This is a genomic window from Halorhodospira halophila, from assembly GCF_016653405.1.
Lineage (GTDB): Bacteria > Pseudomonadota > Gammaproteobacteria > Nitrococcales > Halorhodospiraceae > Halorhodospira > Halorhodospira halophila_A.
In genome coordinates, this window is the sequence record NZ_NHSN01000044.1 from 1 (window position 1) to 53,099 (window position 53,099).

Sequence of the window (53,099 nt, forward strand, 5' to 3'; positions counted from 1 at the left end):
AATTAATTCCGAGCTATCAGGCGTGACACAACAGCCTCTCGGGCCTGACGGCGTGCTGATCGTTGGGAAATCAATGGGCTGTTGTCAGAAATCGCCCAGATTCACCGAATGAACTGATGAACTTGGGGTCGCCAGGGGGCGCCGGCGAGCGTCTTGAGGGCCTCCTGCAAGGGCATAGGCCCGAGCTCCCGGTGGGCCTCGGGCAGCGGGCGACTGGTTAGTACAGGCGTCGCCGACAGCTCCAGGAATTCGTATCCACTCGGCTCAAGCAGATGCTCCAGGGCATCCCCGACAGTCGTCACCTCCTGCGGGAACGTGACCTGGACGCTGGTCTTGAGCGGCTCCAGCTCCGCGTCGGTGGGGGCAGGGTCCATGCTGGAGTACCGCCCCACCTGTTCGGCGGCAATAGGTGATGCGGCCAGAGCCAGGATCGCGGTGGCGATGACCTTGCGCATGCGCCCTCCTGCTATCAGGTGTGCTATGACCCAGCGTGCCGCGTAGAGGGCGTGGCGTGGGGCAAAAACTCACCCCGCCGACATAAGAGTTTCGCGGAACATCCAAAAAGGGAAATGGGATGCGCAAATGGTGGCAAGGGAAGGGGGGTTGAACGGCACGGGGCCTACCCGAGGAAAAGAGCGGTGTTAGGTAGAATGAAAGGGTATCCGAAAAGGACCCGTGGTGCCCAAATACCCGCGGGTGGCACTGGTCATTGGACGGGTAGGTCTACCCGTGCCCCCATAGTCACGTCACGGGCGTTGGCCCTTTTTGGGTGAAGCTCAAGCGCAGCATCAACAGGAACTGGTGGACGGTAGCCATCCTCTCCTGGCCGCATAAAGTCAGTGCCGACCACCTCCCCGTCGGAAATCCAGGCAATCACCAAAGGCGCAGATACGTTATTCATGTGGAAGACAGGTTCAACATCGCGAGACCAAACAAACAGAATCTTGGTGGATTCGATTGTTTCTTTTGAAGCGCTCTGAAACCCTTGAGAGCGATGGCGCTGCTTTTTCGCGATAAGCACCGGAACCTTCTCACCGTTAATAATTATATTTCCCTCCGGCATGTTGAGCGGTGGTGATTGGCGACAAGCGAGTAGTGCGCCCAAAGAGATCGTGAAGGCGCATAGCAGAGCGAACAATTTTCGATTCGTGGAAAACTGGATCATCAAACCACGCGCGCAATCACGCCGCGTACCGCTCAAGCTGACTCACCGATCCGCCTCCCCTTTCTTCGCCCGGTGGATCACCTCGCGGACCTCGTGCTTCGCGTCGATCTCCTGGAGCGTGGCGAGCACGCGGCGGGCCTCCTCCCACTCTCGCTTGGCCTGATCGCTGTTCGGGTCCAGCTGGTAGTGGCGGCACCATCCGGCGTAGTCGCCACGGCTGACCGAGTTCTTGTCCATGGCCTCACCGTCCATGCTTGTCCAGTAGATCGGTGATAGCTTCATCCACAAGGCTCTCGACGGATCGATCCTGTTCGACGGCCAGTAGCTTCATCTGCTTGCGCAGCCCCGGCGTCACCCAAGCGGTGATCTGCTCTTTCTGCGCACGGCTTCGGGTGCGCGCCGCCTTCTCGACGACATTGCCATATCCGGTCGCCTCGCTGCGTAGCGCTTCGACGTTGAGCTTCTTACGTTTTGACATGCTTACTTGCTTACCTGCCTACCTGATGACCTGATTACAAGCCCAGCCGCTTACGCACCCACTTGTATAGCGCGCTGACTTCGGCGGCCGCTTTACCTTGTGGCTCATACCCAATCACGTCGCCGCCACCAATGAAGGCGTACTCATAAGCCACCCGGTCCCCGATGATCTTTGGTGCGACTTCGGCCCCCAGGGCTTCAACGGCGGAGCGCGCTTCCCAATGCACAGCGCCACGGGTTCGACACTGCGTGAGCACCACCACAGGCGAGATACCGGCCATGCCGCAGAGTTGGAGCGTGTTCTGGACGGCGCGGAGGTCGATCAGAGAAGGGGTCACGGGCACCAAGACGAGATCGGCGAGCGTTGCAGCGGTCACGGCTGGCTGGTCTGTATGAGGCGCCGTGTCAATGATGCAAAGGTCTGTTGCCTCGCGGGCCCTGCGAAGCACGCGCTCCAGTGCCGCTGCCTGCGTCGATACAGCGGGCGGGTCGTCGCCTCGATCATCGGCCCAGGCTACGGCACTGGCCTGTGGGTCTACATCCACCAGGACCACCTCTTTCTCATCCTGGCGGGCGGCGGCGGCGAGATTGGTGGCGAGAGTCGTCTTCCCGGTCCCGCCCTTTTGGCTTACAAGTGTGATGACTTTCATGTTTTCACTGTAGCATGTACACCCGTCTACCTGCCTACCTGTGAACCTGTAAGCATGTGAGCACGGCGAAGCGATGTGCGGGCACCGTGTACCCACGGTAAGCGGAAAGGGTCTAAACTGTCCCAAGCCTCGGTACCCCCGGCCAGGGCCACTGGTCGGGGGGTTCTCGTTTCAGCCCTCCTGCGCTTACGCCCACCACCGTTGCCACTCGCCGTCATGCCACTGCTCGAGGTGTACGGGTAATCCCCGCTTCTCCCGTTCTTGAGCCAGCCGGACAAACGCACGGCCTAGCCGGCGGTGTCGGGACTAAATCTCCCGATGGGTTACGACTCGATACCGATACACCGGGGGCCTCTGGCGCGTTGCGTTACCCATGCTCCACCCCCTGAGTGCCGGTGAGCTCGCGGGAGTGGCGAGGGTACACGGCCACTCCCACGCGGGGCACAACGCCGGCACCTGGTCACGATGCGGACGCTCGAGCGTTATTGGTGGCGGCGCAGGACTCAGTAGCGTGGCTGCGCCGATAACTGTCCCAGTTAAACTCGAAGGCGGTACCGTCTTCGAGGAGCCGGTCTATTACGCGCTCGCCTAGAGTCCGCGTCAGGTCCTGGTATCCGAGGTTTGAGATCAAGATGGTCGGGCGCATGTCCGCGTACCGCCGGTTGAAAATCTCAAACAGCACCATGCGCTCATGCTCGGAGCCGGTCTGAACCCCCACTTCGTCGAGGACCAGGAGCGGCACCCCACCGAGGTAATCCAGTATTTCGCTCTCACTTTTGTCGCTGTCTGGGTCGTATGTGCGCCGCACTTGGCGCACCGCGTCCGATACGCTGCTGGTATAAAGCGCTTGGTATCCATGTCGCTGTATCACGTCGCGGACGATGGCGCACGCCAGGTGCGTCTTGCCGTTACCGACCGCGCCGGAGAGTACGAGGTTCGTCCCCGCTTCTAACCGCGAGGGAAAGGTCTCGGCATAGCGCCTGCAACAGTCACGTATCCGGCGCGCATGTTCTGTTACTGGCTCGAAGCTCTCGAAATCCGCGGAGCGGTAGCGCCGAGGCACGCCAGCGCGCTTTAGCATCACGAGAGCCCTGTGCTCCCGCTGTCGCGCGCGTTCCTCGCGCCGCTGGCGCTCTTTGTCGGCCTCCAAGCACCGGGGGCAGTGCCCCCCTACCCACCGCCCGCCTACGAGCGCATACACGGCCGTGTATGGCCCGTGTGTGGGGCAGTGCTCCTCGCAAGCTGCGTGCCGCTCCTGATGCTTGAGTGGTTGGTCGATCCGCTTCATACTTCCTCCTACCACTCCGGATCGGTTTGGAAGCCCGCTTCACGAAAGGTTTGGGCCTCATTTGTCGATCCGTCTGTGGGCTCGGTGTATTTGGAGGTAGGCCGGGCGTCTTTGGTCGGATGGTGCCGGTCTACCTCTATATCTTCTTCCCATCGCATATCGCGCAGGTAATTGTCTGGACTCGGTATAAATCCAGCTCTCCATCTTCTATCTTTACTCTTTCGCTCCTCGACGTCTTTGATTATCGAGTCTATATACCTAGCCAGACCTTTGCGACGAAATACAGCGTAGGTCGATTGCTTTTTATTACGCTTGTGCTTTGGCCAGTGTGCCCAGAATCTCTCGAACATAAATCGGTCCCCCGTCGTCGATGACGGCGCCTCCGACCGAGTTATGTCTTCCGGTTGATCACACACACCCGTTTGGGCCGTTTCGCCCCGGGACGGTTCTGCGTCCCCGGTGTGTGTTGTGTCTCCCTCCCGGATACCGGACACCGGAGGTGGGTTGCTCGTGGCGCTGCAACATGAGTCGTGATTAGGGTTCCTGGCAGGGGTCCTCCTCTGTGTATTGGGGGCGTCTAACTCTATGTTTCTGCTGTTGTTTGGTGGGGTTGCAGTGGGGTTGCTCAGGGGGTTCTCCGGCCGGGGTTGCTCCGGGGTTGCTCCGGGGTTGCTCCTCGTGGAGACACACTCATCCGTGTCTGCCAGGCGGCATCGAAAAACAAGGCCGCGATTGCTGGTTCGGATGCGCTCAATGACTCCCGCTCGCTCTACTTCTTCGATTACTGCGCGAAGCTGCTGCCGAGTGGTGTAGCGTATTTCGCGGCGGTGTGATCCGGCCGGAGGGGTGTACTCGAGGATCTCGCGTAGCTGCTGGTATGAGATTGTCCGGTGCAGCCCAGCGAACCCCGTGCGATAGTCCATCGCGGGACGAATTACGAGGACGTACGCGATCCTCGCAGCGTGGGATAGCTGCGACGATCGTAGTGCCTCTAGTTCGTGATCGTTGAGTCGTATTGTCATTGCGCGGCTCTCTCTTGAATCGCCTCTGCCTCGAGTACCAGCTGCCAAACCGCCTGAGCGGTCACACGGCACTCTTTCGCTACGCGCAGATAGCGTTCAGCGATTGGCAGTTGTGAATACGCCTGCCAGGCTGACCAGACTGCGTCCGCTTCTTTCGGCTCGAGACGCCGCGGGCGTCCTTGTTGCGACACGACGCCCAGCTCGCGGCGTCGTTGGGCGACCTCCGAAGACTTGAGGCCGAAAAGAGCCTCCATCATGGCGCCGTGCGCCTGGTGACGGAGGAGGTCATCTATGAGTTCGTCTTCGCGTGCGCGCCGCCGAGCTTTTTGTATAGCGGTGGCGAGGCGATCAGGGTGTACCCGGACCTCGAGAAAATATGCTGCATAGCCGAGCAGGTGCAGGTATTCGCGGTATGTGAGCTCCTCGACCTGGTGTAGTGTTCGATCTCCTCTGCGCTCTAGGGTGTAGATAAGCGCCTCATGTCCGATCTTGTATTCAAGGTCACTTGAGGGTGCGTAGTCGTTAGCCACCATGATTTAGCCCTCCCATAGCGTAATATCACGCTCAGCGTCAGCCTGCCGTAGCTGCCGGCATAGCTGTATTAGCTGCATTACGTCGTGAAAATCGACATCCGTTGTAGATGGGTGCGAGATAAAATCAGTAGCTAGTTCGGTTGCCGGTGGCTCGTGCCGCCGCAGTGTTTCTGGATCTCTTTCAAGAGCATGCCCGAGCTGGTAATCGCCCGGAAGTTGCGACACATGAGAAGGTGCTTCCGATAAGGCGAGAAGCGTCCACCATACCCAACGGGTGGTGGGGGGTGTTAATTCTTCGTGGTGCGGTAAATCGACGAGGTACCCGAGACCTCGGTCCCATGAGAAAACATGGCAATCGATTTGATGTCGTTGCGCTATTCCGCGAGCCAAGCGGTATATCTGCTCGCGGTACTCTGGAATGGATGTGTAGGTGCCAACCTGAGCACGAGGCCCCTCCTGCTCATTTGATTCAGCACGGCCCGGAGGGAGGGTGGTGTTTACCCCTGCAGGGTCGTATGAATCGTCAAGAGTGTCACCCGCGTGGTTATTCGCTGATGCAGCATCATCCGCAACGGGGTATCCAGCTGATGCAGGCCCTGGCTTGCACGTTTCGTCGGCCAGCGGCCGACCGTTGAGCGCTGCGTCGAGTTGCGTGTCGATGCGCTGAGCCTCTGTGCCCAGGGCTTCGGCTAGGTCGGTGACCAGCTGAGTACGGGCAGCTTGGATGGTCCAGTCGGGGCCATCTGTGTGCGCTAGGGCCTGTTCCCACAGCGGCCCTAGATCCGGCGCCTCCCGCCCGTGGTGCTGCCAAACTGTTTCAGCACTGCGGTGTAGCTGCCGCAGTTTATCGACGGTTTCGCCGCCGATTTTGGCAAGCGCCTCGGGCATAGCCGGTAGTAGACTCTCGGCCGCGTACTCATGCCGAAGCAGCTGCCGCTTGCTGATGGTGTAGCCGAGCTCATGCAACCGCTTGATGAGAGCGTTTCGGCTGAGCGGCTCGCCGTGATCATGCTCAAGCCGTGCGCGTATGTGCTGGAGAGCGCGCGCCTTGTCGATTAGCGCGAGCTCACCGCGCAGATCGTTCTCAACTAGGTGGTTCGCTAGTATCGTCGTCTCGCCCTGCCACGGGCGGTAGAGACAGTGGACCTGAGCGAATGCCTCGTCTCCAGTCTCGTTGTAAAGCTCGCGCAGGATGCGCAGCCGGGTATTACCACCCGAGCAGATGATGTAGCGGTCGTCTCCCGGCCGCCGTGTTACTTCCAGGCTGTTGCTCAAGCCGCGTTGAGCGGCTATCGAGGCCTTGATCTCCTCGTAGTGTGGATTTTCGAGCTTGCGTGGGTTGTCTTCGTACTCCGTGATTTGGTCGATAGACAACACCATTTGCGTGATCGTTACCGGATCACCGGGTTCGTCCAGAGGTTGCTCCCGGTTGCCGTAGTGTCCTTGCCAGAGCCCCTGGCGGACCTTTTCGGTCAAGCCTCGTTTGGTCATGCTCCCCTCCCGCTTAGCCTTCGAGGTGTGGCAACAGCTCGCCCGTGAGCGCGCGCATTGTTTCGGCCCCTGACGCGGTTGGCCCGTTGCGGCGGGGTTCCCAGCAATGCACGGGGATCTGGCGCGTTGCTGACTCTCGATAGGCGACGGTCGCGGGGACCGTGGTCTCGAGGATCGTGATTTGCCCTTTGCTGGGCTCGTAGGTCTCCCGCCGCAGCTCGCGCGCGATCGTTCGCGCGTCAGCAGTGCGGTCCATGCGATAGAGCAGACCCCGTAGAGGTCCGACCGGGGCCCCGAGTGCTGCCATAGGCTTGAGTCGGTCAATCATGCCCAGGGTGCCCCGGGCGAACTCTCGGGCGGAGAGGATCTCGGGTGGAATGGGGGAAAGAAGCAGGTCTGCCGATAGTACGGCTGCGTCTTGGAGTGGTCCCACGGCACCCTGCGTATCGAGCAGGACAACGTCGTAAATGTCGTCGTACTCGCTGAGGATGTGTCGCAGGCGCACCCGGCCATCCGGCGTGTGCAGGATCCAGTTCTGCAGGGCGCCGTCTGGATCGTCGCTGAGGACGATGTCGAGAGCTCCCTCGCTTTCGCCGAGCTCGATAGAGCTAAGATCGATCGTGCTGACAGTGCTCCCTGTCTCGCCGTCGGTGATGAGAGCGGTCAGTGCTTTGTCGCTGATCGACGCGAGTGGATAGTACGACGAGAGCGTGGGTTGCACATCCGCGTCAATCAGGAGCACTCGCTGGCCGAGGCCGGCTAGGTAGGCGCCTAGATTGGCGGTGAGAGTGGTTTTACCGACGCCGCCCTTGGTTGAGCAGACGCATAACTTGATAGCCATTGTTGCCTCCCCTCCTGCTGTCGGAGGGGAGGTGTCGCTGATGCGCACGCAGTGTGCGTTGCACGCTATCGACTCTGTTAAGGCGCTATGTCACGATAACCGTGCGAGGGGCGAGCCACGCGCCCACCCGGTCGCGGGCTCCGAAGGGCCGGTGCCAGGACACCGGCCCTTCTCCCACTTCCTTGCAGACCCCCCATATCATCAGCGAAACCTCCCCGGTTACCCGTGCCGTGTCCCCAACACGACATGGGTGGTTCCCTCTAGCTTGCTACGTAAGTATTGCTGATGCAATGAACTGACCATGATGGCCTCCGTTTGAGCTGAGGCCATTAAGCCGTGAAGTCGCGGCTTATGTCAAGCGGCAGGTGCGCGGGAAGGGGAGGTCTGTTGGTGCCGGGGGCGGCGGCGTTTTTTGACGTTACGTAGCTCACTGATCGGTATATCTATGAGCACGACCTCGTTGGCGTCGTCTAAGACGACGTATGCCCCTATCGTTCCACGTTCTGCGTAGCGCGGTAGAGATGCTCGCTGGATGCCGAGGTACTGTGCAGCGCCACCCGGGCTGAGGCCGGGTTCCAGCTCCCCGTGCTCCAGGCGCTCGATATACTCCTGGAAGGTTAGGGGTTCGGACCTGGGGTAGCTGAGCCACGCGGTACGTTTTCTCATGGGTCAGCATGATACATGAAGATTGGGCATGTCGGGACCTATCAGGACATAGGATGGATGTGGGGGTTTGGTGCAGGCAGGCTGGAGCCGACCGCATCAGCCGGGAACACCAGGCCCTTGAGCTCGCCTTGACGTCGATCGCCTTTCACGACGTAGCGGTGGATGTTCGTACCCTCCGAGGCTTTCAGGTGCAGGCGTTTTTTCAAGACGCGCTTCTGGACATGCTGCCACTCAATGCCATGCTCTCGGCCGAAGTCCTGGAAAATGCCCGGGCTGACGACCAGTACAGCGGGCTCTCCTGTGTCAGTCGTGATGCTGTGTATCCGCGACTCGGTGGTGTTCATTCTGATCGTTCCCTCTTTGATGGCCGTGGTTAGCCAGGACCAGAAGGCCTCGCCGGCATCGGTGGGTCGTCCTGAGTCCGGCTTAGGCGTGTCTTGTGCGGACTCAACGTGAGCCGCATTGCTGAATTGAGCATCAGCATCCGTGTCACGGGCGGGGGGCTGCTCTGGGGTCGAACCCTGGTCCTGGACTGCGTCAGCGCCTGACCTTGGCTCCTCGTCCTGGGCGGTGTCCGACGCCGCGGGTGCGAGCGCATTGATGTAACCGTCGAAGTCCGACGGGCGTTGTTCAGGGTCGGGCCATATACGCGATGCTGCCATACGTAGCAGCGTGAGCTCGTGTTCCCACCCATCCCCCGCCACCCGCGCTCTCCAGATGGCTCGCTCCTCGCTGTTTGGCACGATGACCCCGTATTCCTGCAGCACGTCGAACAGCCTTTCGTTACGAGATGGGACGCTGTGGAACCCCTCCTCATGTAGCTGTTCCCGGAGCGCGTCCGCAGCCCGCTTGGAAACCAGCCACAGGTCTTGACCTTGGAGCCACCCGGCGGCGCCGTTGCGATTAAGCGGTAATACACCTTCGCGCAGGAGATAGCGCAGTGTCGTTAGCATGCGGTCGCCGAGAGGTTGTTTTGCCGCGCCAACCGGAGCGGGACGATCACCGCCGAGGTTTTGCGCTACCGATTCACGATCCGCCTGATGCAGCAGTTGCCCGATGATGCCGGCATCTTCTAGCCGACCGTGCAACGCCGCGGCCCAAAGCTCGAGTAGCTCCCGGTGGCGTGCGATCCATGCGATCCCCTGCGGTGGGATAATTTGGTGTGCCAGAAGTGCTGAAATTGGCTCGTGAAGTCGGCGAGACCGGCCAGGCACATATCGCACTGTGTACCAGGACGCTGCCGTGTTGTTCATCGGTCCGTCCCAGACGTTCCAGAGTCCTATTCGGTGGCCGTCGGCGTCGTACAACGTGATCTGCTGGTCAACGACCACCTTCCCTACGTCGTGGAGTAAAGCGAGAGCCAGGACGGCATAGCTCCATGCGTCAGCCTCGTGTATCACCCTCTCGGTTTCGGCGTGCGGGGGGAGGATATGCCCTTGTCGTCGCTGTAGTGCGTACAAGGCGGTTTCCAGGCTGTGGTCTAGCAACCCTCCTCTCCCGGCATGATGGTGGGCTTCCGAGGCCGGGAGGTCTTGTACCAGCAGCGCGAGGCGCTGGATAGCTGGGTCTACTAGCTCACGCCTATGTTCGCCAGGGAAGGCGAGCAGGTTCGCGATCTTGCGTATCCGTTGGCGACGTGCGGAGGGGGTGAGCAGTAGGTCACTGGTACGGATGGGCAGAAGCCCTTTGATTGGAGGTTTCGTCTCGGGCTCACGCTGTCGGCGCGTCACGATTGTGATGAGTCCGTTTAGCATCGCTGGCTCCCGCAGGTACCAGGCCCAATCGCCGGCATTTTGCCGACGGCTCGCACGGCGCTGGGGCGAAAACCGCATACCGCGCGGTCTGGTTTTTGGGTTTTCCCGCCTCGCTATTCCTCGCCATAGTCATGTCGAATGTGGATGGCTGAAAAGGGGCGGGGGGCATGATCCTGGACCACGCTGGCAAGCCATGGCGGTTACAGGAGGCGGCTTACGTGCGGGACCTGCTGCACCGCTATGGCACGACACGCATAGAGCTAATCGAGCACGGAGACGGTTATGCGCTGGCTCCGGCTTCTGGGGCAGGTGACTTGCAGCCGAAAACGGACCCTGCAGACGAGCAGGACCGACAGACGTATGAATCTTTGCGTTTACGCCCGGCTGCTCGCGCGTACCCTGGCGCATTGGTAAGCGTTTTCTTGGGTGGCGTGGCGATTGCCCTCGCGCCGCATGGTGTCTCGTTCGCTGGGCGGCTACCCGAGCCGGTGCTGCGGGTAGCAGCGATGCAGGTAGAGCCTCTGGGGGTGGCCCTTGCGCCGTTGCTTCTCGTGGCTGCCGGCGGGGTTCTTGTGCTGCGCGGCATAGGTCAGCTGCTCTTGGGCGTCTACTACTACCAGTACGAGTTGGGCCCCGATCGGATCCAGGTCGAGACTGGCATCTTTCCGCTGCCCCGGCACCGCCGTTCGCTTGATTATCGGCATGCTAGGATCCCGACGCTCGAGCAAGGCGTGATCGATCGCCTGTTACGAGTCGGGTCGGTGCGCGTGTCGTCGGCCGGCAGCGGTGACGCGGGAGACGTCACCCTGGATCGGATCAAAAATCCGCGGGGTGTGCTCGACGAGGTTCAGCGTCGCATTGACGGAGCCACTAGAGGAGCTTAGGGGAGCTATGCGAGCCGTGAACACCGATCACCACGAACCCGCGACGAGTGCTACGGACCCTGCTGATACGCGCGGCGCGATGCAGCGCCCGGGCGGGCTTCGTGGCGAGGCCCACATGGTTATCCAGACGCGGCAGGCCCAGCGGTTATTTCATGGTCGCAGTCGCCGGGACTCACCTGATAAGCCCGAAATCATAGGGCTGACGCGCTTTGCAACCCTTATGCGTCATGTGTGGCAGGCGGCAAGCCGCGACGACCCCTGGGCCGATTGGCTTCTACTGCGTGTCTATTATGCGGTCGAGGAACACCGTGAAGGGCTCGATGTGTTGCGCCAGCAGATCGACCGCACTCTCGAGTCTATGCCTGCGGTCGAGATCGAGTTAGCGGAGAGCGTGCGTCCCATCCAAGTGCCGCTTTCCTTCTCCTCTCCTTACGGGTATATGGGCGCTTATCTAATCGCGGAGTTTGATCGGTACGCGCGCGCGATACTGACCGCACGCCACGTAGGGTTGCTTCCGCGTGATGAGAGCGAGCGTCGGTTGCACGAGGGCGGGCGGCTCGTGCGCGGCGTGTTCCACATCCCGCAGGGCTGGCGCTATCGGGCTACCAAGCGTGCGGATCTGGCACAGCCTACGCCAGCGGCTGAGCGGATGATTGAGGAGTGGGGCTACCCGCCGAATGACGTCGTGCGGGGGGAGGTGAGAGCGCCGGTCGCGCCCCCTATTTCCGCGGTTTCTGACGTTACTAATGGTGGCGAAGCCGCGGAGGGTTCTGACGATCTGTAGACCCTCAACGGTGCGCTCGGGTGGGCTGGGAGAGGGGGGGGGTGCAGCTAGCACCCCCTCCTTTTTTTGTTCGGCCATTACTAGGGAGGTTGGCTACGACGCACCCTGCCCGGGGGGGTGCAGCTAGCACCCCCCCGTTTCGCAGGGACGCTGGTTTAGTCACACACTCCCCTTTTAAGGGTAAGGGGCGATGGCTGCGTGTGATCGCGCTCGGCGCCGGGTCGCTGAGCTGGACGCGGAACTGAGTCGGATCCGCTCTCGCATGAAGGCGCTGGTGCGGCAGTTTCGGCGCGACTATCCGCGACGGCCTCAGCCGGTATATCCCGGGGTGCATGTTGGTGGTCGTGAGCGCGCCCCGGCTATCCGCTGGCGCCTCGGTGGGGGTGCTCCCCGGCAGTCCTGGCTGCACTTTACGTCCCCGATCCTGCAGCGGCACTTGGAGGATCATCGGGTGCCGTATGCCACCCGTCGGGCATGGATGGACCTGGATGCTCAGGCGCAGCTGCTCAATATGGAGGCGAGCATGGCTGCCGCCGAGCGCCGCGTCCTTGATAGCTATGTCGAACACATCGACGCCCTGACTGAGCTCGCCGAAACCTATCGCGCATCGTGACCAGTTTTTGCCCCGTGCCCCCGTTTGCGCTTGTCAGACTAGGAGCGCGCGATACAGGTCTGGGAGGGGTTTGTTATGGCTAATTTCTTCCGCGGCAGGGGCAATCTTGGTGGGGCTCCGATTTTGCGGCATACCCAGGACACTCCCGTTGCGAACCTTCGGGTTTACTTCGATCGACCTATTCCTGACGGCGAAGGCGGTTTTAACGAGCGCGGTGGCTTCTGGGCCAACGTGAGCCTCTGGGGCTCCCGCGCCGAAACCGCAGCCCGACTCCTGCCCAAGGGCGCGCGGGTGGCTGTCGAGGGTGAGCTTTTCGAGTCGCGATGGGTGGACAAGGAGACCGGCGACGAACGTCGCCAGCTCGAGATCAGGGCCCGGTATGTGGATGTGGACCTCTCGCGAGTCGATTCCTTGACCGTCCGCCGCCGCCAAAGCGGGCAGGGCGATACGCCGGATCCGACGCCTGATGGGGTCGTCGCCGGTGCGGCCGACGACGCTGTTTGACGCCGTAGCGCTAGCTACGCCAATCGTACAGGAGAGCGGCAATGCTACTGAGTGCGCGCACAGTACCCGTCTATCTTCTACTAACTACGTTCGCGGCCGGCTGCGCCATGATCCAGGAGGATGAGCGCGATGATGTCGAGTACACCCTAGATACGGGCGCCTTGTTCGAGACGGATGAGGGCGAGGACGACCAGCGAAGCGCCGACGCCGGCGCGGAAACTCCGGACCAGGGCGACCCCTCGGAGCCGCCGCCCCTACCTGACGAGCTCACCGATGCGCCGCAAACCGATGATGGGTATGTGATCGCCTACGAGGAGCTCGTGGATCTCGATGTCGATACCGCGTACAACCGCGTGCGCCAAACCTTCGACTACGAGGCACCGGCCCAGCGTCTTCACGCCGAGGGGGCTGAGGACATAGGTATCTACCATTACGTCAGCCAGCCTGGTGCCTACTACTCGCTGCGTGACCTCACCGACATCGGCGACGACCAGGTCGTCCTCCAGATCGAGTTGCAGCGCGAGCAGGATCGAACCCGCGTTCAGGCAGCGTACCACCAGGCTTTCGGTGGCACCGGACGCCCCGAGGATCACGCACCGTGGCCTTCCGATCCCGAGGCGTTCGAGCGCAATCTCACCGAGCAGCTTGAGGGCGCCCTGGAGTAAAGGCCATGCAGCTTTACCTCTGCGAGAAGCCTTCTCAGGCCCGGGACATCGCCCGCGAGCTGGGTGCCACACGCCGCGACGCCGGGTGCCAGCATGGCCCCGGCGTCGCGGTGACGTGGGGCTTCGGCCACCTGCTTGCCATGGCACCGCCCGAGGCCTACGACGAGCAGCTGCGCCAGTGGCGGCTCGAGACCCTACCGATCCTCCCGCGGCAGTGGCAGCTGCAGGTTCGGCCTAAGGCCAAAGAGCAGTACTGCATCGTCAAGCGTCTACTGAGCCAGGCCGACGAGGTGGTCCTGGCGACGGACGCAGACCGTGAAGGGGAGACCATCGGGCGCGAGATCCTGGATCATGCCGGCTACCGTGGCCCTGTGCGGCGACTGTGGCTGTCGGCCCTTGATCCAGCCAGCATACGCCAGGCGCTGGCGCAGCTTCTCGACGGCAACCGCACCGAGCCGCTGTACCAGGCCGGGCTGGCCCGGTCTCGAGCCGACTGGCTCATCGGTATGAATCTGACCCGGGCCTTCACCCTGACCGCCCAGCAGCGCGGCCACCAGGGCGTGCTCTCCGTCGGCCGGGTCCAGACCCCGACGCTGCGGCTTGTCGTCGAGCGTGATCGCGCCATCGAGCAGTTCCGGCCACACCCCTACTACGAGGTCCATGTCCAATGCCGCCACGCCCAGGGCGCCTGGACGGCTAGGTGGCAGCCAACGGGACAGCGGGATAGCGAGGGCCGCTGCATCGACCGCTCAGCCGCGCAGGCCGCCGCCGAACGCACCGAGGGCGCTGACGCGCAGGTGACTCGGGCGCAGACCGAGCGCCATCGGGCGTCCCCACCGCTGCCGCTGGACCTCTCGAGCCTGCAACAAGCCGGGGACCAGCGCTGGGGCGATTCCGCCCAGGAGGTGCTCGACGCGGCCCAGGCCCTTTACGAGCGCCATAAAGCAATCACCTACCCCCGTACCGACTGCCGCTACCTGCCAACCAGCCAACATGTTGAGGCGACCCAGGTGCTCCAGGCCCTGGCGAGTTCGGACCCAACGATCTTGGAGCAGGTCGAGGGCGCCGATCCTCAGCGCCGCTCTCGGGCCTGGAACGACGAGAAGATCACCGCTCACCACGCGATCATTCCGACCGGCGCGGCGATCGACGTCTCGGCAATGAACCAACGCGAACGCCGGCTCTACGAGCTCATCCGGGCCCACTACCTGGCACAGTTCTATCCGCCCTGCGAGTACGACGAGGCCGTAATCGAGGTCGCGACCGCTACCGATACCTTCGCCGCCAAGGGCCGCTCCATCCGCGTCTCCGGCTGGCGAGCCGTACTAGGCCAGGACCGCGCCGGAGAGCAGGAGCAACCACTACCGCCGGTCCATGAGCAGGACCCGGTACGCCTCGAGGCAGCCGAGCTCCAGGAGCGCGAAACGAAACCACCGCGCCCCTACACAGCCGGCACGTTGCTCGCGGCGATGAAGCGCGTCGCCGACGTCGTCGAGGATCCCCAGCTGCGGAAGACGCTCAAGGAGACGAGCGGCATCGGCACTGAGGCAACCCGGGCCGGCATCATCGAGACCCTGCAACAGCGCGGGTACCTGGTGCGCCGCAAGCGCGCGCTCCGCGCCACTGAGGCCGGCCGCGCCCTGATCGACGCTGTTCCTGAGGAGGTGAGCGATCCCGCGACGACAGCCCGTTGGGAGGAGGCGCTGGGCGAGATCGCCGATGGGCGCGGCGACATGGCTGCGTTCCTGGAGCAGCAGGCCGCATGGGTTCATAGCCTGGTGCGCCAGGTCCAGAACGCCGGCTCCGAGGCCATCGCCATCGATGGCGCCGAGACTCACCCCTGCCCTTCCTGCGGCCGGCCAATGCGCCGGCGCAAAGGCAAGCACGGCGCGTTCTGGGGCTGCAGCGGCTACCCCGACTGCACGGCGACGCGCCCGGATGCGAACGGAAAGCCGGCTGAGCCCAAGCAGAATCGCTCGATCGGCGAGTGTGGCTGCGGGGGGACCATCTACGCGAAAGCCCGTGCGTGGCAGTGCGATACCTGCCAGGCGCGGGTCTGGCATGAGACGGCCGGCAAAAAACTTACCGAGCGCCAAGCCCAGGCGCTCCTCGCCGGCCAGACGGTGCATCTGCGGGGGCTGCGCAGCCGCAAGACCGGCAAACGCTTCGATGCCCCCGCGCGCGTGGAGCAAGGTCAGCTGAAGCTGATCTTTGAGCAGCGGAGGTAGAGCAATGCGTGTGGTGACATTCGATCAGCAGCGACGAGGCTACTGCGCACCGACCGCCTGGGTTCGACACCCCCTGCACGGCGAATGCGAGGTCCTGGACTACGATCCCGATGACCCTCTGCGCCGGACGCTATTGCGCATCGATGACGGCGTGTGGGTGCAGGCCGACGTGCGGGAACTGACTCAAGTTGAGCCGGCGATCGAGGAGCACTTGACAAGCCTCTGGTGACAAGGTTCGCTATTTCTTAGGAGGCCCGCCGTGAGCTGATCACGGCACACCAAGCCCCGCCCGACCCGGGCAGCGGGGCGCCGGCCATCAGGCCGGTCGGGTCATCAGCTCCACGCAACTCACCCTGCTGGGGAAGCGCTCCCTGGCAGGGATGGCGCCTTCCCCGGCTTTATCCATGATGGGAGGGCGCCATGTCTGAGAAGGCCTACTTCAACCTTCATACCCACGGTATTGCCTACCTCAACCGGGCCCGCGAGGTCCGCCCGCGCAAGGGGGAACCGTTCTGGGCGGTCGAGGTGAACGCCCTGTACGGCCATCCCGATGACGTTGACTACACCCGGATCGATTGCCGGGTGACCGGCCGGGAGGCGCAGGAAGTCGTCGAGCGCCTCGAGCAGGCCATCAATGATCGCAGCGAGAAGGTTCTCGCCCGCTTCAAGATCGGGGACATCTACCCCGAGGCCTTCGTCTATCGCTCCGGTCAGCGAGCCGGCGAGTACGGCGTCACCATCAAGGGGCGCCTGCTGCGGCTCGAGTGGGTGAAGGTCAATGGTGAGACGGTTCACACCGCGGCCATTCCTCACCCAGCCGCCGACCGCGAGCAACACGCTCCGCATGACGGTGCTGAGCCGGCCTCCGAGGAGGAAGGCACGCGGAGCACCAGCCACGAGGGCGAGCGGGAGGATGCCTTGGGGCCGGCCGAGTCACCGGCCGGCGACCAGGCACGAGGCCAAGGGGCCGACTCCTCGGGAGGCGACGTCATCCAGCTCTCGAAGGATGACCCGCACTTCCAGACGAAGAAGGAGCGGCTCAAGAAGGCCGGCTACCGCTTCGACCCCAAGGAACGGGTCTGGCGCAAGCCGGTCGCTGAACCGGCACCCGCCTGAGGCCCAGCCCACCCCGCGCGAAGACGGGGTGGGCCTCGCTCTTTTACAAGTGGGCGAGGAAGGCAAGACGCTCCGGCGTCTTGCCCGAGCGGCGCGCGCGCCGGTCGCTCCGGCAAGACGCCGGCCACGAGCGCATCGTGGCGCCCTCTCCAAGCCCCTACGGCCCGGGCAGCGGGGCGCCGGCCACTAGGCCGGTCGGGCCACACTTCAATCCACCCCGCCGGGGGCAGGTCCTGCTCCCGGTGGGGGCGGCCTGTCTCCCGGCTCCATATAGGAGGACAGGTCATGGGTATGGACGTCGTGGGTGTTAACCCCAGCAGTGAGCGCGGCGCGTATTTCCGGCGGAATATCTGGGGGTGGCACCCCCTCTGGGCTACCGTCGCCTCTATCGCACCTGATGTCGCCGACAGGGTCGAGCTCCCTCATACGAATGACGGGGATGGCCTCGACGCTGAGGGATCATCGGAGCTGGCACAACGGATCGACCAAGCCCTCGCTGATGGGAAAGCGGACGAGTCCGTGCGTGCTACGAGCGCGGAATGTCGCAGGATAGGGATGCCTGGCGCCATCAGCCTCGAGGACCTACGGGAGTTCCGGGACTTCCTCCGCGACTGCGGGGGATTCCGGATCTTCTAAGCCTACCGCGGCCGCCGGCCACCAGGCCGGTCGGCCCACCCCTATTCGTCAACCCCGCCGGGGGCAGGTCCTGCTCCCGGTTGGGAGCGGCCTGTCTCACGGCTCCAGAGAGGAGGGCAGGTCATGCGCGTAGACGTCATGGGACTCAACCCCGTCAGTGCCCAAGGCGCATGCTTTTCCCGGGATATGTGGCGGTGGCACCCCCTGTGGGCTGCGGTTGCCGCGCTGGCTAACAACGCCGGCCGTGTTCAGCGCCCTCATACCGATGACGGCGACGGCCTGGATGCGACCCACTCCCGAGCGCTGGCGCAAGAGCTCGACGAAGCACTCGTCTGTGGTGAAGCCGACAAGTTCATCCGCGTAGTCCGCGGCCAATGCCGGGCGGCTGGGCTGCCTGAGGTCATCAGCCTCGAGGACCTGCGGGAGTTTCGGGACTTTCTCCGCGACTGCGGGGGGTTCTCTATCCGCTGCCCGGATCACGAACGCCACGCCCTCGCACGCCGACGGCTTTCCTTGGTGTAGGACGCTGCCAATCAACGCTAGACGCCGCTCGGCGGCGTCTTCCCGGAGGGGCCCCGCGCGGACCCCTGCGGGAAGACGCCGGCCGCGAGCGCATCGCGGTACCCACCAAGCCTCGCCCGGCCCGGGCAGCGAGGCGCCGGCCACCAGGCCGGTCGGGCCACACTTCAATCCACCCCGCCGAGGCAACTACGCCGGCATCACTTACTAAAGAGACGGAGCTATGACCTACTACACCGAGACCGTTCACCGCTTCCGCATCATGCGCTGGGAGGAGCTGCCGGAGACTCACCAGCGCGCGCTGAGGGAGAAGGGGATTGACCCGGATGATCGCTGGTCGCTGATCTATTCGACCCCGATCCGCGAGGACGCCGAGACCATGCTCGGCGTCCTCGAGGAGGAATACTCGGACGTGCCGTGGCGGGTTGTTCACCGCATCGAAGACGCGGGCGAACCCACCACCATCAGCCGACCGATCTACTGAGAGGGGGCGCGGCTATGGCCTACTACGCCACGACCGAAGACGCTAAAACCGCCCTCGACAACAGCGGGGTTGTCGAGCTTTTCGACGACGATACCCGAGAGAGGGCCATCAGATGGATGTGGAGCAATAACGCAACCCCTGAACAGGCTGCCGCCGCCTTCGGGCTCACTGATGATCACGCCTAACGACCTCATGTAGGACGCTACTAATCGACTAGACGCCGCTCGGCGGCGTCTTCCCGGAGGGGCCCCCGCGCGGACCCCTGCGGGAAGACGCCGGCCGCGAGCGCATCGCGGTACCCACCAAGCCCCGCCCGGCCCGGGCAGCGGGGCGCCGGCCATCAGGCCGGTCGGGCCACACCTATTCGTCAACCCCGCCGGGGACAGGCACCCCGGCAGGGGCGGTCTGTCCCCGGCACCATCGAGGAGGACAGACCATGGCCGAGCAGAAGCGCGATCTCTACCAGGAGGTCACCGACAAGATCATCAACGCCCTCGAGGAAGGCGTCGTGCCCTGGGTTCAGCCCTGGGACGACAAGACCGCGGCCGTCGCGAGCGGTTTCCCCGTCAACGCCCTCAGCGACCGCCCCTACCGGGGCACCAACACCTTCGTCTTGTGGGCCGAGCAGGCCATCCGCGGCTACTCGACGAGCCGCTGGCTGACCTTCAAGCAGGCCAAGGAGGCAGGCGGCCACGTCCGCAAGGGGGAGAAAGGCACGCTGGCTACCTTCTTCAAACGTATCCCCGTTCAGAAGAAGGACCGCGCCGGCAACCCCGTCTACGATGAGGAGGGCAACCCTGAGACGAAGATCGTCCCCTTCATCCGGGGGTTCACGCTGTTCAACCTCGACCAGGTCGAGGGGCTCGACGAGCGCTACTGGCATCCAGGGACTGTGTCCCAGGAGCTCGACTCCATCGAGGCCGCTGACGCCATCGTTGTTGCCAGTGGAGCCGACATCGTCTTCCAAGGGACGCAGGCCGCTTACACCCCGAAGCTGGATCGAATCCAGATGCCACCGCCGGAGTCCTTCGGCACCTCGGAGGGCTTCTACGCTACCCTCCTCCACGAGTTGGCCCACTGGACCGGCCACAGCGACCGCTTGGCTCGGCCATCGGTCATCCGGCCCGCGAGCTTCGGCTCCGAAGACTACGCCTTCGAGGAGCTCGTTGCGGAGCTCAGCTGTGCCTACCTCTGCGCCGAGATAGGCATGCAAGGCGACCTTCGCCACGAGGGCTACATCGCCTCATGGCTCAAGGCTCTCCGGGATGATAAGACCTTCATTTTCAGGACCTCGAGCCAAGCCAAAGACGCTGCAGCCTACTTGTCCTCCTCGGTTGAGGGGCTTAACGAATGGTCCACCGAGAGCGAGGAGCGTGCTGCAGCCTGATACTCCCCCCAACCGGGGCAGGCCCCGGTTGGGGCTTGCCCCCACTCAACCAGGAGGGGCTATGTCCGACTACTACCGCCTCGAAATCGAGCCGTGCGTTGAAGCCGACGACCACTGCATTGAACCCGGCGTCAACCCGGAGCACGCCCAGTTCTGGGGCGTCTACGGCCGTCGTATCGATACCGACCTCGCTGAACACATCCGCGACTGCAACGACCTCGCGGAAGCCAGGGCCCTAGCGGCGGCCACCCGCCCTGACTTGCCCGTTGTCGAACGCTTCGTCGTGACGTGATCAGGCACTAGCGTCGCCGACCTTCCATCCGGGGTCGGCGTCTTCCCGGAGGGGCTCCCACGCGGACCCCTGCGGGAAGACGCCGGCCGCGAGCGGATCGCGGCACCACCAAGCCCCGCCCGGCCCGGGCAGCGGGGCGCCGGCCACCAGGCCGGTCGGGCCACACCTATTCGTCAACCCCGCCGGGGACAGGCACCCCGGTAGGGGGCGGTCTGTCTCCCGGCTACTTAGAGGAGATCAGGCCATGACTCACACTCCTGAGACTCACGCTCTTGAGAAAGCTGCAGCTAGTCTCGCAGTCGAACATGGACGCCCGACAAGGGCGAAGGCATTTGAAGCGGTACGCCGCGCCCTTCACTCCGTAAGCAGCGATGAGTCTGACGCGGCTCGGGAGCTTATGCACATTTACGCCTATTTCATGCCAGCGCCCCCAAAAAAGCCAAAAACCGCTTTTGATTGGGTCGCCGCTGCGGTTGCCACCGATAAAAACGAACTGCGACAGTACCTCCGTTTTGTACGCATTTTCGATAACGGCGACCGCGTAGCAACCGACGGCAAACGCCTGCATCTTGACCGTGGTACGGGCGATGCCCCCGGATGGTATGCCCCCAACGGTTCTGTCACCGCTGCACCCTGGGAGGGGTGCGAATATCCGGACTATCAAGTCCCGGTTAGTCGCACCTTCTCGGCGGACCGCTCCGTGACGACCGAGGATCAGGCGCGTTGGGAACGATTCCCCAACGTAGGACCGAACGGCAAGCGCGTAGCGGTTCGTGTTGCCGAGCTCTCCCTTGGTGACGGCCTTTATCTTGACGACCGATATTTACAAGCTGCGCTCCAAGGGTTTTCGGTGCCGGTAATCCACTATGATAGTGCAACCCCCGACAACGGGGTAGCGATTACTGAATACGGGGACACTCCGCAGGACGCGAGGAGGATCGCGGTTATTATGCCGTTTCGTCTTTAAGAGCCACCTAAGGCGCCTGGAGCCGCCCGGCTCCACCCTGACGCCGACCTTCCCTCCGGGGTCGGCGTCTTCCCGGAGGGAATCCCGCGCGGACCCCTGCGGGAAGACGCCGGCCGCGAGCGCATCGCGGTACCCACCAAGCCCCGCCCGGCCCGGGCAGCGGGGCGCCGGCCACCAGGCCGGTCGGGCCACACCTATTCGTCAACCCCGCCGGGGACAGGCACCCCGGCAGGGGCGGTCTGTCCCCCGGCACCATCGAGGAGGACAGACCATGGCCCTGCACGAAACACCGATCTGCGAGCTCGAGCCGCTCGATCGAGGCGTCTACGCCGTACCCGGTGACTCGCAGCTACTACTCTATATCCGCCCGAGCGGGGATACTTACGTCGTGCGCAGGCCGCTCGGCGCCGAGGCCGACGAGCAGGCCCCTTTGCACGAGCGGGTACACGAGCATATCGAGTGGCTAATGGAGATCGTCACGGACGACGATCTTTCAATAAAAGCCCACTAAACGGGCCGAGGACGCCGCTCGGCGGCGTCTTCCCGGAGGGGCTTCCCTGCGCGGCCCCTGGGGGAAGACGCTGGCCGCGAGCGCATCGCGGTACCCACCAAGCCCCGCCCGGCCCGGGCAGCGGGGCGCCGGCCACCAGGCCGGTCGGGCCACACCTATTCGTCAACCCCGCCGGGGACGGAATGGAAAGGAGGGTCTATGAAGACCTACACCGCACACTTCTCCGACTACGACGGCAATCCCGCAACCATGCAATTCCAGGCTGACCTTACGGAAGCCTCAAGCCCGGTTTGGATCAACTGGCACGGCGATGGATTCGAGCCCACCGTCTTTCAAACTGCCGACGCCCGGCACGATACTCTCGAGCTGGCCCGGCTGCTTTTCGAGAATGCCGGTGAAACGCCGCCGAAAGACCTGCGGGTCGAGGAAGGCGTGGAACGGGAGGTCTGACCGATGACGACTATCACCACTAAAGACGACCTGTACAGGTGCATCGAAGCTGCTTTCGGTTCCGACGCGCCTAGTCAGCCTATCCTGGCAAGGCTTACCGACGACCTCTGGGGCGAGGGCCATGACGAAGGCTACCGCTCCGGAAACGACTGGAGCGCTTTTCTTGCTGACATCGACCTCGTCGAACGAGCTGAGGCCTACTTCCAGCAGGCTGACGAGCTAACGAAAGAGATGCGCTCCGCTCTTGGTTACGGCTCCGTAGAGTACGCCGAGGCCAACGGCGAGTTCGTGATCTGGCCGCTTGGCGAGCCATACGGTACCGCGGAGGAAGTCCGTAACAAGATCGACCAGCTCACGTCGGAAGCCCCGTAAGCGAGACGTCCATCCACCCCGCCGGGGACAAGCACCCCGGCAGGGGCGGCCTGTCCCCCGCCACCATCGAGGAGGACAGGGAATGATCCACGCCAAACTCCAGGCCGGCGAGCAGGCCGGCACCTACGTCGTGCCCGAGCCGGTGACCGAGGACGAGATTCTTTCGATGGCGCAACGCCTGGCACGGCGACGCCTGGCCCGCGGGCGCATCGTCCGTAACCCGGCGCAAGCCTATGAGGCGCTACAGGCGGAGCTCTTAGATCGCGACCACGAGGTCTTCGGAGTCGTCTACCTCGACAACCGCCACCGGATCCGAGGCTTCGAGGAGCTGTTCCGAGGCTCCATCGACGGGGCGGCGGTCTATGCACGAGAAGTGGTCAAGGAAGCGCTTCGGCATGGGGCCGCTGCCGTGATCCTGGTCCACAACCATCCCTGCGGCCATCTGGAGCCATCGGCGGCGGATGAGAAGATCACCGCTCGTCTCCGACAGGCTCTGGAGCTGATCGAGGTCCGAGTGCTCGACCACGTCATCGTCAGCGTCGAGGGCTACGTCAGCCTGGCGGAGCTCGGGAAGCTGTAGGCTGCGTCTGCCATCCCCGATGGTCCATGTGCTGGATCATCGGGGAGCCCTGGCCTGCACCGCGTCTTCCCGGAGGGGCCCCCGCGCGGACCCCTGCGGGAAGACGCCGGCCGCGAGCGGATCGCGGCACCCACCAAGCCCCGCCCGGCCCGGGCAGCGGGGCGCCGGCCATCAGGCCGGTCGGGCCACACCTATTCGTCAACCCCGCCGGGGACAGGCACCCCGGCAGGGGCGGTCTGTCCCCCGGCACCATCGAGGAGGACAGACCATGGCTTACACACTGGCCCAGACTTCGTGGATCTTTAATGGGGAGGAGTGGGTAAGCCACTCCGTAGTCCGGTTACCCAACCGCGAGTTAACTCTCTTACAGCACCGCCTGCATCCGGTAACGGGCGAAGCGTCCGTCATCGCGGATTCGGACTTTCACGTCGGGGAGCTCCCGCACGAGCTCCGGCCCCCTGTGCGGAGAGCTCTTAGCCGCACGCTAAATGAGCATCCCCACAACGAGCAATTGGCAGAAGCAGCCGAGGCCATACAACAATTACGCACGCTTTTCTACGACTTGTCTGACGAGCACGGTCCCAGCGACCCCGCGCTCGATACCGCCTACGCCCAGCGGCTCCGCGCTGCTGGCGAGCTCTCTTTCTCCGTGCTCCGGGAATTAAAAAGAGCACGATGGCTTCTCGTAGGAGCCAACCCACCAGAGCTCATGCACGAGTAACACGCCGGCCGCGAGCGCATCGCGGCACCCACCAAGCCTCGCCCGGCCCGGGCAGCGGGGCGCCGGCCACCAGGCCGGTCGGGCCACACTTCAATCCAACCCGCCGGCTCCACAGAGGAAGGAGGGAGTTATGCACACGGGTATAGCTATCGTGTTCGCCGTGTATATAGTTTCAGGAATCTTGGCTACACGGCTGCTTGCGGCTACACAGCTGCTTGCTCTAGCGCGCAGACCCGAGGCCCTTTTTTGGGCAGGAGTTGCGTTAACGCTTTTTTGGGTGTTGGCAGGCGTTTATATGATGCGCTGGGGACACCTTGCGGATGAGTTCGAGATAGTAGGCCACGTTATAGTGGTCTTTTACTCTGTGATCGGAGGTTCGATCATCAGCAGAGCCTTCTCGGAGCTCCGGGATAGGGAAAGCCCCCACTAGACCCACTAGACGCCGCTCGGCGGCGTCTTCCCGGAGGGGCCCCGCGCGGACCCCTGCGGGAAGACGCCGGCCGCGAGCACATTGCGGCACCCACCAAGCCCCGCCCGGCCCGGGCAGCGAGGCGCCGGCCACCAGGCCGGTCGGGCCGCACCTATTCGTCAACCCCGCCGGGGACAGGCACCCCGGCAGGGGCGGTCTGTCCCCCGGCACCATCGAGGAGGACAGACCATGCGAGCTGCGGAGCGACGCTGCACGATCTGTGCCTCCCTACTTAGGGGAGGCGCCTATCAGGCCGAGGGCCCAAGATCCATAGGAAAGTGTCTAATTGTTCCTGCAGCTACCACGTACAATGTCTTTTTGATACAGTCTTTACTGACACGCTTTGTATGGTTTTCGCCGCGTGCCTGGAGCGGATCCAGGCCCCGGTAAGCCCTTTCGGGTCGGGAGGAAGGGCGCTGTCTCGTGCAGTCGGCCCAGGTCCGTAATTGGGAGCCCCTCGCAACGGACCTTGAGTTCCGGACTCCCCATCCGGACACAGCGCCACACCGTGGCGTGTGGCATATTTGCGTCGCCGGGCCTGGTGGCTTCTGCCATCAGGCCCCCTGTTCTCCAGACCGAGGTCTGCCCCAGCTGCTTCTAGTTCCGAGCAGCTGGGGGAGGCCTACAGGTCTCCTGATGCACTCCACCACACCGGCTGCCCGCTGCCGGCCTATCCAGCGGGCCCCTTTGTGCGGCTCAGCCGCGCCCTTTGTTATTGGCTCCGCTTCCCTCCTGACTAGCGGGGCGGCGCATCAAGCGCACTTGGAGGTCCATCATCCACGGCTGGCCGCACGCCTCTAACCCAACGACCAGCCCCTATCGAACCCGCCAACGGCCTGCCCTTTTACCTCACCCTCCTGGCCGGCCACTTCGGCCAGGAGCACTAAAACTATCGCCACCGCATGGTGACTTTTTCCCCCAGCCTTCCCGCCATATACCCCACCATCACTCTCACGCAAATCAGCAACGGAGCCCGTGATGCGCACGCGAACACTCGTATTGCTGGTCACGGCCGGAGTCGCCCTGCTTCCGCCTATAGCGCTTAGCGATGCCGCCAATGGCGAGCGGGACGCGCTCGCTCGACTCGCTTATGAGCTTGAAGCGCTTGAACCCCTGATCGAGGAAGCCGAAGCCCAATCCGACCCGGATGCTCGCGTGGAGTTCCGTTATGACTGGCTGCGTCGCGACCTGGAGCGCGTCCGCCACGGCATCCAGGAGCATATCGAGGCGCCACGCCAGCCACAGCCAAGGCAGATCGATCCACTACAGGGAGATTACCGACGTTGAATTGGGATCCCGATATTTTTGGGACCTGGTCAGCAGNGGTACACGATTCGAGCGGTCATCGTCGTCACGGTTGTCGCCGTCTACGTGCGGCCGGGATGACGGTGTGGGGACGGGTCAATCGGACCCGGTAATTGGGCCATCAAGGCCCGGCGACGCACTTCCACTGAGGAGGACCAATCATGCCCGCACGCAGCACTTGGCAACGGACGAGAGACGCCACCCTCTCCCTCTTTCTGCTTGGTCCCGCTGGGGCCATGGCTCAGCAGGGGTCTTTGCCCTCCCCCGAGGACCCTGACCATGGCGCGGGGACGGCCGACGAGGACTGGCTCGCCACGATGGAGGGGTACCTGTTCGACGGTGCGGTTGTCCTGGCAACGGTCGTCAGCATTGCCGGCTTTGTCTGGGTGGCCTGGGCCGGCCTCACGAAGTTCAACGAGGCCCGCAATGGCCGGGCTGAGTGGGGCGAGGTCGGCCTGCTCGGCATTGCCGGTGGCGCTTTGCTGCTGGTGGTCACGTTCCTGCTGACGACGGCCACCGAGGACGTCATCGACGCCGGCATGACTTTCCACAACGCCATGCCAGCGGTGGCCTGAGGGTGGACCATGGTGGAGACCGCTGGCGAGCGCCGGATGATGGCGGAACGACTCAACGAGGAGCCCCCCGTGTTCCGGGGGTGCTCCTCCACCGAGCTCGTGGCCATCCTTGTCGCCGGAACCATCTTCTGGCTTCCGGTCGGCATCGCCATCGGCTGGCTATTCGGCCGCGCCATGATGGGCGTCGGGGGCGCCGCCATCATGGTGCTTGCCACGGTCTTCATCGCGGCCACGGTCTTCCAAAAGATCAAGAAGGGTCGGCCCACCGGCTACTACCAACAGCGCTGCCGGCTGGCCCTGCATAGAGCTGGCTTGATGCGCGCGCCGCTCATTCTAAGAAGCGGCACCTGGGACGTGGGGCGCCGATGAGACACCGCAAAGAGATCGACACCTGCTGGGCGCACGTTCGGACACTCCGGGTCTTGGCCGCGGGGCTGGCCCTGGCATGTGCCGGCCTGTGGTGGGGGTGGCATACCGCGCCCGAGGATATTCGGGTCCATCAGACCCCGGAGCTGCGCACGGGCGGGGTGATGGAGGCCGGCGAGATCCCGGAGCCGGTCGTCTATACCTTCACCTTCTATATCTGGCAGCAGCTCTGGCGCTGGGAAGACGACGGCGCCGACGAGTACCCCGAGAATATCTGGCGGCTGCAAAGCTACATGACTCCCCGTTTCCTCCAGGTCCAGGAGGCAGACCTGGAGCGACGCGCCCAGAGCGGCGAGCTCGATAATCGATCCCGCTACATCCGCGAGATCCCGGGCGCCCGCTTTGAGCCTGCGCGAGTGGAGCGCCTCGGCGATGACACCTGGCAGGTCTTCCTCGACGTCGAGATCCAGGAGTACATCGATGGCGAGCTCGTCAAGGACATTGAGGTGCGCTACCCGCTGCGCGTAGTCCGCTTCGAGGTTGACCCCGAGGGCAACCCCTGGGGGCTGGCCCTGGACGGGTACACCGGCGAGCCGGAGCGCCTGGAGACCCATGTGGAGGAGGAGTCTTGACGATGTTGCGGCGCCTCCCGCCACTACTCCTGATCGCTCTCGTGGCACCCGCCGGCGCTGCCGCCGAGCGCGTCGAGGTCTTCGTCGCGGGCGAGACGCATACGCCGCAGGCCGCCCCGTCGGACGTCACGATCTATCGCGTGGATAAAGCCCAGGAGCGCATCAGCGCTCTTGAGGCGCGGCTGCCCGACGACCCCGATGAGGCGCTGCGAACGGCACGGCGCCTGGTGGATGGCCCGGAGGAGGAGCGGCTGGGGGAAGCGCTGCGCGCTGTAGCGCTTGCGATCGGCCTGGGAATCGAACAGGTCCCGGCTGTCGTGTTCGACCGCACGACCGTCGTCTACGGCGTCGCGGATCCGGACGAGGCCCGTCAGCACCTACAGGAGGCTATCGATGACCCTTAGATCGACAGCCCGGCCTGCCTGCTTTGCAGCCGCTCTCATGGTAGGCCTTGTCCCGGCCGCGAGGGCGGAGGTGAACACCATCGACATCACCCAGGACACGCTAAGCGCGCTCCCATCCTGTCTCGATTTCCGTCTCGAGGGGGTGTGCTTTTGGCTCCGCTGCAGCTGGACTGGCTGCTCGATCCGCACCTCGATCCGACTCGGTCACTATATCCCCGACCTCGTGATCTCGGCCTATCACGAGGCCGCAGAAAACCCGTGGCGGGAGATCCGTAAGACGCTTGGGCACGCCCAGGAGCTCGCCTTGGAGCAAGGTTTCGCTGCGCTGATCGATTACGACCCCGGTGAAGGCGCGCAACATGACTCCAGACCCGCCCGGAACCACGCCACGGTGACCTACAAAGAGGCCGACGCGATCGGCCACCCAGCAGCAGACATCGTAGAAGATATACCGCTACCCGAAGGCCCCTGCCCCTCCGCGGCCGACATGATGACGCCCTACTACCAGTCGGCGATCGACGCCGTCGAATGGCGGCTGGGCGTTGTCGAGTTCGTCACCAATGCCCACAGGTCCTTTCCGGGCGTCGAGGAGCTGAGCGAAGACGGTACCTGGGGCCTGCAGACCTGGGGCGGCGTCTACCCGCGGGTGGGGCAGACACCACAGCCGGAAGACGCCAAGGCCGCCGGCATAGCCGCCTTCCGGGCCGGGCATATCGTAACCCGCTCAGGCGAACCAGGGCGCGTCTACGACCACCTCTCCAGTGGCGGCACAACCTCCACAGCGGGCTATCGCGTGTGGCTGCCGGATCCGCTCGAGCCGGGCGATGCGGAGACCGGCACGTTCCAGATGCACCATCCGCGCTCGGAGAGTTCCTGCGAGATTCTCGGCGTCGATGACCGCTTCGACGGGCTCGACGGCTGGGCCGGGGGAACATCCTCGTCACGCACCGATCTGGACGGCGACTACGTCTGGACGATGTGGCGGCGGTATTCCTGCTGTGAGCGCGAGGGAGCCTTCATCACCTCCGTGAGCTGGTAACAAGGGGACAGTCAGCCATGCGTCGAGCAGCAAGCCTTGCAGTCATCGCGTTAGCGGCGCCGGCCGCTGTGCTCGCCAACGAGCCTCTCACACCACCGGAGGACGACGGCGTTTGGTACTACGAGATCGGTGGGGCCGAGCCGTGGAATCCTCCCCTGCAACCCAACCTCACGACCCTGGACCTGAGCTTCGGGTCTCACCTGAGCGCGGGCTACTCCTGCGGTGAGTTCGACCCGGTTACCACCGTGCGCAATCAGCTCCAGGAGGTGGCCGACGGGGCGGATGCCATGGTCGATGAAATGGTGGACGCGGCCAATGCCGCTGTTGCGTCCCTGCCAGCGCTCGTGCTCCAACGAGCCCACCCCGGCCTCTACGACCTCATGCAGAACACGCTCCTGCGCGCTGAGGAGACCCTCGAGCTCGCCACCAAGAGCTGTGAGCAGATTGAGCAGGAGCTCGCCGAGGGTGAGACCAACCCATACTCCGACCTGGTGACCCTGTCGAAGGGCGACGAGTGGCAGATGCAGATGGGGGTCGAGGACGACATCGTCCGGGCGGAGGAGCATGTCGAGGAGAACGCCGCAGACAGCGGCCTGATCTGGTACGACGGCACCCCCGGCAGCGGCGGGGAACGCCGCGGCGGCGAGGGCCAGCCTCCAGTCGAGCCCGTCAGCGATGCACTGGACGCGGGCTACCAGACCATCATGCAAGGAGCCCCGGCCGGTGACGACACACGCATGGAGGTAATCTGGGAGCCCGAGCCGGGGAACACGACCATAGACCAGATTGAGGAGTGGACCGTCGGCGACCCGGACACAGGCGAGCCTGGTGTGCTGGGGGATTCCAAGCTATGGATCGGTGAGGGTGAACAGAGCGAGTCCGTGCCCGGACACGGGATCGTGCCCCAGCTCGATAGCGAACGCGAAAGCGTGCAAGACGACATGGCCGAGCTCCTGCAGGCCATGGAGGATGACGCCCTCACCGAGGACCACCTCGACGACCTACAGGCACCGGGAGTCGGCTTCACCCCGCAGCTCGCGCAAGCCCTCGACGAAATGCCCTCGCAGGAACGTCAGCTGGCCGCCGGGCGCCTGGCCCAGGAGATCAGCATGGCGCGGACCATGGAGCGCGCCCTGTCGGTACGCCGGATGCTACTCACTGGTCGCGTTGAGCCAACGATCGCACGCACCGGCCCGGCACAGGACGAGATCGACGACGCCCTGGACGAGCTCGACGAGGAGATCGAGAACCTGATGCTGGAGATCGAGGCCCGCCGGGCGGTCGTCTCGCACACCTCTGAGCATTTGCTCCAGGAGGGCCAACGTCGGCGTGACGCCTCTCGGGGCGCCATTGCTCCGACGCCGGTGCCGGAGCAACGCATCCGCGACGGCATCCCTGAGGAACTCGACGATTAGGGGACGGCCATGCTGCGCACCTGGCTAGGACTGGCCCTCCTATTTGCGGTGGCGATCTTCGGCACCCTGCTCTGGTATGCCGTGGAGCCAGCCGCCGTAATCGAGCAACGACTCGCCCAGCTCGAAGGGGCGCTCACCCTCTGGCGTCTTGGCCTGATCGCTGCGGTCGTTGCGGTCTGGCCTTACGCCGTCGAGTTCCTTGGAAGCCACCTGACGCCGCAACAGCGGCTGCACCTGCACGACGCCCGCTGGCAGGTGGCCCTGTGGCTGTTGCTCCTGGAGGCCCTGCTCGGCCAGGACCTGATACCCCGGCTGGTGAGGCTGCTATGAACGTCCAGCATCCGCTCGAAGCCTTCACCCTCGTATTCGCGTGGATGCAGTACGAGACGATCTGGGAGATTCTGACGGGAACCGGGATCGCCTACATCCCGTTCCTCGTCTTTCTCGTCCAGGCGTTCTCCGATGCCTACACGGGCATGGAGGCGAAGGCCGGAGCGAAGCGCAGTGTCCACGCCATGGAGCTGCGCATCGTCATGGCGTTCTCCGTCGTGGTGCTGGCAGCGCAGCCGATGATCGAACTCCAGACCTCGGTGCTCGAGCACGAAGACCCTTGTGCGGGGGAAACAGCGGGTCCGGACATCCCGGACCCGGAGGATACGCCCTACCACGACGTCTTCGACCAGCACCTGTCCCCGGCGCAGGTGCCGCCGTGGTGGTACGGGACACTGGCGATCGGCAGCGGCATCACGGGAGCAGCCATCGACGGACTCAACTGCCCCGAGGATTACGTTCAGACCCGGCTCGACTTCGACCGGCAGCGGATCAACGACGAGCAGGTGGCCGCCGAGGTCGAGCAGTTCGTCGAGGACTGCTTCATTCCGGCACGCTCGCGTTATCAGCGTGAGCGTCCGGATGTGGACCCGCTTCTCGATCAGCATGGAGAGGACGATCCGCAGTACATCGGATCCTACGTCTACCTGAACACCTACTATCAGCGCTACCAGGCATCAAGGCCGGTTGAGGGCTGGGACTACGAGGAGCAGCGCAGCGGCGCCTACTACGACGACAACCACCCTCCTCCGCATGGCCGGCCCTATTGCCACGAGTGGTGGACCGGCAACGCCGACGTCGGCCTCGATGGCCCCGGCTTGCGCGAACGGATCCTCGAGCAGATGGAGCCGGGATTCTGGGATCGGCTCCACGAGGTGTGGGCAGCCTTCACTGACGGAACCGCTGACGAAACCGAGCAGTACGAGGTCGAGGATGCGATGATCCAGCGGATCATCCAGAACGAGGCGAGCAGCGCGCCGATCGCTTCCGCCGACCTGGTCGCGACCGACGAAACCGCTGGGCAGGGCCTGCACGAGCGGGTCTTCTCGACCGTCGCGGTCGGGCTGGGCACAGCCTGGTACGACACGGTCGAGCATGGACCGATGATGTACACGATCCGCTCCGTCGCGCCTATGATCCAGGCCTTCCTGCTCATGGGCATCATCATGTTGCTGCCCTTCCTGCTGATCATCTCCCTCTACAGCTGGCAGACCGTGTTCGTCGCGACCTTCGGGATCGTGCTGATCAAGGTGTGGGACTACCTGTGGTCCGTCTCGATCTGGCTCGAGGAGAACATGGTACGGGCCATGCACCCTGACACGCTCTCCTACCTCGCGGCGAGCAACGTCGGCAACCTCCTCAGCCCCGACGGCGGAACCCAGGGGACGATGCTTATGATCATCACCGGGCTCCTGCACATCGGGTTGCCGCTGGTCTTCACCTCGCTCATGGGCTGGGGCGGGTATAAGGCTGTGTCTTATCTCAGCAATGCAGGGGCCGTTGGTACCACGTCACTCCAGAGTGCAGGCCAACGTAGCGGCCAATCAGCCATCAACGAGGGAAGAAAACACACTAGAGCCTAGTGCCATCTATCCATATATTCCCGTTCCTCAGGCGGAGGAATTGGTTGCCCATAGTTAATGTAATTCGTCATGTGGCGGGAATCGATTTCACCGAATTCTTCAGAGGGCAGAGGCATCGATTGAGTATGTTCCGCAGGAGCACCACCTCTCGCGCGTGAAGCCTCAACGGCCCCTGCGACGAGCATCGGGATCACCTTCAGCATGGACACGAGGGCGACCGAGACCAGGTGCGGAAGTCCACGCACCCAGCGCCGGAGACCACGACGGAGCCCTTGGTGGTAGATCCCGACCCCCAGCTGGACCAGGAGCCAGAGCATGAAGATCAGCGCGACGAACATGATGAGTTCCATGGCACACCTCCTCGGCGCGGCACACCCACGCCACCCTCTTGTCATTGCCGACTAGGCCTGTCACCCCGCTTGGCGGCTATACCCTCGCCTGACCTTCTGGGCCACGGTCTTTTCCAGAGCGCGCCGCGCCCTTTCGGGGTCCTCGTAGGGCTCTACCCGGCACTGGCCGCCACGAGCCCCAATCCTTCCCCAGAAGCGCACGAGCCGGGCCGGGGCGAACAAATCCGCTTCTACCCAGACAGAGTAGAAGCGCCAGACGTCCGTCTCAGCATCGACACGGACCAGATTCACGCCATCACGGTTCACACCCCCCTCCCCTCGCAATCTGTTACGCCGTAACGGCCCCACGGGCCGCCACCTACGATGGGTCATTGCCGCTACCCGGTCCGGTGGCCGAGACCTGCCCAACCGCGCAGTGTAGGCCAGCGTTAAGGCGTTTGGTACCATCAATAGGGGGATCATATAACACCTGGGATCAACAAACGATACCCCTGTATTGTTGATACCCGACAGCGCAGGAACCCGGCAGGGGTCACGTAACGGTCCTTTTATGATGCCAGGAGGTCGCTAGTGCGCACGTTCGCCTATTGCCGCGTAAGCACCGTCGAGCAGAACCCCGAGAACCAGATCGGAGCTATCCGCCAAGCGGGCTACGAGATCCAGGATCACCGGGTAGTCGTCGAGCACGTCAGCGGCAGCGTAGAAGCCCGCAAGCGGCCAGAATTCCGTCGGCTGGTCGACGACAAGCTAGAGCCCGGAGACCGCCTCATCGTGCTCAAGCTAGACCGCCTCGGCCGCGACGCCATCGATGTACAGCAGACCATTGAAGCCCTGCATGCGCGCCAGCTATCCGTGGTCTCCCTCGATCTCCCGACCCCGGATCTAACGAGCGCTAACGGCAAGCTTATCCTGCAGATGTTCGCTGCCTTCGCGGAGTTCGAGCGCAATAGGATTCGAGAGCGCACGGCCGAGGGACTCGAGCGAGCTCGGCGAGAGGGCCGACGCCCGGGGCGACCGCGGGCGACAGACACGACCGCCGCCGTCCAAAGACTCAAGCTGCGTGGGTACTCGCAACGCCAAGTAGCGCGAGAGCTCGGCAAGGGCCTAGCAACCGTTAAGCGGCACTGGCACGTCTAAACGCCCGGCTCCTTCCGCTCAGCGGCGATCGCCTCCGCCGGCCGCGCCAGGTACTTGCGCACTGTGTTCCGGGCTACCCCCAGCTCCCGGGCGATGGCGCGGATCGACAGTCCTCGACCTTCGTCGTAGAGCGTTTTGATCTTGTGAATCACGACCCACTCCTTCACAGCTCCCGTCTCCACCGCTCAGTTCGGCAGCCGACGGTATGGTCATTCGTGGCCAGGGGCCACCCGAGGGTGGGTCAATTTTCTTGGCCAGCCGTGGGTCAGTTTACGGGGCCGCTAACAGCGGGGAGCAGGCAAAGTACATGCTGGTGCTCACCCCCCCGGCCGCTTGGGGCTTGGGAGCTCTCGTAGACCGAAGGCGGGCCACGAGGCTGTCCGATCCGGTCACTTGTCCAATCTAGCCTCATTCAACGGCGGCAGGCTCCGCACGATCCGCACCGTCTCCAGGCTTACCCGGACGAGCCGCTTGATCAGATCGACGATATACCGAGGATCATCCGAGTACTCGTTCGGGTCGTTCACGTTGCCGGTCTTCTTGTCCTTCGAGACCTGGTAGCGCTCCATGACCCACTCGATCGCCGATTTGCCGTTGACCTGGTACTCGTATGCCTCCAGAGGGATACCGCGCAGGGTCAGCTGCTCGTTGTAGATGATCGCGGACTTGTCCTTCTGCCGTCCGGAGCTGGCAAAGCGCATCTTGTAGACCCGGTAGTCATCATCGTCCAGCGACAGCCGCTTGTGCTCTTCCTCCAGGGGGTAGGGCTCGACCGTCTCGTATTTCAGGTGTAGATCCGCAAGGTTTCGTCCAGCACGGGCGAACGCACAGAAGTCCTCGGCCAGGGGGATCCGCGGCAGCCCACGGCGGAGGTTGTTGCGGAAACGCTCACGGTACTCTTCGGAATGGAGCACGCCGTAGACGTACCAGAATATGTCGTCCTTGGCGATCGAGTCATCCGCGTAGTGGTCTTGGAAGATCCGCAGCGCCTCGTCGGTGATCGCATCCCGCCGGATGTAACCGTGCTCGTCTGGCGTCTCGGCCGGATCGTCGAGCAGGCCGGCGGTCTGGCCCGGCTGATCTCCGACATACTCGTACCAGTAGCGGGGGAAGCACTGGCTGGAGTCGATCATGTGCAGGTTGGGCACGCAGTCGGTGACCAAGGTCGAAAACGGCTTCGACGCCCCTGTTCCCGTGACGGCGATGACATAGTTCCCATGCTCCCGAGTCGGGAAGAAGTGGGGCATCTGGTAGACGCAGTTATTGAAGTGCCGGTCGAAGTAGTAAGCGCTCTTGGCGAAGGGGCGATACACCGCTGTAAAAGAGAAGGCCTCTCGGAACTCGGCGCGCTGCTCGCGCATCGCCCGCTGGAATAGCTCCCGGTCCCATCCAATCCTTGATGGATCTGTATCCACCAGCCGCTTGACCTCCTCGACGGAGTTAGCCCCACCGGCCTCTCGAAGAGCCTCCACCTCTCCGTTGTAGCCGTCGATCATCTCAGTCATGTTTTCCCGCAAGGCCTCGCGGGAGAAGTTGTAGACCCAGGCGTCCCGACCACTCATGACCCCACGAGAGTAGATCCCAAAAACCGCTGTCCCTTCCCGCTCCTTCTTCCGGCCGATGGCCAGGAATTCATCGAACGCCGGGTCGCTCTGGTTGATCCACTCCCCTCTCGGACTGGGCGTGATCGGTGTGAGCGGGGTGGCCGTGATCTCCTGGAAGTGCTCCAGCGCCTCGAGCTTCTCCGTCCGGCTCAGATAGTCACCGATGTCGTGATAGAGGATGCGGCAGTCCCCTTGGTGGGTCAGATCCTTAACCAAAAGGACAATGGCGATAGTAGCCTTTGATCCTCCGCCTTGAGGCCCCGCATCAAAAATAACCCCTCCTTCCCGGTGTCGATCATCACCCGTGATCCGCTGATTGCCACGCAGATTCACCACATAGACATGGCTAAAATCATCCGCCAAACACCGGCGCACCCCCTCGGTGGCATTGCCGTCAATGAATCCTCCATTGGTGACGAAGGCGATTACCCCCTGATCGCCGATCCGGTCGGAGGCCCAACGGATAGCCCGGATGTAGCTGTCATAGAGGCTGTTGTTCAGCGTTGCCGATGACTGCGCAACGTAGGTCTCCCGGATCCGCTCGTCGAGTGCCGGATAGGGGCGATTGGCGTTGCCCTCATGCCCAGACGCTTGCCAAGCCGAGTAAGGCGGATTCCCCACAATGACCCGGATGTCACTCTCCCGCTGTTGCCGTGCGCGCTCGCTGTTCTCGGCAAGCCAGCGCTGCTCGCGTTCCCAGTCCCGGTTGCGTTCCTCGGCCATGTTGAAGGTGTCGGTGAGCACCATGCCCTCGAACGGGCGCTTCTCACCGGTCCACTCGTGGAACGTGGCCTCGATGTTGAGTGTGGCGATGTAGTAGGCGAGCAGGACAATCTCGTTGGCGTGCAGCTCCTCGGTGTACTTGCGCGAGAGCGTCTCGGCGTCCCCGAGTAGGCCGCTCTGGATCAGCCGGGTGACGAAGGTGCCCGTGCCGGCAAACGGCTCGAGAATCTCCACACCCTGGTCGGCCAGGCCGCGGTTGAAGTGCGTTCGCAGGATGGCGTCCGCCGATCGGTTGATGAAATCCACGACCTCCACGGGCGTGTAGACGATCCCCAAGCGGTCGGACAGCGCCGGGAAGGCGTTTTGGAAAAACGTGTCATAGAGGTTGCGGATCACCTCCTGGCGTGACTTGTCACTCTGCGCGTACTGCACGCGCTCACGGATGACCGCGTAGAAGCGCTCCAGCTCATCCGTCTCGCTGCTGACCGCATACTCGTCAAGCGCCTCGAGAAGTGCCTCCATGCCCCGCGAGATCGGGTTGTCCTTGGTGAACGAGGACTCCGCGAACAACGCCTCGAACACCGGCCGAGTGACCACGTGCTGCGCGAGCATCTCGATCGCCTCGTCCTCGCGGACGTTCGGGTTCGTGTTCGCGCGCACTTCCTTGAGGAACGCCTCAAAGGCCTCCCGGGTCTCCCCGCTGTCCGTGAGCCTCCGGATCCGCTCCGTGACCCGGCGGGCAATGTCTGCGACCTGCTTCGCCCATTGGCTCCAGTACTCTCGATCGCCGAGCTTCTTGGGGATGGCCGCGTAGACGGCTTCCGAAATCTGGCCGACCGGCAGATCGGGGAAATCGAGGGTAAGCTGCTCCCCCCGGCTTCTGGAGCCCTCACCTTCACCTTCCTCGCCTTCGCCCCCTACGACATTGACCTTCCGGCGGAACTCGGCCTCATCCACCAGGGACTCATCGTGGGCGCGCAGCGCCTTGATGACCTTCCAGATACCGCGGAAGCGGGGATCACTCTCCAGGTAGGCGTTGTAGTTCTGGACCTGCGTGGCCGGGATGGCCACTGGCAGGATGATGTAGCCGTACTGCTTGCCGGGCGCCTTGCGCATGACCCGACCGACCGACTGGACGATGTCCACGATCGAATCGCGGGTATCGAAGAAGACCACGGCGTCGAGCGCCGGCACATCGACACCCTCGGAGAGGCAGCGCGCGTTCGACAGGATCCGGCACGAGGTATCTTCCGAGGCCTCTTTCAGCCACTCCAGCTCCACCTGGCGCTGATAGGCGTTCATCGTGCCGTCGACGTGGCGCAGCTCGCAGGGGACCAGGCCCTGCTGATGCGTCTCCGGGAGGGCGTCCCGGTACAGCTCCGCCATGCAGCTGAACGCCTCGGTCGTCTGCTTCGAGGCCTTAATCGACTGCGAGAACGCGACGGCGCGCTGCATCGGGTGCGTATCTTCGGTGACCGCCTCCTGTTCCCCATGCTCATCGACCGCCACCAAGCCACGCTTCGAGAGCCCCTTCCAGGCCCCGATCATTCGGGTGGCAAAATTGATGTCGATGGCCTTCTTGTCGTCGAGCTTGTACGTCTGGTTGTAGGCGTTGGCCAGCGAGGCCATCGTCTCTTCCTGAACGGCGACGATGAGCACCTTGTAGTCGGTCAGCAGATCGCGCGCGACCGCCTTGCCAAAGCTCAGCCGATGGAACTCCGGCCCGAAAGTGGCCTCGTCATCCATCGAGAAGATCGCCGCATCCTTCTCCTCAGCCTTGCTCTTTGACTGCTCCGCGAAGATCCGCGGGGTAGCCGTCATGTACAGCCGGCGATGAGCGGCGAGCTTGTCGTTGTCGTGGACCTTTACGAAATCGGAGGGATTTTCCTCCGGCAATGTCAGCCCGGTGGTCCGATGGGCCTCATCGCAAATGACCAGATCGAAGGCCCCCAGGCCCTGACTCTGGGCATCCGCAACCACCTGGATGGACTGATAGGTGGCAAAGACGACCGTCCGCCGATCCGTCGTCCCCTCGCTGCCATGCAGCGCGAGTTTCCGCGAGTCGGTGGTGGCCGGGTATGCCAGATCGTGGACGGGGAGATCCTCGGCGTCCTTGCTGACCTTGGTGTCCGAGCAGGCGACCAGTGCGCGCAGCGGCACGCGTGCCTGAGCGGTCCATTCGCGTAGCGTCTGGCCGACGAGGGAGATCGACGGGGCGAGGAAGAGGATGCGGCCACCCTCCGGAACCATCTCCTCCGCAAGGCGAAGCGAGGTAAAAGTCTTCCCGGTCCCGCAGGCCATGATGAGCTTGCCGCGCTCATGCTGCTCGAACCCGCGCAGACAGTCTTCCAATGCTTCCTTCTGGTGGGGGCGGACCTCATTCTTGGGCCGCAGACGCAGGTCTTGGGGACGGTCTAACTGGAACGCAGTCCAGTCGATCGGGCTCTCCGCAAGATCCTTGAAGAACAGCCGCTTGACCGGGATCGTCTGATCGGTGAGCGCTTCCTCGGCCTTCTTGCTCCAGTGCTCCGTCGTGGTGACGATCAGCCGATGCGCGAAGTGGTGCTCGCCCTCGTCAGTGGCGAACCGCTTCCCGGAAGCTGTGAAAAACGAGTCGATGTCCGACTTCTGGATTGCCGTGTCGGGGTCGAAGAACTTGCACTGGATCGCCCAGTAGTCGCCGGTAGCCTGCTCGCGTGCTACGAGGTCGATGCCAGCGTCAGCGCCGATCCGGGCGGGCCACTCCTCCCAGAGCCAGACCTGGTCGAAGAGGTCGGCATACTTCGGGTCCTTCATCAGGTAGTTGGCGACCAGGCGCTCGAACAGACCCCCTTTTTCCCGCTCGCTCTGCGCCCGCTCACGGAATCGCTCGAGGACCTCATCGACTGTGGTCGTCATCGCATCCTTCCCGTTTGTGTTGTTTGCTTCCAGCAGCTTTCGCGGCAGTATGCACGAGACTCATAGCCGGAGATAAGGCCCCAAAAGACACCATGGCTCTGGATCCTGACCGGGATGAGCACCAGCGCCGCGATAGGCTCGCTCGACTCGGAACACCCGGCCGCTTGCCGGGCATCCGCAGCGGCCAATGCGCCAAGCAACCAGGGAGAAGTTGATGAACACCGACGAGACCACCGGATGGATGGTGCGGGCTGCGACCGGGGGCCGGTTGGCCGATGAGTTCTGGGATAAGGCGGTCGTCGCCATTGGCTGGGAAGAGCTGGGCGACCTCTCCACCCTGGGTACAAAAGAGGCTGTGCTCGCCAAGGCCCGGGAGATTCACCCGGAGGCTCCCGAGGGTCGGATAAAGACGGCTGTGAGCCAACAACTGCGCTTCCGAGACGAGGTCGCGGCCGGAGACCGCGTAGTCACTTATGACTCCGGTCGCCGGCAATATCATGTGGGTACCATCGCCGGGCCGTATCAGCACGACCCGGAGCGCATTCCACCCTGTGAGCACGTTCGAGCCGTGGAATGGGAAGGAAGCGTCTCTAGGGATGACCTGTCGCAACCGGCAAGGAACACCCTGGGGTCGACGCTCACACTGTTCCGACTGCCCCCGGAGGTTCTCAGTGAGATCGAGCACCTGCTGCACGGCGAGCAAGTGCCCGCAATGGAGGGCGCACTCCAAGATGCGGAAGCTGAGGAAGACGAGCTGGCCCGGCTGCAGCGATACCGGCAGGAGGCGTTCGAGATCGTTAAGGATCGGGTAATCCGCCTGGGGCACGAGGAGATGGAAGAGCTCGTGGCAGGGTTGCTGCGAGCAATGGGCTACAGAGCCAGTCTCAGCCCCCAGGGTCCGGACCGTGGCGTGGATGTATTGGCGTCTCCGGACGGCTTTGGCTTCGAGTCACCACGTATCGTTGCGCAAGTGAAGCATCGCCCGAAGTCTACGATTGGCGCCGCGGAAATACGCGACTTCCTCGGAGGGCGACATGCGGACGACAAGGGGCTATATGTCAGCACAGGAGGCTTCACCCGCGAGGCTCAGTACGAAGCAGAGCGAGCGAAGATCCCGCTGTTCCTCATGGACCTCAACGGGTTGGTACAAACGCTTATGGAGCACTACGAAGGAGCGGATGCTGATACACGTACGCTCTTGCCTCTAACCCGGCTTTACTGGCCACTTTGATGCCCCTTAAGACCCACTGATCAACGGCCACCCTGCATCCGCGGCTTAGACACAAGCGATGTCAATGGACCCGCCTCGAACTGGGCCCACTCCTCTGACTAGAGGTACTTCTTGAAGGTGCTTGCGGCCACCATGACGGCCAACGCATTGAGGGCAGCGAATGGGAAGATGATCCATGCCGGATGCACCGCAACCGGCATGGCGAGGTAGATCACCCACGCCAGGATCACGGTCGGCACGAGCATCCGCTTGGCATGGTGGTAGACGAAGGCGCTCTCGCGGCCACCACCCCAACGGCGCAGATCCCGTTGCACGAGACCATCGACCAGGGCCACGAGGGCGAACAGAAAGAACACCGGCATGGCGAGAGTCAGCACGGCCAAGCGCACCGCGAAGACCTGGGTGATGGTCAGTGCCGACAGGACGTAGGGCTCCACCACATCGTAGCCGCTGCGCAAAGCGGCCTGGACACGCCCACCCTGTGGATCCGGCGGCTCGGCGAGCCAGGCCAGGACGTGCTCGAGCCCGGTGAGCTCGACCAGGCCGCGGTAGGTGGCCTCGGCGAAGCCCTGGGCATAGCCAGCCGGGTCATCGGTGAGCAGCGCGCGCCCGTAGTCGCTATCCAGGTGCTCGATCTCGGCGGCCAGCATATTCCGGCTATGCTGAACGCCGGCCTCCTGCCAGACCCACGTCTGCCCGACCCACTCGGCGAGAATCGAGAAGCCGAGGGCCACGAGGAGCCACAGGGCGAACGAACCGACCCCGCCGAATAGCGACCCGACCCACCCCGATTTCGATTTCTGCGGCGTGCTTTGGGTCCTCGTGGCGACCATCACTGCCCCTCCTGTACCAAGGGGATCGGCTCCGGACGCATCAGGTCTTCGCCGGTGTTGTAGGACTCGTCCATGCGCTCGGCGATCTCGGCGATATGCTCTGGCATGGCGGGGTCATTGCCGGGCTGAGGCAGCGGCATCCGGATCTTGTAGAGCTGGCCGCCGTTGAGTAGCGCGAAGGCCTGGCCCTTGGGCAGGGCAAGGACATCGGCCGGGGTGAGCATCGGCGTCTTCTCGACGCTGAGACGGTCCTCATTGCGGGAGGTGAACTGCTCGCTCGCCTCGGTATCGGCCGAGTCGTTGACGCCACTGACCTCCATGAGTGTGTTGATGCGCACCTCCGGAAGCTGCGCGGTGAGCATTTCGGCGGTGGCGTACTCCTTCACCCGGAGCATGATCAGCGTATTGAAGTTACCCGCGACCTGCCCAGATTTGGGCTTCGAGCCCAAGCGGGCCTCAACGTCGCTCCAGGTCTGGGTGTACGCCGTGACCTGGAAGCCGCTGCCGCCGGCCTTGTTGAGCATCGGGACGAACTCGTCGCCGATAAGCTCGTTGAACTCGTCAGCGTGGATATTGACAACCGGCATCCCGCTTCGCCGCTCCGGCATGCCGACGTCCTGGCCGTGCTTGTAGATTTGCCCGGCGACCGAGCACAGGTCGGCGAACATGGCATTGCCAACCGCCGCGGCCACCTCGGTATCCGCGAGGGCGTCCAGCCCGACGTAGACCACCCCGCCGGTGCGGATAACCTCACGCCAGTCCAGGATCGGTCGCGGGTCGCTCGTGTCGCTGTAGTCCGGGGCAATGAGCTCGGCGCTCTTGCCGGTGGTCAGCTTCTCGAGCAGCGGCAGCAGGGAGGCCACGATCTTGTCGAAGTAGGTCTTGTCGTACTCGAAGGCCGAGCGCAGCCCGTCGGCGACCGGGTCACTCAGACTGCGATCCTTGGCATAGAGCACCAGGGCGACAGCCCGCGGGTCACGGCCCTGCATGTGCCGCGGGACCTTGCCGTCCTCCTCCTGTTGGCGCACCGCCTCGCGCCACCCCTCCGGGCCAACCTGACTGAGCCAGTGCTCGTAATACTCGACGAGCAGCGGCTCGATCTGCGAGACGTCGCGCAGAATCTGTCGGTAGTCGGGGCGCGTGCCCAGCGCCACCCGCGCCTGGGCGACGACGTTGACGAAACGCCAGGCGAACTCCCGGAACGCCGCCGAGTTGCCCTCGCTCGGCAGCGGCCGGGTGGTCCGGGTTGCCACCTCCGTGATCCGCCCGAACGAGCCCACCGCGTTGTAGCGCGCCGAGTGCTCCGGGTAGCCGAGGTGGAACATGAAAAACTGATCCTCCCGCCCGGCCCGGCAGGCCTCCGCGTAGACCCGCTTGAGGAGCTCGGCATCGCCCTTGGGGTCGAAGACGACGACGGTCTCCTGGCGTCGAATGTCCTGGGCGACGAGCAGCTCCTCGAGGCGGGTCTTGCCGACCCGTGTTGTGCCGAGAACGAGCGTATGCCCGACCCGCTCGCCCAGGTCCTGATAGACGTCGCGCTCATTCGGCTCCACGCCGTGCAACGCCGGCCGGCCGCCGACCGGCGGCAGCGGAGCGAGCGGGTTCCACCACGCACGCCGGCTCAGCAGCTTCGCTACGGCCTGGAGGATGGGCTTGTTCTCCCACTCGGCCTCGATGCGACGAGCCCACTCGTACACCGGGCCGGGCTCGATGTAGCGCTGCGCCTCGGGCTTGATCGTGTCCCAGAGCCGCTGCGTATGCTTCTGCGTCCAGCGAAAGCCCCGGCCCAGGTAGAGCCAGTTGCGCGCGACCGGGATCTGCCGGGACGTCATGCGGAACTCCGGCAGGGTCCGGAGGTTGCGCTGGTAGCGCAGGATCCACCACCCCTGATACCCCCGCGCGATCGCGACGGCACCAAACACCGCAGCGGCGCCCCAGGCCAGCTCCCGATTCATCATCAGCGCCCACGGCGCATAGGCGGCGATCACCGCCGCCATGCCGGCGGTGGCCGCCGAGTAGAGCTCCACCGGGGGACGCAGGAGCGCCTCAACCGGATGCTGCCCGCTCATTGCTTCGGCCCCTCCGGGGTCAGGATCACGGGGTAACGATCCACGCCGAAGTGCTCGGCGAAGCCGTCACCGGGGCCGACCTGGACCCAGATGCCGTCGGCGAGGTCGCGAACATGCTCCAGGTCTGCCCGATCCTTGGCCTCGACCAGGACACAAACCGCGCCCGCAGCCCGCAGGTCCTCGCGATGCTGCGCCAGCCACCTCAACGAGCCCTCATCGCGACCGATCAGGCACAAGGGGCGCGGGAGCTCGGCCATGCGCTCGCGATGCTTGCGCTCGACCCCCTCCTCCAGGCGCCCGAACTCCATGCGCTCGGTCTCGACAGGCAGCAGGCTCTGCGCCGCGTCGGTCACCTCCGGCTCGGGAGGATCCGGCATGGACAGCGGCTCCGGCTCGCAGCGCAGCGCCTCGAACGAGTCCTCAAAGCGCTCGATGTAGGGGTCAATCGACTCACCGCCGCCGGCGTCCACTTCAAGCTCAAAGGCCGCCGCTGAGCCCGCACAAGCGAGGCCCAGGGTGAGCACCAGCAACCAGCCCCCCGGCCACCGGCACCAGACTGGACAATCTTTGTTCACTCCAAAGCAAACCGCGGCATGGCCGCGATGGGCGCGCTCGCCTCCACAGACTTTTCCACAGCTTCTGTGGGAAACCGCTACGGACATCACAGACCTCCCTCCCTAGACCTGGACCCTGCCCTCTCGCCCGTCGTGCTTCGGGATATGCGGACCAATGACCACGAGCCAACGCCCGAACATAACCAACAGGCAGGTCGAGTAATTGCCCCAGCCGAGACCGAACCCAAACAACGTGCAGCTTCGCCATAAGCGCTGCGCACTAACCCACTCGATCTGACCCATCATTCCCCCCTGCCAACCGGGGCCCGCAGGTGCTCGGCGACCGCCTCGCGATGCGCCGCGGCAGCCTGCGGGTCCGACGGCGCGTGGTAGGCACCGGCCGCCTCGAGCCAATCGCCACGCTCCTCGTAGCGCCCCCGCAGAATCGCCGCCCCCACCTGCAGATTCGCCTGCGGCTCGAGCGCCTGGCTCAGCGATGCGAAGCGCTCGCCATGCCAGTGCCAGTTGACCTGCATCAGTCCCACATCGATGTTGCGCCGGCCATCGGCCCGGTGCTGTCGCAGCGCCGCCTGCGCGGCCTCCCGGCTGGGGTAGCGCTCCGGCTCGCCGCCGACGTTAAGCGTCCACGGCCACGGCTCGTAGCGCCCCGAGCTCAGCGCCGCGCCGGATTCCGCGGCAGCCAAGGCATAGAGCAGCTGCGCTGGCACCTCGGCGGCCTCGGCCACCTCCTGGTAAAGCCTTGGCGGCTCGCCGGCCGGCGCCGTCGGCGCGGTGAGGGCCATCACCAGGCAAGCGGCTCCCACTGAGCGCCGTCCCGGCGATAGAGCGCGGGTACCTCGAGCTCGGCGAGCTCGCCCTCGTCCCGGTTGAGCGTCAGCCGCTGCGTTTCGACCAGCTGCGGCGGTACCTGGTGCTCGGTCGCCCATTCGCGCACCTCGTGATCCGATTCGGCATCCAGCACAAAGACATCGGCCTGCCAGCCCGCCCCCTCACTGAGGGCGCCAATCAGACGCTCCAGGACCTCCTCACAGGTCGAGCAATCCTCCGCTCTGGTCACCAGGGCGACCCGATCGCCGGGACCGACGTCTTCGATCGAGGCCTCCTGCTGAGCGGCTTCCCGTTCGCTCGCCTCCCGTTGCGACGGATCTTGACGACTGGCCTCATCGGCATCGGTCTCATCGCTGGCGAAGGGGGTCTCATCCGGGTAGAGCCGATCCCAGGCGTCGTCATAGGCGTACTGGAAGGCGAGCTCCTGGCTGACCCGCTCGCGCTCGCGCTCGACCGCGATCTCCGCCATCCGGCGTCGCTCCTCGCCTGAGCGCGCATGGATGCCCAGCACCCAGACCGGGTCCAGGTCTGGGCTCCAGAGCCCACGCGGGCCTTTCATCAGCGACTCGTAGCGCTCCCACTCCTCGTCTTCGAGCTCGCTCCACTGGCTGCGATCGAGGTGCTCCCCGGGCGCCGAGGATCGGTCCTCGTGATCCCGCGCCTGACTCGGCGCGCTGTCGCTCGCCGACGCGACAGCGGGCAGCATCCCCAGCAGGCCCGCGCCCAGCGCGGCACGCATCATCCAGGCTCGTGCGTTCATGTCTGCGCCTCCGCAATCCGTTGGGCTACGATCTCGGCGGCCTCGACCTCGGTGCAGTCGTGCTCGCGCATGATCTGAGCACGCTGCGCCTTCTCCTCGTTCTCGGTCTGTGCAAGGGCCAGGGCGATCGGCGGGGGGACGTTGCGGAACAGCGCCTCGACCTGATCGGCGAGCACGACCCCTTCGACGTACTTGCCCGGCTCCTTGCGCGCCGACAGCAACAGGGCCTTCTGCTCCTCGGTGAGGTCCTTGAAGCGAGCGATGTGATCGACCTCCTCCTTGGGCATGACGAGGCAGAGCCACCACTCCATCATGTTGAGCATCTTCTTCGAGGCGTCGGGGAAGTCCTCCAGGTTCTGGGTGGCGATCCAGAACCAGGCGCCGAGCTTGCGCCACATCTTCGTGATCTTGACCACGAACGGCGCGAGCAGCGGGTTGGTGGTGATGATGTGGCCCTCGTCGGTGAGCACGAGCGTCGGCCGCCCCTCGTGCTGATGTTGCTCGACGAGGTCGTTGATATGGTTCATCAGCCCCATGTAGGTCACGGTCAGCTGATCCTCATAGCCCTCGCGGGCCATGATCCCGACATCGACGATGGTCAGATCCGCCTCCGGCCAGGCGGTACCAGGCCGGTTGAAGACCTGGCCGGCGAAGCCGGAGCAGAACAGCTCCATGGCGTCGGCCATGTCCCGGATCCGCTGCCCCCGGCCTTCGGTCAGCGTCTCGGCGCGGGACTCCTCGCGCAGGGCCTGGGCAACGTCCTCGGTCAGCACCTGGTCTCGGCCGGTGCCGCTGTCGCGCACGTTGCGCGCCGCCCGGATGATCGCGCTGCGGATCGTGTGCCGGTCGGTGCGCGTCATGCGCTCGTCCTCCTTGGCCTCGCCGCCGGTGATCATAATGCGCGCGGCGAGCTCCATCTCGCCGAGCAGGTCCCGGGACCCGCCTTCCTCCTCGTCATCACCTCCCTCATCGCCGCCGGCCGCCCCGGCCTCCGAGTCGGTATCCGTCGCATATTCCTCGGCCCCGCGCTGCTCGTCGGCATCGATCTGCTCGAGCAGCTTCATGGCTGCAGAAAACGGCGGCAGGCTGACGTCCCGACCGGGCTGCAGCGAAACCTGGTTGACGCTCAGCCCTTTGGCAGCCGCGTACTGGCCCAACAGCCCGAATGAGTCACCAGCCTCAATGACGAAGATCCGCGGCTTGTAGATCGCGAGCATCTGCATCATCAGGTAGGTCAGCAGCGCACTCTTGCCGGCGCCGGTCGGCCCGAGGATCAGGGCGTGGGCGTTCTTCTTGCGATCAGCCGAGTTGAGCGGATCGAACACCAGCGGCTCGGCACCGCGGTTGTAGAACAGGATCCCCGGATGCCCCGTCCCACGGGTGCGGCCATAGAACGGGGCCAGGGCGGTGACATGGTCCGCGTAGACGTAGCGCGCCCGACGCGAGTAGCGCTCAAGCCGCGGGTCATAGGCCATGGGCAGGCCGCGGATGTAGTTGTGAAGCGGCAGGAGCTCGGCCTCCTGCGTGACGACCTGGATCCCGTTGCTGACCAGCCGGGAAGCCAGTTGCTGGCGATCACGCACCAGTTGCCGATCCGTCTCGGCGCGCAGATAGAGCGCGATCTGGGTGGGGAAGAGCTTGTTGCCCCGGGCCATCTGCTCCTGAGCGGCCGTGGCCTCCTCGAGCGCGAGCTGGCTCTCGATGTTCTTGCCACCGGATGCGGCCCGGACCTGGGCGATCCGGTTGCCGACCTCATCCTGCGGCGCGATGGTCACGGTCAGCGCCAGGACCGAGCCTTCCGGGCACTTGTCGAACAGCGCGTAGATGCTCTCCCCGCTGCGCCGCTCGCCGGTGAAGTGCCCAATCCGCGGCGGCTGACGGAGCCCTTGGGCGTAGACAACAGTATGCGGCAGCCCATCGAAACGCCACACGCCCGCCTCATGGTCCGATTCGGGCTGGGAGAAGTTGAACAGCCCGGCGAAGTCGCGTGCTGTCGGCAATGCCGCGTCGCCCGGATAGGGGGCGATGCGCAGCAGATCCCGCGGGTCACCGTCGGTGATCTCCGGGCGCGGGTTGAACCAGGGGACCAGCCACTCGTAGAGGTCCTTGGCGCCGCACCGGCGTACCTGGACACCGGCGGACTCCAGGGATACGCGCAGCTGGCCGAGCACCTGGTCGAGTTCCTCGTCAGGCGTGAGATCGCCGCCGGCGTTGCGCCGGTACAGGCAAAGCCGGGTCCGCCGGCGCTGGCCGCGCCAGCTCCCGCCGGTGACCAGCTGATCCGTAAACAGCCCGCCCTCGCGCGAGATACGCCGCAGATGGCCGTCCAGGTGCTCACAGTAAGTCGCCATGAACTCGTGCTCACCGCCGCGCTGCCCGGCGTATTCCCGAATCCGGTCCGGGATGTCCGTCAGATTCGGCTCATCCTGGACAAACAGCTGCAGCACCCAGGGCGAGTGCTCCACCTCGGGGATCGCATCGGCGATGGCCGTCTGTAGGTTCTCCAGGAGCTCCTCCAGGTACGCCTGCGTCCGGGCCTCGCTCGAGGCCGGGGCGAGCTCCAGGAGCGCTCCTACACTGTTGCTGTCCTCGAGCAGGAAAATCTGTGTCTGCGGGTCGTAGTCGGTCCATGGCAGCAGGTCCGTGAAAGACTCCGGACGCTCGTAGAGCTGCGCGTACTCGCGCTCCTTGGGGCTGCGGGCCGTGGATCCGGACTCGACCGCCTGTTGCTCGGAAGAATCGGCTTGGGCGCCTTGCCCAGAGCGGTTACGCCGTAACAGCTGTTGCAGCATCCCCATTACCGCGCCTCCGGTTCGCCGGGCAGTGCGTAGTGATCACGCTCGAACATCGGGAAGGTGGTGCTGTAGCCGGGGACCGGGACCTCGTTCGGGGTCGCCAGGTGCGGGTAGACGTACATGACCATGGAGGGATTCGGGACCCGGCCGAATCGCGGCTCCAGCTCATCGTGCGCCTGTCGGGTGTAGCCGGCCAGCGCGGCGGTGCCATCGGTCAGCCGCTGCGCCGGCGTGCTGTAGACCGGGGGTACACGACGTTTCCGCTCGTCATCGGACGCCTCGGCCTCCTGGTCGTCGGCATCCGCTGACTCACCCTGCCCGGGCCCGCGGGCCGACCCGGGGGCCAGTTGCTGCCGACCGTCGTCGATGTCGCCACCGGCGTGCCGGTTCATGTGGGCCTCGTAGACCTCATCGGTCCGCGGCCCTTCGGGGTAGACCTGCGGCGTGCCCTCTTGTGTGGCACCACTGCGGGCGCAGCCGGTCAGTGCGCTAGTCGAGCCGATCAGGGCGAGCAGCATCGCGCTCGCCACGCTCAAACGGCTGATTCGAGAGGCCACGCTGGAAGTCCGGGCGCTGATCATGGGATACCCTCCTGCCGTCGGTCTCGTAGTCGATGCGAAGCTCACGGTCGATGTGGACCGTCACCTCCTGGCCGGCCGGCGTGAAGATGGCGTCGAAGTGGTTTTCCTGGCGCCGACGCAGCCACTCGAGGACCTCCTCGGCGGCGCCCGAAGCGGCCCGGCCACCGACGAACCGGCCCGTGTCGCCGTCGATGATCGTCTGGGTAAAGCCCTGCTGGCCGACAATCGTCTGGGTCTCGGCCTGGGCCAGCGCCTCCGACGCCGCCTGCCCCGCTGCCAACAAGCCGGCCTGGGCCAGGAACGCCGGCGCGTTGCTGACCCGATCACCGGCGATACACGGCACACCCTGCGGGTCGGTGATGTGCCCGATCGGCGGCTCGGCCGGATCGCCGGCGCCCATCCGCTCCCCGGAGGCCTTCTCCGTCCCGTCATCCGCGTCATCGGTGCGCATCGAGGCGTCGCCCGGGTCCGGGAAGGTGCGCGTGGTGCCGTCCTCGAAGATGAACGTGGCGCTGTGGAGCTCGCCGCGCACACAGGACAGGGTCCAGTCACCGAAGGCAGTGCCGCTGAGGATCATCCCCTCGAGGCCTGGGATCTCCATGTCATGCGCGGCCAGGTTCTCGCTACCGACGACCACCTTGAACGGCGCTGCGTCCTCAACCGTACCCTCGCGTGGGATGCGGCCAATCAGGGCGGTCAGCGTGCTTGAGCCCATGAGCATGCTGTTCCGCGGGACGGTGTAGACAGCGAGGTCCTCCTTGCCCCCATCGTCCGTCTGCGCGTCTTCATCGCTGGCCTCATCTGCCTCAGGGCCGGTCCACTCCCGTGCCTGCGGCCCCGCACCGTCCGCCGCGGCGGGATGCGGGGCATCGAGCGGGTCGATCCAGGTCAGCTGCTCAGCAGTCGTGGACGGTGCCCCGCGCTCCGCCTCGGGGTCTCGGGTCAGATCCGATGGCCGTAACCCGTCCTCGATCGCGGGCTCCTCGTCATCGGTGGCGCCCCCCAACAGGCCGACCGGCTGCTCGTCCGGGGAGAGGCCGAGCCCGACTGGAAGATCCGTGTCGTCGGCCTCGTCCTCCTCCTCCTCGTCCTCCTCCACGCGCGCGGTCAGCTGCTCGATGCGCTGCATGAGCGCCTCGTGGCGCTCCTCGGCATGCTCATCGGGACGCTCCGCTTCTTCCTCAACCTCATCGAGCGCCTGCTCCATGGCTTCAACCTGCTGCTCCAGGCGCTGATTCTGCGCGGTGAGCATGCGGATCGTATCCGCCTGCGTATCGACATCGGCCGGATCAATCTCATCGCCGGGACCGAGCTCGTCGGGATGGGCGACAGTGGCCGATTCCGGCGCATCCTCCCCGCCGCCGACCAGGATGACGACGATCAGCAGGACGGCGACGAGGCCACCGAGAATCGGGAGTAGACGGTTGCTGCGGATCGTGCTCGCCATTACCGGCTCCCCCAGAAGCTCTCCTCGAACGGGCGATCGGAGATCAGGTAGACCGCCGTGGTGTCGGCCTCATGGCCGGCACCGTGCAGCCGGGCGTGTTGGAAGGTCGCCGCGAGCCAGTCCCCGCGCAGGGCCCGGGGGTCGAGCAGGACCGGCTCACGGGTCTGGTTGGTCAGCCGGACCGCCGTGACGTGGTACCCACCCCCACGCCAGGCGGCGATCGGTTCGGCTTCGACGTGGGCACCGCGGACCAGGGCGACAGTCTCATCCTCAACGCCCACCGAGCGGATCCCGGGATGCCCGGGCCTAAGTCGATCAGGGGCGTAGAGGTTCTGTGCGGCGTAGCGTGTGAGCGTGACGTAGTCCAGGACCGGCGCCTGCGCACCGGCGGACTCCGCCTCGGAAGACTCCTCGGGGGCAGCCGCCGCCTCACGCTCCTCGCCATGGACGATCAGCTCACGGCGCGGCCCCTCCTCACGCGCCTCCAGATCGAGCATGAAGGACCGTCCGGTGTGCGGCTCCTCGACCAGCACCCGTGTCGCCTCGAAGGCTTCGGTCGGCTGTAGATAGAGCACGCCTTCGCGGGAGAGGACTCGCAGACGATCCTCGAGAGCCGGCGGCACGCCGACCCGGGCCTGATCGGCCGGCAAGCGCACGATCCGTTCCCCATCGACCGGGAGGATGACCCGGATCGGGGTGCCATCCCAGACCACACGCTCCGGCGCAGCACCGTCCTGAGTGGCTCGCGTTTCCGGGGTCGCAACCGTTCCGGCGGCATCGCCGCCCGGCTCCGGACCGTCTACGTAAGGCGCCTCAACGGCCTCACCGTCCTGCTGCTGAGCGGCTTCGCCGGCACCGGAGTCATCTTCGGAAGCGCCGTCCGGCCGTTGCTCAGTCTCGGAGTCGGTCGTGAACTCAGGCAGAGGCAGCGAGAACCCGCCATCCCCGGCCACCGCATAGGCCGGCGCCATAGCGAGAATGAGGGCGCTGGCTAGCGTTCGGGCTCGCACCGTTCACCTCCGATGTAGTAGATGATCTGCTCGGGAGCGCGCGAGAGATCCGCCCAAACCTGGCGGCGCCCCTCAAGGGCCTCCTCGCAGGAAGGCTCCGGGGATGCCTTTGCTTCATCCGCCTCGCCGCGCTGCTCGTCAGCCGACTCGCTCGCTTCCGCCTCCTCGACCTTCGGCTTGTCGGACGCCTGTTCGGGCGAAGACGGCGTGCTGGAACAGCCCGCCATCACGATCAGGCCTGCCAGCAGGACCCCTGTCGGATAGAACCACCTCATGGGCCAGCCTCCTCGACTTGCAGCGCATGCAGGGTGCCGTCCTGGTGGCGCAGGACCGCGACCTCGGCCTCTGGATCGACCGAGCTCACCCGCCAACTCGTCTCGCCCACGGCCTCGCCGGAGCGATAGCGCCCGGTCTCTCCGTCATGGGCCAGGATGACCAGTGCGGACCCGGCCCAATGCTCGAAGCCGAGTAGACGGGCATCCTCGAGCCTCGGGTTCTCCGGTGCCTCCTCCAGGGTGGTGAGCCGCTCATCCAGCGCGTCGAGCCGGTCCTCGCTGACCCCGGGGATCTGCTGCTCCAGGGCCTCGAGCTCTGCGGCCAGGTCCCCGGTTTGCTGCTCCAGTTGAGCGACTCGATCGGCCGACGGCAGCCCTGTCAGTGCCTCCTCATGCGCAGACAGGGCCTGCTCGATTTCCTGCAGCCCGGACTCCTGAGCCTGCTCCAGGGCATCGATTGCCTGTTCCTGGTCCGCCGCCACCTCCTGCAGCTGATTCTCGAGCTCCTGCTCCAGGGTCTGGACACGCTGCGCAACCTGGGCTAGCTCCGGGGCCGGCTCGGCGCCCTCCTCGTCGTCCCCACCGGCGCCGAGCACGGCTCCAAGGACGACGAGCACGACGAGAACACCTGCGCCAGGGAGGGCGAAGCGTTTGAGGCGAGCGCCGGTGCCGGTTACGGCTGCCTGGTGTTCCTGGCCTTCCTCGCTTGCGCCATCACCGAAGATGGACGCCTCGAGGTCCGCTCCGTGGTCGGCTTCATCGGCCGAACCAGGATCCGGGGTCTCGACGCTCCTGGGGCCAGCGGATGCCTCGTGCGGCTCGCCCGCCTGCGCGTCGGTCTGGCGCTCGCCTTCGGAAGCATCGGAGTGTTGCCGCTGGGTATGCTTTCGCCGGCTCATTGGGTCACCTCGTCAAACCACGACTCAGCCTTATCCGGATCGCCGGCCTCGATCTCCTCGGTGTCGGGGATCTCCAGCATGGCGCCGGCCATCAGCAGATTCGGGTCGCCGCCGATGAAGGCCTGGGGGTTGGCCTCGTAGAGGGCCCGGCTCGCGACCTTCGGATGTCTTGGCGCGACATGCGCTGCGATCTGGTAGAGGCTGGCGCCGCGGGCGATTGGCCCAAGGGTCCGCGGTTCCTCCGGGTCGTCCCGTTCGGTCGTGAGCCGCTCCGCATTGGCCTCCGCCCCCTCCCGGTACGGCGGCTTCGGCTCATAGGTCACCGCGCGCGCGACCGGGTCGATAAGCAGTCGCCCCGAAGTTCGTCAGCTAATCGCGTAACTTCCCGTTTTGCTTACACCTCGTAAGCGAAAAATGCCACAACAGGCCTTCAGGCGGGCCGTTTCGGGACCTCGATGCCGACGTCTTTGAACAGCTCCAGTTGCTCCGGTGATGGCTTGGTCACGCCCTCGAAGTCGCGGCCACCGATGCGCACGGTGTGGCGCTGGATCTGACGCAGCGTACGCAGGGCGCGCTCCGGGGAGAGTGTGCTGCCGGCGGCCTTGAGCCGCTGGCGCAGCATCCGGTGGAGGACCAGCGCGAGAAAGCAGATCAGCGCGTGAGCCCTGATGCGTTCCGGGAGCCGGTGATAGACCGGTGCGATCTCGATATCGCTTTTCAGAACCCGGAATCCGCGCTCGATGTCGGCCAGTGAGCGGTAGCGTGCGACAATCTGATCGGCGCTGCTATCGGTCAGACTGGTGACCAGCAGCAGCTTCCCATCGAGCCGATCCGCAGCCGCCCAGGCCGCCTCGTCGATGTTGTACTGGAACTGGCTCGAGGCGAGATCGGCCCGCACGATCGAAGACAGCCGCTTATCCAGCACCGCCTTGTGAAAACGCTGGTAGGCGCTTCGGTCGCTGGAGCGCCGACCACGCTGCGGCATACCGGCGTCTTGCTTGACCAGCCGCTCGGCCAGGCGCTCGCCCAGAGCGTCGAGTTCTTCGATATTGCGCCGGCGAGCGGCATTCTGTTCGGCCGCCCGCTGCGCGTTGTGGGCGATCACCAGACGACGGCCCTGCCAGTGCGTTTCGACCACTGACTCCGCCCCGGTTCGCTGCGCCTGCTCGGCCAGTTCCGGGTGCAGCCGCTCGATCACGTCGGTGAACTCGCTGTAGCGTCGCCCGGGCACCGCCAGAATGTAATCGACCGCCAGACCCTGCTCGGCGCCGAGCGCCTCCAGGGTCTCCACATTGTCGAGACTCAGCAGGCCCCGGTCGGCGACGACCACCATGCGCTTGAGTGCAAAGCGTTTGAGCAGCCGCTC

The 53,099-nt window shown here is 64.7% G+C and carries 56 protein-coding genes and 1 pseudogene; 30 read left to right on the top strand and 27 right to left on the bottom strand.

The features are described 5' to 3' along the window. Positions 1-101: 101 nt before the first annotated feature. The 10 genes from CCR79_RS13255 to mobH all read right to left on the bottom strand — a co-directional run bounded on the left by CCR79_RS13255 (position 102) and on the right by mobH (position 9,965). Positions 102-455 carry a hypothetical protein gene (locus tag CCR79_RS13255; protein WP_201173982.1) on the bottom strand — a complete coding sequence of 118 codons (354 nt, stop codon included), beginning with the start codon at positions 453-455 and terminating at the stop codon, positions 102-104. A gap of 251 nt (positions 456-706) precedes the next feature. Next, the gene (locus tag CCR79_RS13260) at positions 707-1,165 is read right to left on the bottom strand and encodes a DUF192 domain-containing protein (RefSeq protein WP_201173985.1); all 459 of its coding nucleotides are present in this window, start codon (positions 1,163-1,165) and stop codon (positions 707-709) included. Between the two features lie 42 nt (positions 1,166-1,207). Then, complete coding sequence (locus tag CCR79_RS13265; RefSeq protein WP_201173988.1) at positions 1,208-1,447, bottom strand: hypothetical protein; 240 nt, start codon at positions 1,445-1,447, stop codon at positions 1,208-1,210. Then, positions 1,407-1,643 (bottom strand): ribbon-helix-helix domain-containing protein, encoded by a 237-nt coding sequence (locus CCR79_RS13270; protein ID WP_201173991.1) that lies wholly within the window; start codon positions 1,641-1,643, stop codon positions 1,407-1,409. The genes CCR79_RS13265 and CCR79_RS13270 overlap by 41 nt, the downstream gene beginning before the upstream one ends. A 34-nt stretch (positions 1,644-1,677) precedes the next feature. Further along, positions 1,678-2,292 carry an AAA family ATPase gene (locus tag CCR79_RS13275; RefSeq protein ID WP_201173994.1) on the bottom strand — a complete coding sequence of 205 codons (615 nt, stop codon included), beginning with the start codon at positions 2,290-2,292 and terminating at the stop codon, positions 1,678-1,680. A 460-nt stretch (positions 2,293-2,752) separates the two neighbouring features. After that, the gene (locus CCR79_RS13280) at positions 2,753-3,580 is read right to left on the bottom strand and encodes an ATP-binding protein (RefSeq protein ID WP_201174008.1); all 828 of its coding nucleotides are present in this window, start codon (positions 3,578-3,580) and stop codon (positions 2,753-2,755) included. A 1,018-nt stretch (positions 3,581-4,598) separates the two neighbouring features. Then, complete coding sequence (locus tag CCR79_RS13285; protein WP_201174011.1) at positions 4,599-5,135, bottom strand: STY4526/YPO1902 family pathogenicity island replication protein; 537 nt, start codon at positions 5,133-5,135, stop codon at positions 4,599-4,601. A gap of 3 nt (positions 5,136-5,138) precedes the next feature. After that, positions 5,139-6,626: a ParB family protein gene (locus CCR79_RS13290; RefSeq protein ID WP_201174014.1), complete on the bottom strand. Its 1,488-nt coding sequence runs from the start codon at positions 6,624-6,626 to the stop codon at positions 5,139-5,141. Positions 6,627-6,639: 13 nt separating this feature from the next. After that, positions 6,640-7,467: a ParA family protein gene (locus CCR79_RS13295; RefSeq protein WP_201174017.1), complete on the bottom strand. Its 828-nt coding sequence runs from the start codon at positions 7,465-7,467 to the stop codon at positions 6,640-6,642. Between the two features lie 707 nt (positions 7,468-8,174). Then, positions 8,175-9,965 carry a MobH family relaxase gene (mobH, locus tag CCR79_RS13300; RefSeq protein WP_430654672.1) on the bottom strand — a complete coding sequence of 597 codons (1,791 nt, stop codon included), beginning with the start codon at positions 9,963-9,965 and terminating at the stop codon, positions 8,175-8,177. Positions 9,966-10,054: 89 nt separating this feature from the next. On the opposite strand from mobH, the gene CCR79_RS13305 reads away from it, so the two are divergent. From CCR79_RS13305 to CCR79_RS13440, 28 genes are all read left to right on the top strand, one after another. Further along, on the top strand, positions 10,055-10,771 hold the full coding sequence (locus tag CCR79_RS13305) for a PH domain-containing protein (protein WP_201174029.1): 717 nt from the start codon (positions 10,055-10,057) through the stop codon (positions 10,769-10,771). Between the two features lie 79 nt (positions 10,772-10,850). Continuing rightward, complete coding sequence (locus CCR79_RS13310) at positions 10,851-11,555, top strand: PFL_4669 family integrating conjugative element protein (protein ID WP_201174153.1); 705 nt, start codon at positions 10,851-10,853, stop codon at positions 11,553-11,555. A gap of 262 nt (positions 11,556-11,817) precedes the next feature. Next, the gene (locus CCR79_RS13315; protein WP_201174032.1) at positions 11,818-12,168 is read left to right on the top strand and encodes a hypothetical protein; all 351 of its coding nucleotides are present in this window, start codon (positions 11,818-11,820) and stop codon (positions 12,166-12,168) included. A gap of 75 nt (positions 12,169-12,243) precedes the next feature. Next, the gene (gene ssb / locus CCR79_RS13320; protein ID WP_201174042.1) at positions 12,244-12,672 is read left to right on the top strand and encodes a single-stranded DNA-binding protein; all 429 of its coding nucleotides are present in this window, start codon (positions 12,244-12,246) and stop codon (positions 12,670-12,672) included. Positions 12,673-12,779: 107 nt separating this feature from the next. Further along, complete coding sequence (locus tag CCR79_RS13325; protein WP_201174045.1) at positions 12,780-13,337, top strand: hypothetical protein; 558 nt, start codon at positions 12,780-12,782, stop codon at positions 13,335-13,337. Between the two features lie 5 nt (positions 13,338-13,342). After that, positions 13,343-15,565 carry a DNA topoisomerase III gene (locus tag CCR79_RS13330; RefSeq protein WP_201174048.1) on the top strand — a complete coding sequence of 741 codons (2,223 nt, stop codon included), beginning with the start codon at positions 13,343-13,345 and terminating at the stop codon, positions 15,563-15,565. 4 nt (positions 15,566-15,569) lie between these two features. After that, complete coding sequence (locus CCR79_RS13335; protein ID WP_201174051.1) at positions 15,570-15,794, top strand: hypothetical protein; 225 nt, start codon at positions 15,570-15,572, stop codon at positions 15,792-15,794. Between the two features lie 191 nt (positions 15,795-15,985). After that, positions 15,986-16,681, top strand: a complete 696-nt coding sequence (locus CCR79_RS13340) for a DUF3577 domain-containing protein (RefSeq protein WP_201174054.1) — start codon at positions 15,986-15,988, stop codon at positions 16,679-16,681. Positions 16,682-16,966: 285 nt separating this feature from the next. Then, positions 16,967-17,317, top strand: a complete 351-nt coding sequence (locus CCR79_RS13345; RefSeq protein ID WP_201174056.1) for a hypothetical protein — start codon at positions 16,967-16,969, stop codon at positions 17,315-17,317. Positions 17,318-17,440: 123 nt separating this feature from the next. Beyond that, complete coding sequence (locus tag CCR79_RS13350; protein WP_201174058.1) at positions 17,441-17,839, top strand: hypothetical protein; 399 nt, start codon at positions 17,441-17,443, stop codon at positions 17,837-17,839. Between the two features lie 220 nt (positions 17,840-18,059). Continuing rightward, positions 18,060-18,320 carry a hypothetical protein gene (locus tag CCR79_RS13355; RefSeq protein WP_201174060.1) on the top strand — a complete coding sequence of 87 codons (261 nt, stop codon included), beginning with the start codon at positions 18,060-18,062 and terminating at the stop codon, positions 18,318-18,320. A 14-nt stretch (positions 18,321-18,334) separates the two neighbouring features. Next, positions 18,335-18,505 (top strand): hypothetical protein, encoded by a 171-nt coding sequence (locus CCR79_RS13360; RefSeq protein ID WP_201174063.1) that lies wholly within the window; start codon positions 18,335-18,337, stop codon positions 18,503-18,505. A gap of 251 nt (positions 18,506-18,756) precedes the next feature. Further along, positions 18,757-19,707, top strand: a complete 951-nt coding sequence (locus CCR79_RS13365; RefSeq protein WP_201174066.1) for an ArdC family protein — start codon at positions 18,757-18,759, stop codon at positions 19,705-19,707. Between the two features lie 61 nt (positions 19,708-19,768). Then, complete coding sequence (locus CCR79_RS13370) at positions 19,769-19,999, top strand: hypothetical protein (RefSeq protein WP_201174076.1); 231 nt, start codon at positions 19,769-19,771, stop codon at positions 19,997-19,999. A gap of 397 nt (positions 20,000-20,396) precedes the next feature. Further along, on the top strand, positions 20,397-20,966 hold the full coding sequence (locus CCR79_RS13375) for a hypothetical protein (RefSeq protein ID WP_201174078.1): 570 nt from the start codon (positions 20,397-20,399) through the stop codon (positions 20,964-20,966). 271 nt (positions 20,967-21,237) lie between these two features. Further along, positions 21,238-21,477, top strand: a complete 240-nt coding sequence (locus tag CCR79_RS13380) for a hypothetical protein (RefSeq protein ID WP_201174081.1) — start codon at positions 21,238-21,240, stop codon at positions 21,475-21,477. A 198-nt stretch (positions 21,478-21,675) separates the two neighbouring features. Then, a complete protein-coding gene (locus CCR79_RS13385) occupies positions 21,676-21,927 on the top strand; it encodes a hypothetical protein (RefSeq protein ID WP_201174084.1) in 252 nt (83 codons plus the stop codon). Positions 21,928-21,930: 3 nt separating this feature from the next. Next, positions 21,931-22,299 (top strand): hypothetical protein, encoded by a 369-nt coding sequence (locus CCR79_RS13390; RefSeq protein ID WP_201174087.1) that lies wholly within the window; start codon positions 21,931-21,933, stop codon positions 22,297-22,299. A gap of 166 nt (positions 22,300-22,465) precedes the next feature. Next, positions 22,466-22,879: a JAB domain-containing protein gene (locus CCR79_RS13395; RefSeq protein WP_242510955.1), complete on the top strand. Its 414-nt coding sequence runs from the start codon at positions 22,466-22,468 to the stop codon at positions 22,877-22,879. A 2,168-nt stretch (positions 22,880-25,047) separates the two neighbouring features. Beyond that, positions 25,048-25,356 carry an RAQPRD family integrative conjugative element protein gene (locus CCR79_RS13400; protein ID WP_201174093.1) on the top strand — a complete coding sequence of 103 codons (309 nt, stop codon included), beginning with the start codon at positions 25,048-25,050 and terminating at the stop codon, positions 25,354-25,356. Between the two features lie 179 nt (positions 25,357-25,535). Further along, positions 25,536-25,949, top strand: coding sequence for a TIGR03745 family integrating conjugative element membrane protein (locus CCR79_RS13405; protein WP_201174096.1), 414 nt, complete (start codon positions 25,536-25,538; stop codon positions 25,947-25,949). 9 nt (positions 25,950-25,958) lie between these two features. Next, positions 25,959-26,318 (top strand): TIGR03750 family conjugal transfer protein, encoded by a 360-nt coding sequence (locus CCR79_RS13410; protein WP_242510953.1) that lies wholly within the window; start codon positions 25,959-25,961, stop codon positions 26,316-26,318. Further along, positions 26,315-26,947: a PFL_4703 family integrating conjugative element protein gene (locus CCR79_RS13415; protein ID WP_201174099.1), complete on the top strand. Its 633-nt coding sequence runs from the start codon at positions 26,315-26,317 to the stop codon at positions 26,945-26,947. The genes CCR79_RS13410 and CCR79_RS13415 overlap by 4 nt, the downstream gene beginning before the upstream one ends. 2 nt (positions 26,948-26,949) lie before the next feature. Continuing rightward, positions 26,950-27,351: a TIGR03757 family integrating conjugative element protein gene (locus tag CCR79_RS13420; protein WP_242510956.1), complete on the top strand. Its 402-nt coding sequence runs from the start codon at positions 26,950-26,952 to the stop codon at positions 27,349-27,351. 70 nt (positions 27,352-27,421) lie between these two features. Next, complete coding sequence (locus CCR79_RS13425) at positions 27,422-28,390, top strand: TIGR03756 family integrating conjugative element protein (protein ID WP_345941505.1); 969 nt, start codon at positions 27,422-27,424, stop codon at positions 28,388-28,390. A gap of 17 nt (positions 28,391-28,407) precedes the next feature. After that, on the top strand, positions 28,408-29,805 hold the full coding sequence (locus tag CCR79_RS13430) for an integrating conjugative element protein (protein WP_201174107.1): 1,398 nt from the start codon (positions 28,408-28,410) through the stop codon (positions 29,803-29,805). Positions 29,806-29,814: 9 nt separating this feature from the next. Continuing rightward, positions 29,815-30,135 (top strand): histidine kinase, encoded by a 321-nt coding sequence (locus tag CCR79_RS13435; protein ID WP_201174109.1) that lies wholly within the window; start codon positions 29,815-29,817, stop codon positions 30,133-30,135. Further along, complete coding sequence (locus CCR79_RS13440) at positions 30,132-31,718, top strand: conjugal transfer protein TraG N-terminal domain-containing protein (protein WP_201174117.1); 1,587 nt, start codon at positions 30,132-30,134, stop codon at positions 31,716-31,718. Before CCR79_RS13435 ends, CCR79_RS13440 begins: the two co-directional genes overlap by 4 nt. On the opposite strand, the gene CCR79_RS13445 is transcribed toward CCR79_RS13440, so the two are convergent. Next, positions 31,715-32,068: a hypothetical protein gene (locus CCR79_RS13445; protein WP_201174119.1), complete on the bottom strand. Its 354-nt coding sequence runs from the start codon at positions 32,066-32,068 to the stop codon at positions 31,715-31,717. The two genes, CCR79_RS13440 and CCR79_RS13445, sit on opposite strands and share 4 nt — an antisense overlap. A gap of 60 nt (positions 32,069-32,128) precedes the next feature. Continuing rightward, entirely contained in the window at positions 32,129-32,530 is a 402-nt protein-coding gene (locus CCR79_RS13965; RefSeq protein WP_430654673.1) for a WGR domain-containing protein, read from the bottom strand. A 108-nt stretch (positions 32,531-32,638) separates the two neighbouring features. Between CCR79_RS13965 and CCR79_RS13455 the strand changes: the two genes are divergently transcribed. Beyond that, a complete protein-coding gene (locus CCR79_RS13455; RefSeq protein ID WP_201174125.1) occupies positions 32,639-33,205 on the top strand; it encodes a recombinase family protein in 567 nt (188 codons plus the stop codon). A 32-nt stretch (positions 33,206-33,237) separates the two neighbouring features. On the opposite strand, the pseudogene CCR79_RS13855 reads toward CCR79_RS13455, so the two are convergent. Both CCR79_RS13855 and CCR79_RS13465 read right to left on the bottom strand, forming a co-directional pair. Further along, positions 33,238-33,372: pseudogene (locus tag CCR79_RS13855) on the bottom strand (helix-turn-helix domain-containing protein); the annotation flags it as partial. A 222-nt stretch (positions 33,373-33,594) separates the two neighbouring features. After that, positions 33,595-38,430 carry a DEAD/DEAH box helicase gene (locus CCR79_RS13465; RefSeq protein ID WP_201174127.1) on the bottom strand — a complete coding sequence of 1,612 codons (4,836 nt, stop codon included), beginning with the start codon at positions 38,428-38,430 and terminating at the stop codon, positions 33,595-33,597. A 214-nt stretch (positions 38,431-38,644) separates the two neighbouring features. Here CCR79_RS13465 and CCR79_RS13470 point away from each other — a divergent pair, with 214 nt between their 5' ends. Next, positions 38,645-39,661: a restriction endonuclease gene (locus CCR79_RS13470; RefSeq protein ID WP_242510954.1), complete on the top strand. Its 1,017-nt coding sequence runs from the start codon at positions 38,645-38,647 to the stop codon at positions 39,659-39,661. Positions 39,662-39,759: 98 nt separating this feature from the next. On the opposite strand, the gene CCR79_RS13475 is transcribed toward CCR79_RS13470, so the two are convergent. The 13 genes from CCR79_RS13475 to CCR79_RS13535 form a co-directional block, all read right to left on the bottom strand. Continuing rightward, positions 39,760-40,494: a TIGR03747 family integrating conjugative element membrane protein gene (locus CCR79_RS13475; RefSeq protein ID WP_201174129.1), complete on the bottom strand. Its 735-nt coding sequence runs from the start codon at positions 40,492-40,494 to the stop codon at positions 39,760-39,762. Beyond that, a complete protein-coding gene (traD, locus tag CCR79_RS13480; RefSeq protein WP_201174130.1) occupies positions 40,494-42,563 on the bottom strand; it encodes a type IV conjugative transfer system coupling protein TraD in 2,070 nt (689 codons plus the stop codon). Before traD ends, CCR79_RS13475 begins: the two co-directional genes overlap by 1 nt. Next, positions 42,560-43,087, bottom strand: coding sequence for a PFL_4695 family integrating conjugative element protein (locus CCR79_RS13485; RefSeq protein WP_345941506.1), 528 nt, complete (start codon positions 43,085-43,087; stop codon positions 42,560-42,562). The genes traD and CCR79_RS13485 overlap by 4 nt, the downstream gene beginning before the upstream one ends. Positions 43,088-43,419: 332 nt before the next feature. Continuing rightward, positions 43,420-43,920 (bottom strand): transglycosylase SLT domain-containing protein, encoded by a 501-nt coding sequence (locus CCR79_RS13490; protein ID WP_201174147.1) that lies wholly within the window; start codon positions 43,918-43,920, stop codon positions 43,420-43,422. After that, a complete protein-coding gene (locus CCR79_RS13495; RefSeq protein ID WP_201173634.1) occupies positions 43,920-44,726 on the bottom strand; it encodes a TIGR03759 family integrating conjugative element protein in 807 nt (268 codons plus the stop codon). The genes CCR79_RS13490 and CCR79_RS13495 overlap by 1 nt, the downstream gene beginning before the upstream one ends. Next, on the bottom strand, positions 44,723-47,518 hold the full coding sequence (locus CCR79_RS13500) for a conjugative transfer ATPase (RefSeq protein WP_201173668.1): 2,796 nt from the start codon (positions 47,516-47,518) through the stop codon (positions 44,723-44,725). Before CCR79_RS13500 ends, CCR79_RS13495 begins: the two co-directional genes overlap by 4 nt. A 5-nt stretch (positions 47,519-47,523) precedes the next feature. After that, positions 47,524-48,051 (bottom strand): TIGR03751 family conjugal transfer lipoprotein, encoded by a 528-nt coding sequence (locus CCR79_RS13505; RefSeq protein ID WP_238641789.1) that lies wholly within the window; start codon positions 48,049-48,051, stop codon positions 47,524-47,526. Then, positions 48,011-49,549 (bottom strand): TIGR03752 family integrating conjugative element protein, encoded by a 1,539-nt coding sequence (locus CCR79_RS13510; RefSeq protein WP_242510934.1) that lies wholly within the window; start codon positions 49,547-49,549, stop codon positions 48,011-48,013. The genes CCR79_RS13505 and CCR79_RS13510 overlap by 41 nt, the downstream gene beginning before the upstream one ends. Further along, positions 49,549-50,559: a TIGR03749 family integrating conjugative element protein gene (locus CCR79_RS13515; protein WP_345941503.1), complete on the bottom strand. Its 1,011-nt coding sequence runs from the start codon at positions 50,557-50,559 to the stop codon at positions 49,549-49,551. Before CCR79_RS13515 ends, CCR79_RS13510 begins: the two co-directional genes overlap by 1 nt. Further along, on the bottom strand, positions 50,541-50,834 hold the full coding sequence (locus CCR79_RS13520) for a hypothetical protein (protein ID WP_201173631.1): 294 nt from the start codon (positions 50,832-50,834) through the stop codon (positions 50,541-50,543). The genes CCR79_RS13515 and CCR79_RS13520 overlap by 19 nt, the downstream gene beginning before the upstream one ends. Then, positions 50,831-51,733 (bottom strand): hypothetical protein, encoded by a 903-nt coding sequence (locus CCR79_RS13525; protein ID WP_201173628.1) that lies wholly within the window; start codon positions 51,731-51,733, stop codon positions 50,831-50,833. Before CCR79_RS13525 ends, CCR79_RS13520 begins: the two co-directional genes overlap by 4 nt. Further along, complete coding sequence (locus CCR79_RS13530) at positions 51,730-52,056, bottom strand: hypothetical protein (RefSeq protein ID WP_201173626.1); 327 nt, start codon at positions 52,054-52,056, stop codon at positions 51,730-51,732. Before CCR79_RS13530 ends, CCR79_RS13525 begins: the two co-directional genes overlap by 4 nt. Before the next feature lie 107 nt (positions 52,057-52,163). Then, positions 52,164-53,099: IS1634 family transposase (locus tag CCR79_RS13535; RefSeq protein WP_201174150.1), on the bottom strand; the 936-nt coding region annotated here is incomplete at its 5' end.

What these genes read in the sequence shown, in the direction of transcription:
- CCR79_RS13255 (WP_201173982.1), bottom strand. Translation starts at nt 455, where the DNA reads ATGCGCAAGGTCATCGCCACCGCGATCCTGGCTCTGGCCGCATCACCT.
- CCR79_RS13260 (WP_201173985.1), bottom strand. Translation starts at nt 1,165, where the DNA reads ATGATCCAGTTTTCCACGAATCGAAAATTGTTCGCTCTGCTATGCGCC.
- CCR79_RS13265 (WP_201173988.1), bottom strand. Translation starts at nt 1,447, where the DNA reads ATGAAGCTATCACCGATCTACTGGACAAGCATGGACGGTGAGGCCATG.
- CCR79_RS13270 (WP_201173991.1), bottom strand. Translation starts at nt 1,643, where the DNA reads ATGTCAAAACGTAAGAAGCTCAACGTCGAAGCGCTACGCAGCGAGGCG.
- CCR79_RS13275 (WP_201173994.1), bottom strand. Translation starts at nt 2,292, where the DNA reads ATGAAAGTCATCACACTTGTAAGCCAAAAGGGCGGGACCGGGAAGACG.
- CCR79_RS13280 (WP_201174008.1), bottom strand. Translation starts at nt 3,580, where the DNA reads ATGAAGCGGATCGACCAACCACTCAAGCATCAGGAGCGGCACGCAGCT.
- CCR79_RS13285 (WP_201174011.1), bottom strand. Translation starts at nt 5,135, where the DNA reads ATGGTGGCTAACGACTACGCACCCTCAAGTGACCTTGAATACAAGATC.
- CCR79_RS13290 (WP_201174014.1), bottom strand. Translation starts at nt 6,626, where the DNA reads ATGACCAAACGAGGCTTGACCGAAAAGGTCCGCCAGGGGCTCTGGCAA.
- CCR79_RS13295 (WP_201174017.1), bottom strand. Translation starts at nt 7,467, where the DNA reads ATGGCTATCAAGTTATGCGTCTGCTCAACCAAGGGCGGCGTCGGTAAA.
- mobH (WP_430654672.1), bottom strand. Translation starts at nt 9,965, where the DNA reads ATGCGGTTTTCGCCCCAGCGCCGTGCGAGCCGTCGGCAAAATGCCGGC.
- CCR79_RS13305 (WP_201174029.1), top strand. Translation starts at nt 10,055, where the DNA reads ATGATCCTGGACCACGCTGGCAAGCCATGGCGGTTACAGGAGGCGGCT.
- CCR79_RS13310 (WP_201174153.1), top strand. Translation starts at nt 10,851, where the DNA reads ATGCAGCGCCCGGGCGGGCTTCGTGGCGAGGCCCACATGGTTATCCAG.
- CCR79_RS13315 (WP_201174032.1), top strand. Translation starts at nt 11,818, where the DNA reads ATGAAGGCGCTGGTGCGGCAGTTTCGGCGCGACTATCCGCGACGGCCT.
- ssb (WP_201174042.1), top strand. Translation starts at nt 12,244, where the DNA reads ATGGCTAATTTCTTCCGCGGCAGGGGCAATCTTGGTGGGGCTCCGATT.
- CCR79_RS13325 (WP_201174045.1), top strand. Translation starts at nt 12,780, where the DNA reads ATGATCCAGGAGGATGAGCGCGATGATGTCGAGTACACCCTAGATACG.
- CCR79_RS13330 (WP_201174048.1), top strand. Translation starts at nt 13,343, where the DNA reads ATGCAGCTTTACCTCTGCGAGAAGCCTTCTCAGGCCCGGGACATCGCC.
- CCR79_RS13335 (WP_201174051.1), top strand. Translation starts at nt 15,570, where the DNA reads ATGCGTGTGGTGACATTCGATCAGCAGCGACGAGGCTACTGCGCACCG.
- CCR79_RS13340 (WP_201174054.1), top strand. Translation starts at nt 15,986, where the DNA reads ATGTCTGAGAAGGCCTACTTCAACCTTCATACCCACGGTATTGCCTAC.
- CCR79_RS13345 (WP_201174056.1), top strand. Translation starts at nt 16,967, where the DNA reads ATGGGTATGGACGTCGTGGGTGTTAACCCCAGCAGTGAGCGCGGCGCG.
- CCR79_RS13350 (WP_201174058.1), top strand. Translation starts at nt 17,441, where the DNA reads ATGCGCGTAGACGTCATGGGACTCAACCCCGTCAGTGCCCAAGGCGCA.
- CCR79_RS13355 (WP_201174060.1), top strand. Translation starts at nt 18,060, where the DNA reads ATGACCTACTACACCGAGACCGTTCACCGCTTCCGCATCATGCGCTGG.
- CCR79_RS13360 (WP_201174063.1), top strand. Translation starts at nt 18,335, where the DNA reads ATGGCCTACTACGCCACGACCGAAGACGCTAAAACCGCCCTCGACAAC.
- CCR79_RS13365 (WP_201174066.1), top strand. Translation starts at nt 18,757, where the DNA reads ATGGCCGAGCAGAAGCGCGATCTCTACCAGGAGGTCACCGACAAGATC.
- CCR79_RS13370 (WP_201174076.1), top strand. Translation starts at nt 19,769, where the DNA reads ATGTCCGACTACTACCGCCTCGAAATCGAGCCGTGCGTTGAAGCCGAC.
- CCR79_RS13375 (WP_201174078.1), top strand. Translation starts at nt 20,397, where the DNA reads ATGCACATTTACGCCTATTTCATGCCAGCGCCCCCAAAAAAGCCAAAA.
- CCR79_RS13380 (WP_201174081.1), top strand. Translation starts at nt 21,238, where the DNA reads ATGGCCCTGCACGAAACACCGATCTGCGAGCTCGAGCCGCTCGATCGA.
- CCR79_RS13385 (WP_201174084.1), top strand. Translation starts at nt 21,676, where the DNA reads ATGAAGACCTACACCGCACACTTCTCCGACTACGACGGCAATCCCGCA.
- CCR79_RS13390 (WP_201174087.1), top strand. Translation starts at nt 21,931, where the DNA reads ATGACGACTATCACCACTAAAGACGACCTGTACAGGTGCATCGAAGCT.
- CCR79_RS13395 (WP_242510955.1), top strand. Translation starts at nt 22,466, where the DNA reads ATGGCGCAACGCCTGGCACGGCGACGCCTGGCCCGCGGGCGCATCGTC.
- CCR79_RS13400 (WP_201174093.1), top strand. Translation starts at nt 25,048, where the DNA reads ATGCGCACGCGAACACTCGTATTGCTGGTCACGGCCGGAGTCGCCCTG.
- CCR79_RS13405 (WP_201174096.1), top strand. Translation starts at nt 25,536, where the DNA reads ATGCCCGCACGCAGCACTTGGCAACGGACGAGAGACGCCACCCTCTCC.
- CCR79_RS13410 (WP_242510953.1), top strand. Translation starts at nt 25,959, where the DNA reads ATGGTGGAGACCGCTGGCGAGCGCCGGATGATGGCGGAACGACTCAAC.
- CCR79_RS13415 (WP_201174099.1), top strand. Translation starts at nt 26,315, where the DNA reads ATGAGACACCGCAAAGAGATCGACACCTGCTGGGCGCACGTTCGGACA.
- CCR79_RS13420 (WP_242510956.1), top strand. Translation starts at nt 26,950, where the DNA reads ATGTTGCGGCGCCTCCCGCCACTACTCCTGATCGCTCTCGTGGCACCC.
- CCR79_RS13430 (WP_201174107.1), top strand. Translation starts at nt 28,408, where the DNA reads ATGCGTCGAGCAGCAAGCCTTGCAGTCATCGCGTTAGCGGCGCCGGCC.
- CCR79_RS13435 (WP_201174109.1), top strand. Translation starts at nt 29,815, where the DNA reads ATGCTGCGCACCTGGCTAGGACTGGCCCTCCTATTTGCGGTGGCGATC.
- CCR79_RS13440 (WP_201174117.1), top strand. Translation starts at nt 30,132, where the DNA reads ATGAACGTCCAGCATCCGCTCGAAGCCTTCACCCTCGTATTCGCGTGG.
- CCR79_RS13445 (WP_201174119.1), bottom strand. Translation starts at nt 32,068, where the DNA reads ATGGAACTCATCATGTTCGTCGCGCTGATCTTCATGCTCTGGCTCCTG.
- CCR79_RS13965 (WP_430654673.1), bottom strand. Translation starts at nt 32,530, where the DNA reads ATGATCCCCCTATTGATGGTACCAAACGCCTTAACGCTGGCCTACACT.
- CCR79_RS13465 (WP_201174127.1), bottom strand. Translation starts at nt 38,430, where the DNA reads ATGACGACCACAGTCGATGAGGTCCTCGAGCGATTCCGTGAGCGGGCG.
- CCR79_RS13470 (WP_242510954.1), top strand. Translation starts at nt 38,645, where the DNA reads ATGAACACCGACGAGACCACCGGATGGATGGTGCGGGCTGCGACCGGG.
- CCR79_RS13475 (WP_201174129.1), bottom strand. Translation starts at nt 40,494, where the DNA reads ATGGTCGCCACGAGGACCCAAAGCACGCCGCAGAAATCGAAATCGGGG.
- traD (WP_201174130.1), bottom strand. Translation starts at nt 42,563, where the DNA reads ATGAGCGGGCAGCATCCGGTTGAGGCGCTCCTGCGTCCCCCGGTGGAG.
- CCR79_RS13490 (WP_201174147.1), bottom strand. Translation starts at nt 43,920, where the DNA reads ATGGCCCTCACCGCGCCGACGGCGCCGGCCGGCGAGCCGCCAAGGCTT.
- CCR79_RS13495 (WP_201173634.1), bottom strand. Translation starts at nt 44,726, where the DNA reads ATGAACGCACGAGCCTGGATGATGCGTGCCGCGCTGGGCGCGGGCCTG.
- CCR79_RS13500 (WP_201173668.1), bottom strand. Translation starts at nt 47,518, where the DNA reads ATGCTGCAACAGCTGTTACGGCGTAACCGCTCTGGGCAAGGCGCCCAA.
- CCR79_RS13510 (WP_242510934.1), bottom strand. Translation starts at nt 49,549, where the DNA reads ATGGCGAGCACGATCCGCAGCAACCGTCTACTCCCGATTCTCGGTGGC.
- CCR79_RS13520 (WP_201173631.1), bottom strand. Translation starts at nt 50,834, where the DNA reads ATGAGGTGGTTCTATCCGACAGGGGTCCTGCTGGCAGGCCTGATCGTG.
- CCR79_RS13525 (WP_201173628.1), bottom strand. Translation starts at nt 51,733, where the DNA reads ATGAGCCGGCGAAAGCATACCCAGCGGCAACACTCCGATGCTTCCGAA.